35 protein-coding genes (1 of these 35 running past the window's edge) are annotated in these 57,671 nt (G+C 50.4%); 24 read left to right on the plus strand and 11 right to left on the minus strand.

What is annotated here, in order from left to right; genetic code table 11:
- A partial coding sequence (locus KK078_RS18085) for an RNA polymerase sigma factor (RefSeq protein ID WP_254091711.1) occupies positions 1–1,009 on the minus strand: 1,009 nt, incomplete at its 3' end.
- A gap of 134 nt (positions 1,010–1,143) precedes the next feature.
- Here KK078_RS18085 and rlmF point away from each other — a divergent pair.
- Positions 1,144–2,175, plus strand: a complete 1,032-nt coding sequence (gene rlmF, locus KK078_RS18090; RefSeq protein WP_254091712.1) for a 23S rRNA (adenine(1618)-N(6))-methyltransferase RlmF — start codon at positions 1,144–1,146, stop codon at positions 2,173–2,175.
- On the opposite strand, the gene KK078_RS18095 is transcribed toward rlmF, so the two are convergent.
- Complete coding sequence (locus KK078_RS18095; RefSeq protein WP_254091713.1) at positions 2,156–2,584, minus strand: EthD family reductase; 429 nt, start codon at positions 2,582–2,584, stop codon at positions 2,156–2,158. The genes rlmF and KK078_RS18095 overlap by 20 nt on opposite strands.
- A 136-nt stretch (positions 2,585–2,720) precedes the next feature.
- On the opposite strand from KK078_RS18095, the gene KK078_RS18100 reads away from it, so the two are divergent.
- Both KK078_RS18100 and KK078_RS18105 read left to right on the plus strand, forming a co-directional pair.
- Complete coding sequence (locus KK078_RS18100) at positions 2,721–3,593, plus strand: LysR family transcriptional regulator (RefSeq protein WP_254091714.1); 873 nt, start codon at positions 2,721–2,723, stop codon at positions 3,591–3,593.
- 274 nt (positions 3,594–3,867) lie between these two features.
- Complete coding sequence (locus KK078_RS18105; protein ID WP_254091715.1) at positions 3,868–4,998, plus strand: acyltransferase family protein; 1,131 nt, start codon at positions 3,868–3,870, stop codon at positions 4,996–4,998.
- Positions 4,999–5,029: 31 nt separating this feature from the next.
- Here the strand turns inward: KK078_RS18105 and KK078_RS18110 are convergent, their stop codons facing one another.
- Positions 5,030–5,503 carry a hypothetical protein gene (locus KK078_RS18110; RefSeq protein ID WP_254091716.1) on the minus strand — a complete coding sequence of 158 codons (474 nt, stop codon included), beginning with the start codon at positions 5,501–5,503 and terminating at the stop codon, positions 5,030–5,032.
- A gap of 407 nt (positions 5,504–5,910) precedes the next feature.
- Between KK078_RS18110 and KK078_RS18115 the strand changes: the two genes are divergently transcribed.
- The 8 genes from KK078_RS18115 (at position 5,911) to KK078_RS18150 (ending at position 18,068) form a co-directional block, all read left to right on the plus strand.
- Positions 5,911–9,321, plus strand: a complete 3,411-nt coding sequence (locus tag KK078_RS18115) for a TM0106 family RecB-like putative nuclease (protein WP_254091717.1) — start codon at positions 5,911–5,913, stop codon at positions 9,319–9,321.
- Positions 9,322–9,510: 189 nt separating this feature from the next.
- The gene (locus tag KK078_RS18120) at positions 9,511–10,542 is read left to right on the plus strand and encodes a helix-turn-helix domain-containing protein (protein WP_254091718.1); all 1,032 of its coding nucleotides are present in this window, start codon (positions 9,511–9,513) and stop codon (positions 10,540–10,542) included.
- A 120-nt stretch (positions 10,543–10,662) separates the two neighbouring features.
- Complete coding sequence (locus tag KK078_RS18125) at positions 10,663–11,148, plus strand: (2Fe-2S)-binding protein (protein ID WP_254091719.1); 486 nt, start codon at positions 10,663–10,665, stop codon at positions 11,146–11,148.
- A 6-nt stretch (positions 11,149–11,154) separates the two neighbouring features.
- Entirely contained in the window at positions 11,155–13,326 is a 2,172-nt protein-coding gene (locus KK078_RS18130; RefSeq protein ID WP_254091720.1) for a xanthine dehydrogenase family protein molybdopterin-binding subunit, read from the plus strand.
- Positions 13,323–13,541, plus strand: coding sequence for a hypothetical protein (locus KK078_RS18135; RefSeq protein ID WP_254091721.1), 219 nt, complete (start codon positions 13,323–13,325; stop codon positions 13,539–13,541). The genes KK078_RS18130 and KK078_RS18135 overlap by 4 nt, the downstream gene beginning before the upstream one ends.
- 23 nt (positions 13,542–13,564) lie before the next feature.
- Positions 13,565–15,496, plus strand: coding sequence for an adenylate/guanylate cyclase domain-containing protein (locus tag KK078_RS18140; protein ID WP_254091722.1), 1,932 nt, complete (start codon positions 13,565–13,567; stop codon positions 15,494–15,496).
- A 152-nt stretch (positions 15,497–15,648) separates the two neighbouring features.
- Positions 15,649–17,121, plus strand: coding sequence for an eCIS core domain-containing protein (locus KK078_RS18145; RefSeq protein WP_254091723.1), 1,473 nt, complete (start codon positions 15,649–15,651; stop codon positions 17,119–17,121).
- Positions 17,122–17,138: 17 nt separating this feature from the next.
- The gene (locus KK078_RS18150; protein WP_254091724.1) at positions 17,139–18,068 is read left to right on the plus strand and encodes a hypothetical protein; all 930 of its coding nucleotides are present in this window, start codon (positions 17,139–17,141) and stop codon (positions 18,066–18,068) included.
- Here the strand turns inward: KK078_RS18150 and KK078_RS18155 are convergent.
- Together KK078_RS18155 and KK078_RS18160 are read right to left on the minus strand one after the other, a co-directional pair.
- A complete protein-coding gene (locus KK078_RS18155; protein WP_254091725.1) occupies positions 18,065–19,522 on the minus strand; it encodes a hypothetical protein in 1,458 nt (485 codons plus the stop codon). The genes KK078_RS18150 and KK078_RS18155 overlap by 4 nt on opposite strands.
- Before the next feature lie 61 nt (positions 19,523–19,583).
- Positions 19,584–21,638: a hypothetical protein gene (locus tag KK078_RS18160; protein ID WP_254091726.1), complete on the minus strand. Its 2,055-nt coding sequence runs from the start codon at positions 21,636–21,638 to the stop codon at positions 19,584–19,586.
- 570 nt (positions 21,639–22,208) lie between these two features.
- On the opposite strand from KK078_RS18160, the gene KK078_RS18165 reads away from it, so the two are divergent.
- From KK078_RS18165 to KK078_RS18210, 10 genes are all read left to right on the plus strand, one after another.
- Complete coding sequence (locus KK078_RS18165) at positions 22,209–25,313, plus strand: SusC/RagA family TonB-linked outer membrane protein (protein ID WP_254091727.1); 3,105 nt, start codon at positions 22,209–22,211, stop codon at positions 25,311–25,313.
- A 20-nt stretch (positions 25,314–25,333) separates the two neighbouring features.
- A complete protein-coding gene (locus tag KK078_RS18170; protein WP_254091728.1) occupies positions 25,334–27,046 on the plus strand; it encodes a RagB/SusD family nutrient uptake outer membrane protein in 1,713 nt (570 codons plus the stop codon).
- A complete protein-coding gene (locus KK078_RS18175; RefSeq protein ID WP_262898722.1) occupies positions 27,040–28,731 on the plus strand; it encodes an arylsulfatase in 1,692 nt (563 codons plus the stop codon). The genes KK078_RS18170 and KK078_RS18175 overlap by 7 nt, the downstream gene beginning before the upstream one ends.
- A gap of 4 nt (positions 28,732–28,735) precedes the next feature.
- A complete protein-coding gene (locus KK078_RS18180) occupies positions 28,736–30,205 on the plus strand; it encodes a sulfatase (protein ID WP_254091730.1) in 1,470 nt (489 codons plus the stop codon).
- A 32-nt stretch (positions 30,206–30,237) separates the two neighbouring features.
- Positions 30,238–31,656 carry an arylsulfatase B gene (locus KK078_RS18185; RefSeq protein ID WP_254091731.1) on the plus strand — a complete coding sequence of 473 codons (1,419 nt, stop codon included), beginning with the start codon at positions 30,238–30,240 and terminating at the stop codon, positions 31,654–31,656.
- A gap of 23 nt (positions 31,657–31,679) precedes the next feature.
- Positions 31,680–33,731 carry an arylsulfatase gene (locus KK078_RS18190; protein ID WP_254091732.1) on the plus strand — a complete coding sequence of 684 codons (2,052 nt, stop codon included), beginning with the start codon at positions 31,680–31,682 and terminating at the stop codon, positions 33,729–33,731.
- A 70-nt stretch (positions 33,732–33,801) separates the two neighbouring features.
- On the plus strand, positions 33,802–36,039 hold the full coding sequence (locus KK078_RS18195; protein ID WP_254091733.1) for a glycoside hydrolase family 2 protein: 2,238 nt from the start codon (positions 33,802–33,804) through the stop codon (positions 36,037–36,039).
- Positions 36,040–36,083: 44 nt separating this feature from the next.
- Positions 36,084–37,559, plus strand: a complete 1,476-nt coding sequence (locus KK078_RS18200) for a sulfatase family protein (protein ID WP_254091734.1) — start codon at positions 36,084–36,086, stop codon at positions 37,557–37,559.
- 13 nt (positions 37,560–37,572) lie between these two features.
- Positions 37,573–38,985 carry a sulfatase family protein gene (locus tag KK078_RS18205; RefSeq protein ID WP_254091735.1) on the plus strand — a complete coding sequence of 471 codons (1,413 nt, stop codon included), beginning with the start codon at positions 37,573–37,575 and terminating at the stop codon, positions 38,983–38,985.
- Positions 38,986–39,037: 52 nt separating this feature from the next.
- Positions 39,038–41,419: a sulfatase-like hydrolase/transferase gene (locus KK078_RS18210; protein ID WP_254091736.1), complete on the plus strand. Its 2,382-nt coding sequence runs from the start codon at positions 39,038–39,040 to the stop codon at positions 41,417–41,419.
- 18 nt (positions 41,420–41,437) lie between these two features.
- Here the strand turns inward: KK078_RS18210 and KK078_RS18215 are convergent, their stop codons facing one another.
- Complete coding sequence (locus tag KK078_RS18215; RefSeq protein ID WP_254091737.1) at positions 41,438–45,499, minus strand: hybrid sensor histidine kinase/response regulator transcription factor; 4,062 nt, start codon at positions 45,497–45,499, stop codon at positions 41,438–41,440.
- Between the two features lie 295 nt (positions 45,500–45,794).
- Here KK078_RS18215 and KK078_RS18220 point away from each other — a divergent pair, with 295 nt between their 5' ends.
- On the plus strand, positions 45,795–47,228 hold the full coding sequence (locus KK078_RS18220) for a sulfatase (protein ID WP_254091738.1): 1,434 nt from the start codon (positions 45,795–45,797) through the stop codon (positions 47,226–47,228).
- Positions 47,225–48,241: a formylglycine-generating enzyme family protein gene (locus KK078_RS18225; protein ID WP_254091739.1), complete on the plus strand. Its 1,017-nt coding sequence runs from the start codon at positions 47,225–47,227 to the stop codon at positions 48,239–48,241. The genes KK078_RS18220 and KK078_RS18225 overlap by 4 nt, the downstream gene beginning before the upstream one ends.
- Before the next feature lie 70 nt (positions 48,242–48,311).
- Here the strand turns inward: KK078_RS18225 and KK078_RS18230 are convergent, their stop codons facing one another.
- The 3 genes from KK078_RS18230 to mnmE form a co-directional block, all read right to left on the minus strand.
- Positions 48,312–49,316 (minus strand): phosphatase PAP2 family protein, encoded by a 1,005-nt coding sequence (locus KK078_RS18230; protein WP_254091740.1) that lies wholly within the window; start codon positions 49,314–49,316, stop codon positions 48,312–48,314.
- Positions 49,317–49,739: 423 nt separating this feature from the next.
- Positions 49,740–52,157: an ABC transporter permease gene (locus KK078_RS18235; RefSeq protein ID WP_254091741.1), complete on the minus strand. Its 2,418-nt coding sequence runs from the start codon at positions 52,155–52,157 to the stop codon at positions 49,740–49,742.
- A 322-nt stretch (positions 52,158–52,479) separates the two neighbouring features.
- On the minus strand, positions 52,480–53,841 hold the full coding sequence (gene mnmE / locus KK078_RS18240) for a tRNA uridine-5-carboxymethylaminomethyl(34) synthesis GTPase MnmE (RefSeq protein WP_254091742.1): 1,362 nt from the start codon (positions 53,839–53,841) through the stop codon (positions 52,480–52,482).
- Positions 53,842–54,213: 372 nt separating this feature from the next.
- On the opposite strand from mnmE, the gene KK078_RS18245 reads away from it, so the two are divergent.
- Positions 54,214–55,365, plus strand: coding sequence for an alpha/beta hydrolase (locus KK078_RS18245; RefSeq protein ID WP_254091743.1), 1,152 nt, complete (start codon positions 54,214–54,216; stop codon positions 55,363–55,365).
- A 566-nt stretch (positions 55,366–55,931) separates the two neighbouring features.
- On the opposite strand, the gene KK078_RS18250 is transcribed toward KK078_RS18245, so the two are convergent.
- Together KK078_RS18250 and KK078_RS18255 are read right to left on the minus strand one after the other, a co-directional pair.
- Positions 55,932–56,831 (minus strand): metal ABC transporter permease, encoded by a 900-nt coding sequence (locus KK078_RS18250; protein WP_254091744.1) that lies wholly within the window; start codon positions 56,829–56,831, stop codon positions 55,932–55,934.
- Positions 56,828–57,671: the 3' portion of a metal ABC transporter permease gene (locus KK078_RS18255; RefSeq protein WP_254091745.1), read on the minus strand. It continues 455 nt past the right edge of the window; 844 of the gene's 1,299 nt are visible here — the last part of the coding sequence; its start codon lies off the right edge, out of view; the stop codon is at positions 56,828–56,830. The genes KK078_RS18250 and KK078_RS18255 overlap by 4 nt, the downstream gene beginning before the upstream one ends.

The raw sequence follows: 57,671 nt of genomic DNA on the forward strand, positions 1-57,671 counted from the left end.
CAGACGTCGCGGGGGCTCGGAGATGTGCATCAGAGCCCGGGCTATACAGCGCGGTGATCTGTGCCCAGTCCGTAGCGTCGGGGCGCGCGGCTTCGGCATGCAGGGCCGCGATGGCGGCCTGTAGCGCATAGGGGCCCGGTGGTTGGGAGGAAAATGCCTGCTCTACCAGCGTCAATCCCTCGTCAATCATGGTACGATCCCAACGCGCGCGATCCTGGTCTTCTAAAAGAATCAGGTCGCCTGTGGGGGATGTGCGGGCCGGTCGCCGGGATTCGTGCAGGAGCATGAGGCCAAGCAGTGCGGTGACCTCCGGGGCCGGCAGCAAGACGTGCAGCAGGCGTCCCAGCCGGATCGCCTCGTTTGAAAGGTCGACGCGGGTCACCGACTCGCCGGAGGAAGCGTAATAGCCCTCGTTGAATACCAGGTAGATCACCTGGAGTACAGCCCCGAGCCGGTCCGGCAGATCTGGTCCCGATGGCACTTCAAACGGTATTTTTGTCTCCCGGATCTGGGCCTTGGCACGGACGATCCGTTGGGCCATAGTAGAAGGCGTAACCAGAAATGCGCGGGCGATCGCTTCGGTGGTCAGCTCACAGACCTCCCGCAGGGTCATGGCGGTGCGTGCATCGAGTGACAGCGCGGGATGACAGCAGGTGAAGATGAGCCGGAGCACATCATCTTCGATCGCTTTGTCGACCAGCCCCGAAGGATCGATAGCCTCAGCCTCGATTTGCCAGGCCTGCTGCTCGTGCAACGGGTCGAATTTTGATTCGCGCCGGATGCGATCAATTGCTTTGAACCGGCCTGTGGAAACGAGCCACGCCAGCGGATTTGAAGGAATGCCTTTTTCTTTCCATTGCTCAAGCGCGGCCTTAAAAGCATCGTGCATGGCGTCTTCGGCAAGGTCAAAGTCGTTCAGCAAGCGGACCAGTGTGGCAAATACGGCGCGCGACTTGTTGTGATAAAGCTCGCCTACAAGCTGAGAGATATGTTCCTGAACGTTTGGCATGTGCTGGTTGGCGGCTTCACGGCGTGATAAGAAACGTGGCTACCTCGAAATATACAAATTTGACTAAGGATTATTGGGAACGTTGGTAAATGCCTGCGGTTGCCTAGCCGGCGGAATAAAAATAAGTATTTTCTTTGCCTGAGCATTTTGCGCTGCATGAAAACCATAGTAAGGCTTTGAAACTTCAACAAAAGAAAGAGCATCCCGACGAAAAGCCTGGTCTACACCCGCGGAACAGGCATCGCAAGCGTTATAATTTCCACGAGCTCGTGGATACGTTTGCTGAACTGGCGCCATTCGTGCGGTTGAATGAGTACGAGGATGAATCGATCGACTTTTCAAATCCAGCGGCAGTAGTGATGCTGAACCGGGCGCTGTTGAAGCATTATTATGATATCGATCACTGGAATCTTCCTTCGGGTTATTTGTGTCCGCCGGTGCCGGGAAGAGCTGATTACATACATCATATAGCCGATTTGCTGGGGAGCTGTAATGGTCAAATAATTCCGGTCGGGAGCAAGATAAAGTGCCTCGATATTGGTGTCGGAGCAAATTGTATCTACCCGATCATTGGAAATAAAGAATATGGATGGTTCTTTATCGGGTCCGATATTGAACCAGCGGCTATTAAATCCGCCGATAAAATAGTGCACGACAACCTTACCTTGCGCGGAAAGGTAGAGCTTCGGTTACAGCGCAATACCAGGGATATTTTTCGCGACATTATCCAGAAGGATGAGCGCTTTGATCTAACAATTTGTAATCCGCCGTTCCATGCTTCCTTACAGGAGGCGCGATCGGGATCGCTTCGTAAAGTAAGCAACCTGAATAACAAGCGAATTACTACACCAACCCTTAACTTCGGAGGCACGAACAGTGAGCTGTGGTGCGAAGGGGGCGAGGAGAAATTCGTTCGGAAGATGATCAACGAGAGTAAGCGATTTTCATTGTCCTGCTTTTGGTTTTCTACCTTGATCTCGAAGTCGTCCAACCTGAAAGACGTTTACACCGCGCTTAAACAGGCAAAGGCCAGTGAGGTGAGAACGATCCCCATGTCTCACGGAAATAAGATAAGTCGTATCGTCGCCTGGACGTTCCTAACGCCGGAACAGCAGCGCAGTTGGGTGCAAACAAGATGGGACGGCTTCACCGAACCACCTCACTGACCAGGATGACCGGTGCTATACTTGTGTAATTCGCAAAGTCGGCTCGTATGGCATCCCTGTTCGGGGCTATGGCCGCCTGATACTCAGTCAGGCTCTTTACATAGAATGTTCCGATTGCCATGTACGGCAGCGGTTGGTTGGGAATGCCGCTGCCAAGGCCTTTCTCAATAGTATACTTAACCAGATTCGAGCCTAGAAATCCTGCAACCATCGGCATATGTTTTGTTTCATAGTACTCCATATTGAATGTTTTACCTTCAGCAAAGGGGTACATGACGGATACTTTGATCAGTCCTTTCTCAGTGATCGCAGCATCGTGTTTTTTTGATTTACGAGGAGATTTTTCCTGACTAAAGGAAACGACGCTCGCCGTCAGAAGAAGAAGTGATAGTATGAGTCTACCGTTCATTGTTTCTTTTTTAGTTGTTTGAACATAGGTCGGTGAATCCTCAGCGGAAATCCTTATACTCAAATGTCTGAAGAAGACATATATTTACAAAACGGTATTTTTCGATAACATCGATCGATGGAACCGATTTAGAGATATGGAGCTGAGACAGCTTAAATACTTTATTAAAGCAAAGGAATTGCTGAATTTTACCGATGCTGCTAAGGCTTTGAATATCAGTCAAAGTACGTTATCACAGCAGATCAAACAGCTGGAAGAAGAATTGGATATCTTGTTGTTTAATCGGATCGGCAAACGGATAATCCTTACCGAGGCGGGGGAGATGTTTAGCGAATATGCTTTGCAGAGTATAAATAAAGCGAACCAGGGATTGTTGCTTTTAAAGGATTTGAACAATCTGAACACGGGAAAAATTACGATCGGTGTAATCTACTCCATGCGCATTCCTTTTGCCAAAGCGTTGATCCAGTTTGCCAGGCGGTATCCCAACATCAAAATTCAGGTTGTTTTTGGTACTACAAAAGATCTTCTCGAAAAACTCGAGCTGCATCATTTTGACTTTGTGTTGTCTTTTTATGAAAGAACCAAGCAACCGCATTTAAAATATCAAACACTTTTAAGCTCAAATATGGTGTTGGTGACGGCCAAAAAATCATCACTTGCCGGCAAAACCAGTATTTCCCTTAAACAAGTTGCCGAACTGCCATTGGCTTTGCCGTTCAGTGGATATAGCACGATTCAATTCTTTGTCGAGTCATTCAGTCAGAAGAAATTGAATCCGAATATTTGTATGGAGATAAACGACATACCTACTTTATTTGAAATCGTAAAGACGGGGCATTGGCATACCATTTTGAGTGAAACCAGTGTAAACGACCCGCACGTGGTAGGGATACCAATCGAGGGAAAGAACATGCGGCGAACGATCATGATCATATCACTCAGGGAAGCCTATGAAAAGAAAGCCGTAAAGAAGTTTTACGAGCTAATGACCGGGATTCAAATCTGACAGCGTGTTCGCGTTACCGTGTTCCGCCATCATTCGGATCAATCTGAAAAAATGGCGCGAGCGCTATTTGCCGACGCATCCTCCTTTCATCGTTGATGGCCAGTGCGTTGCGTGAGTTGGAGTAACAACGTAGCGCAGCGTAAGCTCAAATAAGATTTCGACCGGTTGCGGAGTTAATGTATTAGCATTCCTTTTCTGTCGTTCATATTTGCCGTTATGCGCCCTTGGTAAAATGGTTAAATGTTCCTCCATACGAGCGCCCAAGCTAAACAAATTGGAGTTTCTGAGAGATATGAATAACAACGCCCTTCCCACAAAGCCGCATTATCTGATACTCGATGGCCTGCGCGGTGTGGCGGCCATGATTGTTGTTGCTTTCCATCTTTGCGAGCCGCATGCCACGAGCCATGTCACACAACTGGTCAATCACGGTTATCTGGCGGTAGACTTCTTTTTTCTTTTGTCCGGCTTTGTGGTAGGCTATGCATACGATGACCGGTGGACCAAGCTGACTGTGGGCGGATTCTTCCGGCGCCGGTTAGAGCGGCTTCAACCGCTTGTGGTGTTGGGTATGGCGATGGGAGCGATAGGTTTTTATTTTACGGATTCGACCATTTGGCCATTGATCCACACTGTGCCGGTGTGGAAGCTGGTGGTGGTGATGCTGATAGGATTCACACTGATACCCGTACCTTTGTCGATGGATATCCGAGGTTGGCAGGAAATGCACCCCCTGAACAGCGTAGGCTGGTCTTTATTCTTCGAGTACGTTGCCAATTTTCTCTATGCGATCGGTATCCGGAAATTATCGAAGAAAGCATTATCGGTTCTGGTCGTACTGGCGGCAGCGGCGCTTGTCCACTTTGCCGTAACAAATCCCAACGGCGATGTCACCGGCGGATGGACGCTCACCCCCGAACAGGTGCGTGTCGGCTTGACGCGTACCATCTTTCCATTCTTCGCTGGACTGTTGCTCTCGCGCATAGCAAAACCAACCTATATCAAGAATGCTTTTCTATGGTGCAGCCTGTTACTGGCGGCTGTGCTGTTCATGCCCAGGATAGGAGGGACAGAGCATTTATGGATGAATGGGCTTTATGAGTCGGTTTGCATAATTTTTATCTTTCCCGTCATCGTGTACCTCGGAGCGAGCGGGAGGGTTCAGAACCCTTCGGAAGAAAGGATCTGTAGATTTTTGGGCGATATATCGTATCCTTTATACATGACGCACTATACGCTTGTATACTTTTATGTGGCATGGGTCAGTGATCACAAGGGCATTTCCCTTACAGAATCCTGGCCGTACGCGCTGCTTACCTTTGTCGGAGCGCTTATCGTAGCGTATGCGAGCTTGAAGTTATACGACGAACCGGTAAGGGCCTGGCTTCGGAAGAAGTTCAAATAGTACCCCGCCACGGCGTGCGACAGGTATCCGGCTATGCCGCTGTATGCCTCTGGCGGTAGAAGCGTCGGGCGATAACGGCCACGGGGATTCCTAGCGCAACGCCCAGGATACACCAACCTACCGCGGCCCGGGGCAGGTCGAACGGGAATTTGGGCAAAGGCGTGAGCGGTAGCACCACAAACCCCATCACCATTCCGACGAAGACGCCATAGAGGAAACCGACGAGGAAAACATTGTAGGCCTGCAGTCGGAATTTTGGATAGAGCAGAAAGAACAGCAAGGTGAACGCCGTGGCAATAAAGTAATGAAAGAACAGCCCGAGTACGGACGTCCATAAACCGCCCTGCAACGATGTTTCCAGACCGAGCGCTCCGCCCGCTATATACTGAAGTAGTTTGTCGGCAAATTTCCCGGTTAGCATGAACTGATTGATGTACGCGGCGATGAGGTCCGTTGTACCCACGAGAAGTCCGGCGTACATAACTGTTCTAAAAAAGGGTTTCATGGTCACTGATGTTTAGGTGATATAGCAGAGTTCATAATCAATGTCTACTTGTGTCGGGAGTGCCAGCCCGTGCCCGGGGGCATCGTTTTTCTGAGTGTACCTGTCTCGAACTGTTGTCAAAAAGACGGGAAATGATCGTATAAATGATAAACCAAACAACCTGACGTATATCTAAAGTACGGAAAAATAATATTGATTTTGAGAAAGGTAACGGGATCAATTTTTATTCTTGCCTGGTGGATAACACCTTCTACAGAGACAATCGGCGTAATTTTATACGAGCGATACTGAAAAGCTCGTACTTTTTAAGTAAAATAGCTGACATCTCTTCGAAGTGACGGGTGCGGTGCCCGATGTATACCCTATCAGTGGTTGTTTGAGAAACAGAGAATGACAAGAGTGAACACATGAAATATACTGAGAATGCCTTTCAGCTGGTTGCTACGGACCTCTACGGACATCTCGCTTGTCCTCACCTGACGCAGTTGAACCGCCGGGTGACTTTGGGGGAATTCAGGAGTCCCTATAGGAATGACCCCTCTTTGGAGATACTCATCAAGCGGGGCCGTGAGCATGAGCAGGCGTTTGTCGAGTACCTGGAGCACAAAGGCCTATCGGTTATCAATCTTCAAAACCAGCCGACAGCCTCGACAGTGGCGGCGATGGCGAAAGGTATCGATGTGATCGTACAGGCCCCGCTTGAAGACGGGCGATGGAGCGGAATTGCCGATGTTTTGCTTAAGCGGCCTGGAGAAAGCAGATTTGGCGCCTGGGAATATGAAGTTTATGATACAAAATTGTCGCTGAATACACGGGCGGGTACCATTCTTCAGCTGTGTCTCTATACCGACCTGCTTTCAGCGATGCAGGGGAGCATCCCGGAGAAAATGTATGTTGTCAAACCGATAGAAGGATTTTTGCCGGACGAATACCGATATGCGGAATTTCAAGCCTACTATCGGTTCGTGAAAGGTAATTTGACGAGGATCATGGACGGGCCCCTATTGGATACCTATCCAAAGCCGGTCGCTCATTGTGATATCTGCAATTGGTGGCCGGTATGCGATAAAAAGCGTCACGATGACGACTATCTCTCGTTGGTGGCAGGGATTCGAACGCTGCACATCGAGGAATTGCAACGACAGGATATTCACACGCTGGAGTCGTTTGCCCGGGCGACACTGGCGGCGCCGGAGCGGGGAGACAAAGAGATCCTTAAAAGGAAACAGCAACAGGCTAAGGTTCAGTTGAGCGGAAGGGAGCGTAGTGCATTAGAGTATAAGCTGTTGCCGCTGGAAAAAGATCGTGGATTTAATCGGCTCCCAGTGCCCAACCCGGGCGATGTATACTTCGACATCGAGGGCGACGCGTTTTATCCGGACGGCGGCTTGGAATACCTGTTCGGTTATGCCTTCCGCGAAAAAGACAATACCGCTACCTATCAGCACCATTGGGCGACCAACCGCCTGGAGGAAAAGAACGCTTTTGAGGCCTTCATGGGTTTTCTCCTGCAACGCCTAAAGGCTCATCCGAATCTTCATATCTTTCATTTTGCCCCGTACGAGGCGTCCGCGGTAAAACGGCTGGCCAGTACGCATGCCCGGTACGAACGGGAAGTAGATGAGCTGCTTCGCGCGGATCGATTTGTCGACCTGCACGCGATTTTTAAGGAGGCCCTGTTGGCCAGCGTAGAACAGTACTCGCTGAAAGCGCTGGAGCAATTTACGCGCTATACGCGAAAGCTCGATCTGCCGGATGCACGCATGGCGCGTAAGAACGTAGAGGCCGCCCTCGAGTTGCAGGAATTCAGGTCGCTCGCCGCTGAAACCGTTACACACCTGGAGGTCTACAATGAGGATGATTGCATGGCAACAGAAGCATTGCACGACTGGCTGGAGAAGCGGCGTGAAACGTTGGTGCAGGAGGGGATGGAGATTCAACGGCCTGTCCCTAAACCTCAGGAACCCAATGAAAACCTGAGAGTCCAGGAAGCCCGTTCGCGTGCGCTGTATGATGCGCTGGTCAAGAACATTCCGGCAGAAGGGCGATCGGACGTACAGCAGGCGCAGTGGCTTCTGGCGCATCAGATCGAATACTTCCGAAGGGAAGATAAAACGGTTTGGTGGGAACATTTCAGGCTGCAGAAGATGGAGCACGAAGACCTGTTGGACGAGCGAAAAGCCATTACGGGCTTGGTGTTTGTGGAGGCGATTCCACCGAAGGGAAAGGAGCGGCTGCCAACGCACAAATATACTTTTCCTTTTCAGGAGATCGGCCTTCAGCCGGGGGAGAAGCTCATGGAGGTGAATAGCATAAGCGACACGGATAAAGTCGGACGGGAGATCGGTACCATCGAATCCGTGGTGCTGGAAGAAAATGCAGTCTGCATTAAGAAGAAGGGAGCTACTGTGGATATACACCCTGTCGCCGTGCATATTTACGATCGGGTGGACCCGGATGCCCTTTGGACGTCGCTGATGGAACTGGCGAACAGCATCATAGACGATGGGCTCGATCCCCCGCGCTCGCCGTACAGGGCCGCCAAGGATCTATTGATGAGCAGGCGACCGCGGCTGCGGGGAGGGCAGGCAGGTGCCGAGCTGTTACCGGAAGAAACGGTAGACCAGGCGGCGATCCGTATCGCCCTGTCCTTGGATGGAAGTATATTGCCCATTCAAGGGCCGCCGGGAACGGGTAAAACGCATACCGGCGCAAAGATGATCCTGGAGCTGATCAAGGAGAAAAAACGGGTAGGCGTTACAGCTGTTAGCCACAGGGTGATCATCACATTGCTGGAAAAGGTTCATGAGCTTTCTGTCGCAGAAGGCGTCGAGGTTTCCCTGGCCCATAAGGGTAGCCGCAAGACGGAGTATATGCCGGATTGGATAGACGAGCTGGACAACGCGGAAAAGGTGCTCAAGTCTATTGGAGCAGGAGCGGTGGTTGGTGGGACGGCATGGCTTTGGTCTGACAATAAATGCATCGAGGCCCTGGACTACCTGTTCATCGATGAGGCCGGACAGATGTCGCTGTCGCAGGCCCTTGCCGCGTCGCGTGCCGCCAGGAACCTGATCCTGCTGGGTGATCCGCAACAATTGGAGCAGCCACAACGGGGCGCCCATCCCGAAGGAAGCGATGTGGCAGCCCTCACGCACCTGTTGGAGGGTAAACCGACGATGCCCCCCGGAAAAGGGTTGTTTCTCGGCGTTACACGCCGGATACATCCCGGCATCGCGGGCTTCACCTCTGAGCTGTTTTATGATGGTAAATTGACCGCCTTGCCGGGTTTGGAAGCACAGGTTGTTTCCGGGACTGCTGCTTTTGATGGTGCTGGCCTCTTTTACGTACCGATCGAGCACACCGGTAATCAGAACAGCTCACCAGAGGAGGTCTATGCTGTGGAAAGAATCACGAAGCGGCTTTTGAAAGGGGGGCAGTGGACAGACCGACACGGTACAGCGAAAGCGCTCACCAAAGACGATATCTTGATTGTGGCGCCGTACAACGCCCAGGTCGCCACGCTCACGGAACGGCTGCCGGGATTTCAGGTGGGGACGGTGGACAAGTTCCAGGGGAAGGAAGCGCCGGTGGTGATCTATTCGATGGCGAGCTCGTCGGTACAGGACGCTCCCCGGGGCATGGGGTTCCTGTTTAGCCCCAACAGGCTTAACGTAGCGACCAGTAGAGCGAAGAGCGTTTGCATATTGGTGTCTTCTCCGCGGCTTCTCGAACCGGAGTGTAACACGATACAACAGATGAGCTGGGCGAATAACTTTTGCCGGTTCAAAGAACTGGCAACAACCATTGCAGACATTTAAAAGGCTTTACATACACAATGTCATGCCCTTTGTTTCTGTGGGCATTACGTATGGGATGTGAACAATTCCGAGTCTAAACGGTCGAACGCACCTTTTCACCTGCCAAAAAGCTCAAACCATTCCTGTGACGAGCCGTTTTTCTATTATGATGCTTCAGTTGTAAAGCCGGAAGTGCTAATGTAGAACCTTATGAAGATGCCGTTCGAAATGATTTTGGTCACCAGCTGTATCGGCGCTTTTCAAAGTGTTTTTTTTGGGGTTTACCTTTTCACTATCCGCAAAGGGCGCGCGATCGCCAATGTATTACTGGCGCTGTTGTTGATCGCTTTCGCGATTAGGATATTTAAATCAGTCGGATACTATTTTTCGGATGGCCATGTAATTCCTAACCTACTGATGAACTTTGGGTTTGGCACTAACCTGGCCATCATGCCCCTGCTATGGCTCTATCTCAATGCATTTGCAAACAGAGAGTATCGGTTTTCCTGGCGCCGTGATTTTATCCAGCTGGTACCTTGTATTATTGCGCTGCTGCTTAGCCCGGTTCTCACCGATTATTTCTGGATGAACCAGAATGGTTATGCAATTTCCCTTTTGTCGATGCTGGTGTATTTGCCTTTCTGCGTGCACCTGATAATAAAACATCAAAGCTCTCTTTCCCAGATTCAGCGTCTTTGGCTCATCAGCCTGATATCAGGCGTGACAGTTGTTTGGTTCGGTTATCTTGGCAATTTCGTATTCGGGATTGTTCCCTATATCGCTTCTCCCGTACTGTTTTCCGTGGTGATTTGTTTTCTGAGTTTCCTCGCTTTAAAGGAGAGTTCTATTTTTATACGCGAAACGAAATACCAAAGCTCTTCCTTTACCCAAGCGCAGATTGATGTTTGTTATTCGCGGGTGCAACAATTGTTATCCCAGGGCCAAGCCACCCGTGACCCCGGCTTGACCCTACCCAAACTTGCCGGCAAGCTGATGGTCACGTCGAATCTGCTTTCCGAAACGATCAACAAAAAAGCGGGCCTTAATTTCCCGGATTTTATCAACAGCTACCGGATCAGTGATGCTAAAGCACTGTTTGAAAATCCCGCGTATGATAATCAGAAGATTGCAACCATAGCTTTTGAGACCGGGTTCAACAGCCTTTCGGTTTTTAACGGCGCGTTCAAAAAAGTCACATCCACCACACCTTCAGCTTTCCGCAAGTCTCTTAGGAAGGCGTAAAATGCCCATTTTTACTACCGGATTTACACTTCCGTCAGAGGTTACAACGTTACTGGCAGATCCGGCCCCAGACTTATGCTAGTTTTGAGCGTATTTATTCGCTTAAAACAAATTATCGCTATGCCCAAATACATCCTGACGATAAACAAAAAGCAACACAGCGTTGAGGCGGATTCCGATGTCCCCCTGGTATGGGTGTTGAGAGACTATGTGGGACTGAAGGGTACCAAGTTTGGTTGCGGGATCGCCTCATGCGGTGCCTGCACGATTCACTTGAACGGAAGCCCGGTGCGTTCCTGCCAGTTGAAAATTTCCACGGTCCCGGCAACAGCACAGATCACGACAATAGAAGGGATAGGAGAACAAGTTCTCCACAACGTGCAGCAGGCCTGGCTGGAATTGCAAGTCCCTCAATGTGGTTATTGTCAATCCGGACAGATCATGTCCGCCGTGGCGCTGCTGAGAAAAACCCCGGATCCAACAGACAAGGACATCGATACTGCCATGGCGGGTAATCTGTGCAGGTGCGGAACCTATGAACGCATCAGGCAGGCCATTTATCGGGCTGCAAAAATGGAGGCTGAAGTTGTGACAAGAGATAAATAATCAGGTATGCTGGCAGAATCACCCAAAACAAATCGTCGAGATTTCATTAAGACTTCAGGTCTTGCAACACTCGGTCTATTGATCGGACTCGACGCGAAGGCAAATCTTCTTAACCTTTCGGCCAACAACGCTGCGGCGCTTCCGGTAGAAATAAATCCTTTTATCGTGATTGGCGCGGACAACACGATTACTATTATAAACCCGCGCCCGTGCATGGGGCAAGGAACCATTCAGTCAGTGCCGGCGATGATTGCCGAAGAACTTGAAGTGGATCTGGAGAACGTCACGATCATCCAGAGTGATGGCAAAAGTAAGTACGGCGCCCAGACTTCTGGAAACAGCAGCTCAATCCGAAGACTATGGCTTCCGCTTCGTAAAGCGGGCGCAGCAACAAAGGAAATGCTGATCGAAGCAGCCTCCGGGAAGTGGAGCATATCGCCAACGCAATGCTATGCCGAAAACGCTAAAGTATTTCGGAAAGACAACGGTCGGAGTTTTACCTACGGTGAGCTGGTCGAGGCGGCATCTAAACTCAATGTTCCGCAAGAGCCCGTGCTCAAGCAAAAACACGAATTCAAAATTTTAGGCAAACCAGCCAGGCGTTTCGATTTGCATGACCGCGTGACAGGTAAAGCCGTGTATGGACTCGACATCGATGTTCCCGGAATGGTCTACGCCGCCATCTTACATAGCCCCATGATATTCGGTAAACTTGTATCCATTGATGATTCCGAAGCGATGAAAATTCCTGGCGTAATCAAGACGCTGCCATGCGAGCGCACCATGATCTATACCACCGCGGATTCGGTGGCGGTGATTGCCTCCAACTGGTGGGCGGCAAGCAAAGGAAGGTCTGCGTTGAACGTTACCTGGGATGAAAATGGACTGGATACAACACTCGATAATAAAGAATACATGGGCCGGTGTTACACGGCTGCGAAGAAAGAGGGTATTCGTTTCGAAGAGTTCAACGATTTTCAAAGTAAGTTCGAAACATCACAATCGAAGCTGGATCTGACGTATGAAACGCCGTTCTTGTCGCACGTCCCTATCGAGCCGGAAACAGCAACAGCCCATGTGAAAGAAGATGGCTCGGTAGAGATCTGGGCACCGCTTCAGGGGCCGGGTGAAACACTGGAAGAGGTCGCCCGCTATCTGAACATCTCAACGGACAAGGTGAAAATTCATGTAGCATTGATGGGCGGATCATTCGGAAGGAAAGCTTATATGGATTTTATAAAGGAAGCGTGTTTTCTTTCAAACAAGCTTAAGGTCCCCGTAAAAGTGATCTGGACACGCGACGATGATATTCGTCAAGGTCCCTACCGCCCGGCATTGCTCAGTCACATGCAAGGTTTTGTGAAAGATGGAAAGATCAAGGGTTACCATCATCATATGATCGGAGAGTCGATCCTGGGACAGGTATTCAAAGGACTTGCCGACGATAAAGCCGATCCATGGATAGGAGAGGAGTCGAGCCCGAGCAATAACAAATACATGTTCATCGAAGCGCATAAGGTCAGTTGGACGAATGTCAAAACGATCATTCCTGTTATGTGGTGGAGATCGGTCAATGCATCGAACATTGGGTGGGGGCAGGAATGTTTCATCGATGAGCTCGCGCACCTTGCAGGAAAGGATCCACTGGAGGCACGCCTTGACATTCTTGAAGACGAACGGTTCAGAAAAGTACTTACCACGCTTGCCGAAAAAACAAACTACCATCAGAAACTTCCACAAGGATCAGGTCGGGGTATTGCCATCACCCGTGCTTTCGGAACGATCGTAGCATGCTGCATCACGGCCACAAAATCCGGTCATGGTGTAAAGCTCGACAGTATAGTTTCTGTCATCGACTGTGGGATGTATGTAAATGCCGACACCGTAAAAGCACAGACGGAAGGCAACATCATTATGGGCATCACAGCTGCGATTAAGCCGGGAATTGTTTTCAATAAGGGAGTTTGCGCGCAAAACAACTTCAACAACTATCCCATTCTCAGAATAAATGAAACGCCAAAGATTCAGGTGTACATCATGGAAAATGCGGAAGCCCCGGGCGGTGTGGGAGAGGCCGGGCTTCCACCGGTTGCGCCGGCGTTGGGCAACGCTATTTTTGCCGCTACGGGTATCCGTAAGCGCAATTTACCGATCGACATCACCAACCTCATCACATGACGGAAATCAAAATCATCGGCAAATTTGCTGGCTTCCTCGACTTTGAAGCGGCATCTTATGCGGCGTCAGGGGCAAAGCCATTTTTGGCGGTACCCAGTCTTCAGCTTCTTCAATTTCACCCGGCATGCTGTAGGCTATTTGAAAAGGTAGGAACGGAGCTGCAAGACGTCTGCGGCTATCTCCATATCGTTGGCGCCGGGGTACCCCTTTTATAAGATGCAATCAACTGAGCAATTTTATGTATTTTTATGCCATGCGTCAATTGGCAGCCATTCTATTTGCAGACATTACCGGGTACACCGCCATCATGCAGGAAAACGAACAGCTTGCCCGGCTGAAGCGGAAGCGATTTAAAGACATATTGACCGGCACCGTTCAAACCTTCGAAGGAAAAATACTCCAGAATTATGGCGACGGCTCACTGGTTATTTTCAGCAGCGCCCGTCAGGCTGTATCCTGTGGCATAAAAATACAAACACAATTACAGGAAGAACCTCGTGTTGATGTCCGCATCGGCATACACATCGGCGATGTGAGCGTGGAAGACGAATCCATCTATGGCGACGGCGTGAATATAGCGTCACGCATCGAATCGGCCGCTATACCGGGCAGCATTCTTATTTCCGGCAAGGTGTATGAAGAAATTAAAAACCAGGACGATATCACTACGTTGGAATTGGGGTTCTTCGAATTCAAAAACGTAAAAGAAGCGATTTGCGTTTTTGCCATTACGAATGACGGGATTATCGTTCCGTCGCGGGCTGCATTAAAAGGAAAGACCCGGACACCCGTAAACCGAGTTGCCGTTCTTCCTTTTGTCAATATGAGCGCGGACCCCGACAATGAGTACTTCAGCGATGGAATTACAGAAGAGATCCTGAACACGCTTACCAAAATAGACAATATCCAGGTGACGTCGCGAACTTCTGTTTTCGCTTTCAAAGGAAAGAACATCGACGTGCGGGATATTGGCGTTCAATTGAATGTTGACAAAATACTGGAAGGAAGTGTTCGGAAATCGGGAAATCGCCTGCGTATAACGGCGCAGTTAATTAATGCTGCCGATGGCTATCATATTTGGAGTGAGAACTATGATCGCAATCTCACCGATATTTTTGAAATACAGGATGAGATCAGCGGCATCATTGCCAATAGGCTCAGGGAGAATTTATCACCGGATCACGCTGAAAGCCCGTCCCGGACAGGCACTAAAAATATTGAAGCGTATACCCTCTATCTTAAAGGCCTTCATGCTTTCAATAAACTAACGCCAGCGGATACCCGTCAGGCCATTGTATATCTTGAAAACGCCATAACGCTTGAACCTTCCTATGCGCAAGCACACGCGATGATTGCCCGTGCCTATACCCACCTGGGATCTACGGGACAAATGGTGCCCCAAAAGGCGTTTGAGCTTGTGCATAAACATGCAGATATGGCCTTGCACCTGGATGCTACTATTGCCGAGGGGTACATGGCGAAGGCCGCGGCGTATTTGTATTATGAATGGAGATGGGAAAAAGCACACGATGCTTTACAAAAAGCCATACACCTTAATCCTACCGCCACAAACGCCTATCAATTGCTGGCCTACTACTATGTCATTGTAGGCAAGAAAGAAAAAGCCATCGTAGTGATGGAAGAAGCCACCAAGCTTGATCCGCTCTCTCCGTTTGTTACACACCACCTGGGAAATATCTACGTTATCAATGAACGATATGATGATGCGATTCATCAGGCGGATAAACTCCTGACCATGGATCCTGCCATGCGCATCAGTATCGAATTGAAAGCATGGAGCACCGGCATGAAAGGCGAATGGGCGAAAGCGCTACCGCTGTTTTTAGAAACACATCGCCTCACAAACCATCCATTAAAAGGATTGATGGGTGTAGGTTACGCATACGGAAAGTTGGGGGAACGTGAAAAGGCATTGGAATGCATTCGCAAGATAGAACAACGTCAACGGGAAGAACCCGGCGTAGTGTTAGATAACGATCTTGCGGGAATTTGGTACGGCCTGGGTGACTTTGATAGGACTTTTTACTATATCGAAGAAAGTTTAAAGAAAAGAGCCTCGACACCGGCGTTATACCTGGAGTACCCCGCTTTCAAAGAATTGAAAGTCGATCCACGATATGAAGCGTTGATGAAGCGGGTACGTGGATGAAGCCTGATCGCCGTCCCGGATCAGCGGTTTTATACAATCAGGTATAGATTTTATGCTACTTTCCTTGTATATTGTTAACTGTAAACTGCTTGCAGGCAGTACTAAGCGGATGCTCACATGGAACGTTGGCGGTAATGTGATAAGAAATGAACATGGAAAAGAAGCACACTCAAGCCCACCGGGAAAACAAACAACAGCCTGTTGCATCTGCCGTTGCTCAACCACGGGGCAGTAGTCATTCATCTGTTCAGTCGATGGACAACCGGCCCGAAGCTGTGAAACTGAGAAAGCTGCAGGCGATGGCGGACAATAGCCTGCAGGCGAAACAGCGGGCTCCATGGCAAGCTATGGCAGCCAACTACCCCGTGCAGCAGCAAGCGATTCAGCGGAAGGAAAATAATACCGGGTTGCCCGATACCCTTAAATCAGGCATCGAAAACCTCTCGGGCTATGCCATGGATGATGTGAAAGTACATTACAACTCTGCCGAGCCGGCCCGGCTTAATGCACATGCCTATGCGCGGGGAACGGATATACATGTCGCTTCCGGCCAGGAAAAACATTTGCCACACGAAGCCTGGCACGTGGTGCAACAGAAACAGGGGCGAGTAAAGGCGACAACGCAAATGAAGGGTATGAACGTCAATATCGATACAACGTTGGAACATGAAGCGGATAGGATGGGCCTGCAGGCTGCGCAAACAGGATCAGATCCGGTGGTGCAAGGGAAGGTTGAGCTAAAAAAGCAAAATATTGATTTTGACGCCCGGGGAGAACACGTGATCAGTTGTAAGCTACAGAATGATAAACTGAATGTTGTTGGAGAAGATCACGGAATTTCAGGTTCTATTCGCGAACGTGAAAAAGATTATAATGAATCCATAGGGCTACCCAGGGAAGCTTATTACGAGGAATACCAGTTTTCATATACGGACCCGGAGACCCGGGAGAGAAAGCCTGCGGATAACCCCATCAAGAGAGTCGTATTTGCAGCCGCCAAGATTTATGACGATGTGAATTTCCTTGTCGGAAATATCCGTAAGATGTACAATCCTGACAATGAGGCGGGCGATGGGGACGTGCTGAAAGAGATATCAAATACCTTGAACAATGTAGAAGACGTGATATATATATTAGTTAATGAAGATATTGGAGTAAAAGATAAAACTTTTCAGGACATCCGTCATGCATTGAATGAAAAGACTGTTCTGGTGACCAGTGCCATCGACACGCTGCAAAAGAAACTGGAAGTCAAAAGTCGCCCCGACAAAAAGAATTTTGAAGAGCTAATCACCCTGCTGCTGTCATGTGAAAATGACATGCATGACAATGTGAGTAAGCTGAACGCCCGTGCAAATTTTTTATTAACCGGCGAAGCGCCCACCAAAGAACAGGACGAATGGTTCCGCGAACTATCTCCGGAACACATGGCATCGGCAGCATCCATGAGCCGGTCGGTAGAATTCCATAAAGCAGCCCAGGCGGAATTCCAACAGGTAGCCGTGTGGAAGGTGGGATTTGTACATTTTGACGAAATGAAAATGGCGGCAGAAGGTGATCAGGCAAAGTATCATGCCGAGCCGATGGATTCGTATAATGAAGCAGTGGCTACCTTTATGCAGTAGCAATCGAATAAATGAGTATGAATACATACGCGGATAAAACACACAAGAAAAGAAGCGGGTCGGCTGCGAATGAAGCTTTTCAGAAGGATCAAAGTAAAGGGCCTGTTTTTCAGTTTAGAGACAATCGCCCGGAGGCCATAACTCTGCGAAGGCTGCAAGGAGTTATAAATAATAGTCTCCCCGTTAAGCAAATGAAAACCTATCATACAATGGCCGGTAACAGCCCACAAGTAAAACGGCCGGCGGCCGGCAACGAAATAGTTGAGAGTTATTCGTTGGGCAACGAAGGCAGACAACAGAATGTTTTACAAGACGATCGGTCCACCTCATTTTATCCCTCTAATGATCCACTACAATTGAAAGCTGCCGTAAAATCACTAAATGTTGAATGGGATAAACCCGGCAGGCCGGGTTTTGATATTACAACGTATGCGGAGTTCTACGACAATGGTGGATATACTGCCACCGATGCTGATGTGCGGCAGTATACAACAGGTAGGCACACCGAATGGAAAATGAGCGATGATAGAACAGAATGGGTAGAAGTCGACAGCTCTACAAATGCCGGAACATTGGAAGACTGGTCGCGGGAAGAAGCGCCCAACTCTTACCAGGACAATCAAGCGATCATTATCGATCGCTCCGGTTTTGATGATGGTGATATACCCGAGGGACACTTTCTCAGTTGGGAAATCACGGCCAGGCAGTCTGTTCATGATCGCTCTGAAGGTAACGCGGAAATTGCCTATATAGAAGCCCAGACAGGAACGATTTATGGAACAATACCGCTCGAGGAAGACGTTATAAAAGCCCCTGCAAAGAAAAAAGGAGTAGTGACGAGGCAGCCTTTACTCGGGATGGGACTCGAAAATGAATGGATGAAAGACGAGGATGATGCCACTACGCAGACGAAAGCAACCGGTGAAGGCCCCGTTCAGATGCGTTAATCAATAGCTGTCAGTGCTATTCCTTTCAGATCCATTTCACCTGATGGCTGGGGGCCTCCTTGAAGCAGCCGGATGGTACCGATGCTTCCGCTGGTGTAAATGATGTATACCTGGTCGCCCTTGTCCAGGTGTGTGCCGTCGGGTAAATCGGTTGCCGCCTTGACGATATACGCGTGGCCTTTTGGAGCGGGTAGCACGAGCGGAGCACGCTGCTGACCTCTCACAACCGGTGTATCTTCGTGCACGGTCGGTTTTTTTGCTTCTGTCACGAGTTTATTCCAACGGTCACCGGGAATGAGATTATAAGTTATTGATTCCCCCGGCTTATTGTTGATGATATCGTTCACGTGAGCATTGCCTACTTTCCAGAGGGCCGTTACGCCGGCCTGCTCCGCCTGGACCGCAGCTTTGTGCATGACCATGGATCTTGCCGCACTGGTATCTTCTCCCCGCTTTTCAGTGTCATAGACGATGTCTTTGTTAAAGACTTCCGGCATGGTGGTTTTGAGACCGGCGACCAGAAGGTCGATCTTTGTAATTTGCTCCTGGAGTTTGCCCCACGTAGTAGGATACGCATTCCAGTCGGAAGATTTAAGATCGCTGGCGTTTGTTTGTTGTTCAAGCTTGGTTACCAGGCTGTTGACACCTATTGCCTGTTTGTTGTCACGTAATTCGTGCATCAGCTTTGTCAACGCGTCAATCCGTTGATGGGTTCTTGGTCCTATGCCGTAGTCACTTCCTCCGTCAAGGTACTCGGATATATCGGTAGTAAGCGTTTTATTTGAAACAAGCCATTCCACTATTTTATCTTTAATGTCTTTTATAATTCCCGTGATGTCTTCCGTGATCCCAATCTGATCTTCCTGTGTTGGCTCCGCAGTGCTCAGCGATGAGAGGACCCCTCCATGGAACTCTGTCAATTCATTGCCGCGAAGTTGAAGGGGTCTCTTTCTTCCATCCAACTCGTAAACGTGCAGGTCGCTGAGAAGCGGGGTGTCACCCGTGATATTGATTTTATTTTCATCTGATCCTATTGTGATATTAAATGCGTCTTCCGCGTAATATGGCTTTTGTGCCATGTTCGCCATTGTCATCACCTTTTTATCAGAAACCTCCAGTTCAGATTCGCGGTGATCTGTTTCTCCGGCCATGTTGAATTTCGTGGGGGCCAGCTTGTCGTTGACCGCCCGTTGAATGGGGTGCTCAGATGTGTTTTCTGCCGACTGAAATGGAACTGTCGGTTTTGCCTGCATGCGATCGGTCGTGACCTGTATATACCTGCTTTGCGCCGTTTGCGAACTGGTAGCGATGTTCCGTAACTTTTTCCAGGCAACAGTCTCAGGCCGGTTATCGACAATTTCAAAAGCAGGCTTACCGTTGATTTTCATTTGAGCCATCTGCTGCGCTACTGACTTATTCTTATCCGTATGCGTATTATCAGTATAAGTGGTCATCTTTTTTTTCTTTTTTTTCTGTCAACGGTCAGTGCGTCGATAGTTGCTTTTTTATGATGAATCATCGTTTCTCCACTACATAGCGGTGTTCCGTGCCCTGCGGAAAACGAACCAGGTGTTGACTACTGATCATGGTGTCTTCACGGCCGTTATAAAGATTGGTATTGAAGTTTTTAAGAAAGCCGGGGGCGCTAAAGGAATAATCCGTATGATCTTCGCTTGACTTCGCCTCCATAACCTGTTGTATAAGATCGCAAATAGAATTTATCGTTGCTTCCCATTGCTGGATATACATTAATGGATCGGGTATTGGTAATTTTAGCCAGGCATCAGAGATGGCGGTGATGCGTTGTCCCTGAACGGTTACCCCGAGTCCTTCCAGTGTTTTTAAGTAGGGAGCCATGAGCGCGGGCAACTGTTGCTTCCACAAAGGGATCACAGCTTTTCTAAGCTGTCCGCGTGTCTTTGCCATGGAGAATTGTACAAGTTCATTTAAGAGCACTTGTTTAAGATCACCCTTAAACCAGCTCCCCGTGATGTCTTTCACTGAACTGTGCCAGCTTGCCATCGCTTTTACCTTTTTTACGGTGAGCGAATCTGTTTCCTGGACCTTGAGCACGGAAGGGTCCTGGTACTCCCAGGCTATTTCCTGTAGCATAAACTGGAAATTTTCACCGATGCTCGCTAAGGCACCGGTAACTGATTTTTCGCCGATGAGGGTGCAGATGGGGCCGGTGTTGTCAGGAGCTTCAGCGCCAAACGGATTTTTTATTTTTTCAGGCAGAGGTCTGGCAAGCGCGGAGAAAATGCGGGCGACACACTGCATATGACTTTGCCACATGTACGCCGCGCTGCCTGTATCCGGAGGCTGTTGGGCATGTTTACGTTTTGCCAAAAAGATCATTGCATTGATAGCGTTTACATCGGTATGCGGTCCTCCGAGGGCGTCATCCCAAAGGCCATGGCTTGTTAAGAACATTTTAGGAAACTCGGGGTCGCTGCTAAAAGACGCCAGGTCATTCCGGATCTTCTCATACAGATCAGATCTTGATTTTCCGTATTCGGCTATCGAAATGGCCTTATTGCGCTGTGTATGGGCGCCTGTGGGATCTTTTTGACTGGGGGATAACAGGGTGTCACCGATATCCTTGCGTAGGGTCTCACGCTTCGACTGCCCCACGGCCGCTTTAATATCAACGCCCTCGTCGACGTTATATTTGTTCACACCTGTCCTGATCTCTTGTTCGGGAACAGGTTCCAGTTCCATCGGATAGGTGGCATTTGCCTTCGCCACCCACTGGGCAATGGTCAAAGGAGTACTAACACTGGCTTTGGCAAACGATTCAAGGTCTGCCTGCGCTTCGGCTTCTTCTTCGGGAGCCATCCAAAGCGGAGGGGTGACAATTTCCACGGTGCTGCCGGAGTCTGTTTCCAGCTTAAAGGGCAGGTCGTTTATGCGCGATCTTTTCTTGCTGCGGGCTAACTCGATGTGTGTAAAATTTAATAGCGGATTCTGATGGTATCCGAATTCAACTTCAAGGCCTACGGTGTGCTCGGCATCCAGGTCGGGAGAGTGGTCGGGGCCTTTATTGATCGTGATTATCTCCGACAGGCTCCGATTCATTTCGTCAAGCGAGTCGACATCGATGGGGAACCCATCATATTCACCTTTGTTCATTGCTTTGACCAGATCTTGTATCGTTGATTTATCCCCACCGATCCGTTTTAACTGTTTATATATTGAAACGATCTCTTCCCTGGTCAGGTCTTCTGAATTGAAATCGCCATGGTAAGCCGAATGAATACGTCTGCGTTGCGCTACCGGTGAAGGGGGAATAGTATTTGTAGGTTGAAGGGGCTTTTGTGCCGGCATGCCTCCGTTTTCCGGTCCTTTATTACTACGGTATTGGCGGGCAGCATATTCACCGGATCTTTTTAGGAATTGGGTAAGATCGTTGGCCTGTGAACTATTGTTAGCTATTTTCTGCAGCCTTTCAATCTGAAGGGCTTCCGGTCGGTTATCCGCCAGGTGAAAAGCAGTCCCCTGATCTTGGTTTTTGCTTACCTGTTCTGTGTGTCGAATGTCCTGGGTGTCCCGGTTCTTGGCTGCGTACATTTTTTTACATTTATTTTGAGTTTCAGTGATCACCAGTAACTATGAACATACAAGTATAGCATACCAATTTAAACACAATGGAGGCATGAACATCAGGATATGAGGGGAATAATTCCGCTGCTGGATGAGATATCCGGAGAGTGATGTTTTTTTTGACCCCATTATGGGCGGTGCTTGGGAATGTTGGGTGATTTTTGGGATTGTTCTGGAAAAAGGTGACTACGGGGGCGTCGCCTTTTTGTTTATCCGGAGGTCTCTGCGCCCTTCCCCCCTTATGAACGAGCGAACTCGTAGCCACCGGCCCGTCCGTCGGCCGGCAAAAACAGCACCGGCTACAATCTTGACAGCAAATTCTACAATACTGACAGGCCGCTTTTGGGGTTCCCAGTAGTTTTGCAAACGTATTCGGTGAAAATCTGAAGCGTTTGATCGATCTACAGTAAACCCTATAATATGCACAATTCTACAGTCAATGTCCTTCATGAGTTAAGTCGGAGATGCCGCCAGCATTTGAGGTATGTAATACTGTTGCCGGTGTTTCTCGATTTTGCGCAATTGTCGGCCAGGCCAATGGCACTCCGTGTCTCCGGCGAGATCTCAGCCGGTATTTTACAGGATAAGATCGAGATCCAGGGCACTATAAGCTCTACAGACGGCGATGTGCTTCCTGGCGTGGCCATTCTTGTGAAAGGAACCACCGATAACGGAACGATCACCGATAATGATGGCCGGTTCAAGATAAAAGTGGAGCGTGACGCCGTGCTGGCGGTATCCTATGTGGGCTTTGCGAAACAGGAAGTGCGCGTAAACAACAGGGCGCAAATCGATATCGTTATGGAGCCCGACGTCAGCACGCTGGCGGAAGTTATGGTGGTAGGCTACGGCACGATCCAAAAGAGCGACTTTACCGGGGCCAGCAGCACCATACGCACGGACTATGCCAAGGATAACAAGGTGATATCCGTGTCCGAGGCTTTGCAGGGACGAATTGCCGGCGTTCAGATCATGAATAACACTGGTCAACCCGGCTCGGGGATGACCTTTAATATCCGCGGCATGACCTCCATTACCGGCAGCAGCCAACCTCTCATTGTTATTGACGGTCAGCCAATAGAGTCTGGCCTGGGCGCAACCAAGGCAGGTATAGGCATGGATGGGGGTACGGATATTCCACCCGCTGACCCGCTGGCAAGCCTCAATCCGGATGACATTGAATCCATCGAAATCTTGAAAGACGCTTCATCTACAGCCATCTATGGATCGAGGGGTGCCAATGGTGTGGTATTGATCACCACTCGGTCGGGCAAAGAGGGGAGAGACAAAATAACATATTCCAATCGTTTTGACGTGAGTTATTTGCCTAAACAGCTTCCCATGTTGAGTTCACGCGACTACATGAATTACAGGAATGAAGCCGCATTGAACGACGGTTTGGACTCTGTATATGTGGCCCGTCAGCTCGATTCGATCTCGCAAGTTACCAATGTCAACTGGCAGGACCAGATCTATCATGCCGCTGTATCGCAGCAGCATCAGCTCACGTTCTCCGGGAAAGACGACAAAAGCAGTTACTTTATTACGGCGAATTATTCCAGGAACAACGCCATCCTGAAGAACGCCGATTTTACACGATACGGGTTGCGCGTCAACCTGTCGCGAAACGTCACCAACAAACTTTCAATCGGTGTGCGGTCTTATCTCTCCCTTGCCGACAGAAACTTCGGGCAGGAGTCGAACTGGACAGGCATACTCGGCTCAAACGTGGTGTTGGGTGCATTATCGTTTAATCCTCTGCAGCAGCCCTACGACCCAAATGGCGATATCGACGAAACTTATGTCAACAACCCCGCGCTCATTACAAAACTGGTCAAAGACAGGACGCAGATGCGTACCATCATCGCCAACGTAGATGTGGTGTATAAGATCAATAAAAATCTGTCCTATACATTGAGAGGAGGAGTGAACGACCTGTATTCGTTGCGCGAAATTTATTACCCCACCGGAACATTCATTGGCGACAGCGCGCCGGGCGGGTCAGGCAGCCGCGCAGACAATGCAAACTCCAATGTTCTGGTGGACAACCTGCTGACGTATAACAAGGATTTTGCGCGCAAGCACCGTCTCAACGCGGTGGTGGTTTACTCGTATCAGAAATGGCAAAATAAATCGTCGAGCAACACCAGCCAGAACTTTCCTTCCAACGCCATGAGTTACTATAATTTACAAAGCGCCACCTCTCCCGGCCGGATGTATACAGGTACGAACAACAGGGCACTGTCGTCTTTGCTGGGGCGTGCGAGCTACTCCTATGACAACCGCTATACCGTCATGCTCACCGGTCGCTACGACGGCGCGTCACGCTTAGCCGAAGGAAATCAATGGCAGCTTTTCCCTTCCGTGGGTCTGGCATGGAATGTCTCCAACGAAAAATTCTTCCAGAACAATCTCAAATTCTTAAGCCTTGTCAAGCTCAGGGCAAGCTATGGATTGTCGGGTAATGAGAACGTGGCCATCGGTGCTACCCGGGCGAAGTATGGCATTAATTACAGTGTGATCGGCACGGATATCGTTCCCGGATATGTCGTGGAAGATTTCGCCAACCCCGATCTGATTTGGGAGAAAACTCAACAGTATAACGTAGGGACCGACCTGGGGCTGCTGGAAGACCGCCTGACGCTGTCGGTCGATCTTTACAAAAAGAGAACGACCGATCTGCTGATCAACCTGGGGCTGCCTGGATCCGCCAGCTACAGTAATTACTATACCAATCTCGGTGAGGTAACAAACCGGGGAATCGATATCGAGGCGGCGTTTGACGCGTATCATCGTGGAGAAGCCCATCTCACCCTGGGTGCCAATTTCTCCATGGTCAGGAACAAGGTAGTCGATATAGGATCCGCAGAGGTACTTTACGGGCGCGGATACTTTGCCGGCGGCGGCGTGCTGCTGAGTCAGCCGGTGCATGTGGCAAAACCCGGCCTGCCCATTTCCACCTTCTGGGGATACCAAACCGATGGTATCTATCAAAACCAGGAGCAGATCGATACAGATCCCGGTTTGGCCAATGATAACACCCGGTCGCTTGTGCGGCCCGGCGACGTGAAGTGGGTAGATCAAAACGGTGATGGACAGATCAATGATTCAGACAAGACCGCTATCGGCAACCCGAGTCCGGACTTCAGTTTCGGTTTCAATGCCAACTTTACCTACAAAAGATTTTCGCTTGGCGTGAGCCTCTTTGGTAGCTACGGCAATGAGCTGATCAACCTTACACGGTGGGTAGTGGGCATCAACAACACCACGGCAAATTACAACCTGTTGCAAAGCGCGTGGAATGGCCGGTGGCACGGTGAGGGCACCAGCAATGAGCTGCCCAGGGCCACCACAAACCCTACCCGGTTGAACCAGCGCGTGCCTGACTGGCTCGTGGAAGATGCGTCGTTTCTCCGGCTGCAGAATGTGAGCTTCGGTTATATCTTTCATCTCCCCCAGGGCGTCATGGTGCGGTCTGTGCGTACATTCATATCAGGTACCAACCTGTTTACCTGGACCGGGTATTCCGGCTATGATCCAAACGTAAACGCATTTGGCAACCTGCCCCTGAACAGCGGTGTTGATTTGGGCACGCTGCCCCAGGCGAGGACCTTTTCTGCCGGCATCGAAGTCGATTTTTAAATTATTAAACAATCTGCGAAATGAACATATTCAAATATCTCTCTGCGTTACTGCCGATACTCGTTTTGATGGGTATACTGTATTCGTGCAGTATCAATGAATCATTGATGGATACGCCCACGCCGGAGCTTATTACGAATGAAGATGACCTGGAGGCTGTTATCCATGGTGCTTACGCCAGGTTTAACGATGCCGCTGCTTTTAAATTTCAAGGCATGATGATGCTTATGCTCATGGCTGACGACCTGTACTCGGATGCCGGGTCGGAATTTGGCCCATTTGCCAATCGCTCGTTGAGCGGTGTGAATACAGCCACTTTTTGGAATCAGTTCTATTTCTCCATCGCCTCTGCCAACGCGTTGCTCAAAATCGTTGACGACCTTGACCTGGATCCCGCTGTAGAAAAGCGGGCGGCTGGCGAAGCATATTTCCTAAGGGCTTTTTCTTACTATTACCTCGTCAGGCTCTATGGCCCTGTACCGTTGCGCCTGGATGCTGTGGATATCAACAGCAACTTCTATTTGCCGAGAAGTCCTCTCGACGAGGTGTATGCCCAGATTTTCGATGATCTGAAAAAAGCATCAGCAAGGCTGCCGTTATATTCGGCCATACCTGCGGGCGAACTGGGTCGCGCATCCAAAGGCGCCGCCCAGGCTCTGCTCGCACACGCTTTACTGACCTATGGCAACCAGCTTTCTCTGAAAGGAGGGAATCCCGATGAGCGCTACACACAGGCCGTGGTGTATGCCGACTCGGTCATCAATAGCAACGAATATATATTGATCAACAGTTTTGCCGACTTGTTCAACCTTGATAAGGAAGCGGATGCTTATGACGAAGTGATCTTCGGCATCCGGTTTCAGGTCGATAATCAGTCACGTGCACAGCCTTCCGCAGGATCTGAATTCGCCCTGCGTTTTATGGCCCCCGTTACTGCCGGAGTAACAGGCAGAGCTAATGGAACGGGTGCAGGCAGTATCCGCCCGATGCCGTGGGTGGCCGACTTCTACCGCACAGGCGACTACGTAACCGGGACAGACGCGGGAAGAGTCCTCGATTTTCGTAATGAAGTTTCTTTCTACCCAAAAGGCGTGAGTACCACAGGCAGCACCGTGATCATGTATCCGGATATTGCCGGCGCCGGGCAGACCAGGGTGCCAAGCGCGCTCGTAGGAAAATACATCGATCCCAATGGCAAGGATGAAAGAAATAACGGCAACGACTTTTTCGTGATCCGCCTGGCGGAAATATACCTGATCAAGGCAGAGGCCTTGAATGAATTGAACGGCCCGACACTAACCGCCGTCGATGCATTCAACATGGTGAGGGCCAGGGCGAGAAAGGCCAATGGAACACCCCGCGCGGTGCCCGCAGACATTCCGGCAAGCCACACATTTACGAAGGCGCAGTTTCGTATGAAGATTTTTGAAGAACGCGGATTGGAATTTATCGGCGAAGGTCAAAGGTGGTTTGACCTGGTACGCATGCAGCATCCCTCCGATCCCACCAAAACCATGTATGAATATCAGTTCCTGGAAGAATTGCCGAAGGCGAAATACCCGAAAGTACTTCCCGTATGGCAGGCAGCACAAAATAAGTGGAGCAATTCTTTTGCAGTCTACGCCAAGTCTTTGAATGTAATAGTTCCTAAGTTCTTGCTGTTTCCTGTGCCCACCACCGAGCTGCTTCAAAACCCGAGTATTGGAATGGAAAATCAGAATGCCGGATGGTAAGATTACTCAGACTTTTAGCAGTTTTCGTCCTTGTATTTACTTTTGACCAGGTGGTCGCCCAGTTCAGGGCGCTACCTGACAAAAGGCCAAACATCGTGCTGATCATGGCCGATGACCTGGGCTATTCCGACATCGGCTGCTACGGCGGCGAGATCGAGACCCCCAATCTTGACCGGCTGGCCAGAAGGGGGTTGCGCTTCAATCGCTTCTACAATGCCTCGCGGTGCTGTCCTACACGCGCAGCGTTATTGACGGGGTTGTACAACCACCAGGCTGGGGTAGGCATTATGACAACAGACCAGCAGGCGCCCGGCTACCGCGGATTTCTCACAGAGAATACCGTAACGATTGCCGAAGTGTTAAGAGATGCCGGTTATCATACAGGCATGGTGGGTAAGTGGCATGTTTCCAACACCGTTGAACAATCGACAAAAGAGGAGCACCTTCGCTGGCAGGCCCACCAGGTGAGCTACCCGGTGTTTTCTCCCGTAAACCAGTATCCGTCAGGACGAGGATTTGAGAAATTCTACGGGAACATTTGGGGGGTCGTCAACTATTTCGATCCTTTCGCATTGGTGAACGGCACCGAGCCTGTTCCGGCGGTTCCTAAAAACTTCTATTATACCGACGCCGTCAGCGATAGCGCCTCCGCCTACGTGCGGCAGTTCAGTAAAGCATCCAATCCATTCTTTCTGTATGTAGCTTATACAGCTCCGCATTGGCCGCTGCATGCACTGCCGGAAGATATTAAAAAATACAAGGAGACTTATCGTGCCGGGTGGGATGTGATCAGGCAAAAGCGGTATGATAAAATGATGAAGAGAGGCTTGTTCGGTGGCACGAAGAATATCTTATCACCGCGATGGAATGGGAAAAGAACGTGGGACGAGAATCCGGACAAGGAGTGGGACATTCAGGCCATGGCGGTGAAAGCGGCGATGATCGACCGGATGGATCAGGGTATCGGCAGGATCATCCGTGCGCTCGAGCAATCCGGTGAATTGGAGAATACCCTTATTCTTTTTTTAAGCGACAACGGTGCGAGTTCAGACGATGCACAGAAATATGGGCCCGGGTTTGACCGGCCCGGACAGACGCGCACGGGCGCAGAAATAATCTATCCCGTTGACAAAAAGATGATGCCCGGCCCTGAAACGACATTTGCCTCTGCGGATAACATGTGGAGTAACGTGTCCAACACGCCTTTCAGGTATTGGAAGACAGAACCCTATGAAGGGGGTATCTGCACACCCCTCATTGCGCACTGGCCGGCCGGAATAACGGCACGCCGCGGAAGTGTAACGGACCAGGTGGGGCACGTCATCGACTTCATGGCCACGTTCCTTGAACTGGCGCATCAAGCTTACCCCACGGAATTCAATGGGCGCAGCATCTCGCCCACACCGGGCCGCAGCCTTGTGCCGGTGCTCAAGGGGAACCGGAGACAGGCACATGACTACCTTTTCTTTGAACATCTCGGCAGGAAGGCCGTGATCCACGGCAGATGGAAACTGTTGGCCGTAAATCAAAAGCCCTGGGAACTATATGATTTGCAGCGTGACCGCACAGAGATCGAGAACGTGGCGGCGCAGCATCCTGACCTGGTAAAAGAACTCTCCGCGCAGTGGCAGACGTGGGCCGTTCAGAACAAGGTACTTCCCAAACCGGCATCTGTAAAACGATAACAACATGAAAAGAACTTCTATTTTATACTTATTCTCCATGCTGATGGCCTCGCTGGTGTTGCCAGGCGTGGTCGGTAAGCTTCAGGCACAACCACAATCACAAAAGCCCAACGTGCTGCTTATTGTTGTTGACGACATGAATTGCTGGAGTCTTTTAGAGGACTATCCCGTGCTGAAAGTACCGGCTTTCCGGAAGCTGAAGTCGGAAGCTTATTACTTCCGCAATGCCTCTTGTGCAGCGCCGGTCTGTGTTCCTTCCCGCGCGGCGTTCTTCAGTGGCAAATATCCGCACCACTCCGGTGTCTATCGCAATGGGCCGGACGTGTGGACACGGTCCACCTTGCTGGCGGGCGTCGAGGCATTGCCGGAGCTTTTCAAACGGAGTGGCTATACCACGTGGGGCGGCGGCAAGACCTTCCACGTGCCATTGGGCGAACGGGAGAAACAGATGTTCGACAACAAGGTCTTTCATGGCGGGTATGGGCCATTTGCCACGGGAAAGGGGCACTGGTACGATGTCAAGCCCTGGGAGGGGCCTGATACCGATTTTACAGACGTGGTCAATGCAGATGCAGCCACCGCGTTTCTGGCCCAACAGCATGATAAGCCTTTCTTCATGTATTATGGCCTCTATCGCCCGCATTCACCCTACACGGCGCCCAAGAGATTTTATGACCTGTATGAAGGCGTGAATTTTCCTGAGCCGCCCGGGTATCTCAAAAACGATCTCGACGATGTTCCTGAAATGGGTCAGGAATTATCAGACGGCCTGAACCGGGTCATGAAAAATGGATTGTCACGCGCGGACAACATGCAGACCTATCTCAAGGCATATTGTGCCAACACCTCTTTCGCCGATTGGAATGTGGGACGCGTGCTGGAAGCCCTCGATAAAAGCGTCTATGCTAAGAACACACTCGTGATTTTAGTGTCTGACAACGGTTTTCACAACGGCACTAAAGATCACTGGACCAAGCAGACCCTTTGGGAACAGGCAGATAATATTCCTTTCCTGGTGAGGATGCCGGGAGGCAAAGCGAGCATCTGCCCGCAAACGGTAGGCCTGATCGACATCTATCCCACACTGGTAGACTACTGTGGCTTAAACCGGCCTCGGCAGACACTCGATGGCAAAAGCTTTGTGCCGGTGCTGAAAGACCCTGCCTTCACATGGGAGCGCCCCGGGTTGACTACGTTTGGAGAGAACTATACTTCCCTGCGGAACGAACGCTACAGGTACATCATTTATCCGGATGGCTCGAAGGAATTGTATGATCATACCAACGACCCGTATGAGCATACCAACCTGGCAGGTCGGGCGGCCATGAAACCGGTCATGGAAGAACTGTCCCGTTCAATACCCACGCGTTTTGAAAAGTCAGTGCTGGCGGAAAATGAAGACCTCGTCACTCCGCGCAAAACGGTTCCTGCTACAAGTAAAAAGAAAAAACGAAAACAAATGCAATCGAATTAAACGCCATCGGAAAAAAAGTGTCTATGAGAGCTATGTATAGATTTTCTACACTCGTCGTCTTTTTACTGTTCGCGAGCTCGATCGCCGAAGCGCAGACCGTCCGTCCAAACATCATCATCATTCTCGCTGACGATCTCGGCTGGGGTGATGTTGGATATCACGGCAGCACCATCCATACCCCCAATATAGACCACCTGGCGAAAGAGGGTGTGGAGTTGAATCGTTTCTATGTGGCCGCGGTCTGTTCACCCACGCGCGCAGGGTTGCTCACCGGACGTTACCCCGACCGGTTTGGCCTGCGGACCACGGTCATTCCACCATGGTCTGATTTTGGCGTAGACACCCGCGAGACCTTTCTTCCGCAGGTGCTGGCACGTGCAGGTTATAAAAACCGGGCGATCCTTGGAAAATGGCACCTTGGTCACGCGGCACGGAAATACCATCCGCTCAACCGGGGATTCACACACTTCTATGGTCACCTTAACGGTGCGATAAATTATTTTACGCATGAAAGGGAAGGTGAGCTCGATTGGCATAATGACTTTGCTGTAAGCCATGACAAGGGCTACTCTACGGACCTGCTTACCGACGAAGCGATCAGGAATATCAAAGCTTACAGGAAAGATTCTCCTTTCTTTCTATATGTGGCCTACAACGCGCCGCATGGTCCGCTGCAGGCTAAGAAAAAAGATATGGTTCCTTACGGTTATGACAGCACCAAACCTGCGTTTGGTAATAAGAACAGCGCCGAGGTGGAAAGTAGGGAGGGACGCGGCAATACGCAGCAGCAGACCTATGCGGCCATGGTCACCAACATGGACCATAACATCGGCAGGATACTCAGCACCCTCAAGGAGCTCGGCATGGAAGACAACACCCTGGTGCTTTTTCACAGCGACAACGGCGCTGCGCCAGGCATCCGGGGATCGGGCAGCGGCGAATTAAAGGGTACTAAGTTCACGGAGTGGGAGGGGGGGGTGCGTGCGCCCGCCATCATCCGGTGGCCCCAAGGTTTCCGGGGGCATAGGGTCATCAACCAGGTGATGGGTTATGTAGACGTTATGCCTACGTTGATGGAGATTGCCGGCATCCGTGATACGCCTTCAAGGCCGCTTGATGGCATGAGCATGATGCCGGTGCTCACCGAAAAAAGACAAACCGTAGACCGGGTGCTTTACCTCGGCTCGGGAGCGATCGTCAGTAACGAATGGAAACTGATTGTTGCTTCGGATAAAAATCCCAACATGCGGCTCACCGAGGACCACCTGTTCAACATAGCCGGTGATCCCTCGGAAAAGCACAATGTAGCCGGGGAGAATCCCGAGGTTTATACCGGCCTGAAGGCACGGCTGGCGGAATACGACGCCATACGGTCGGACGTAACGGTACCGCCGTATGGCGCAGGGAGGGCCGGCTTCCAGGCGCCCAAAGATTGGGTCATTAAAGAGTGATCTGTAAAACGTTTTTTGATGATATGAAAAGCATTGGAATTTTTATTGCGGTATGTCTTTTTCCTTTGTCGGTTGCCGCGCAGCAAAGGCCCAACATCGTGCTGATCCTGGCCGATGACATGGGCTATTCTGATTTGAGCAGCTATGGCGGCGAAGTGAGCACGCCCCATCTGGACAAGCTTGCCTCGGGCGGTATCAGATACAAGCAGTTCTACAACGCGGCACGCTGCTGCCCTACACGGGCTTCGCTCATGACGGGGGTCTACCCGCACCAGGCCGGGATGGGATGGATGGCCGCCGCTGATCTCGGCACACCACCATACCAGGGTAATTTGAACAACCACTGTGTGACGATAGCAGAAGTATTAAAGAGCGCAGGGTACGGTACATATATGGCCGGCAAGTGGCATCTCACCAACGAAAGGAAAATTGACGGTATGGTCACGGATAGCTGGCCGAAGCAACGTGGCTTCGATCGGTATTTTGGAATTATCCCCGGCGGCTCCAATTACTTCACACCGGTAATTTATAGCAACAATGATCGGTATCCTGCTCCGGCCGGTTTTTACCTCACCAATGCTATCAGCGATACGACCGTACATTATATCGATCGTCACTTTGCTCAGCGCAAGAACACCCCGATGTTCATGTATGTGGCCTACACCGCGCCGCACTGGCCGCTTCACGCCCTGCAGAAGGAAATCGACAAGTATAAAAAACGGTACCTCGCAGGATGGGACAAGATCAGACAGGAGCGGTTTGAAAGACAAATGAAGCTGGGTGTCATTCCGAAGGGAACGCTGCTCTCCCCACGAGATCAGCAGGTAGAATCCTGGGAGTCGCTTTCTGAAGAAAAACGAAATGAAATGGCGATGCGTATGGCCATCTATGCGGCGCAGATCGATATCATGGACCAGGGCATAGGCCGCATCGTGGCCAAGCTGAAGGAAAAAGAACAACTTGACAATACCCTGATCCTTTTCCTGAGTGACAACGGCGCCTGTGCTGAATTTATCAGCAGCGGTCAAAGCAAGGTCGTGAACGGAAAAGAAGACACCTTCGAAAGCTATCGTATGCCCTGGGCCAACGTGGGCAGCACGCCGTTCAGGGAATACAAACACTATACGCACGAGGGTGGCATCGCCACACCGCTCATAGCACACTGGCCGGCCGGCATCGAGCGTGAATTCAACAACACTTTTGTGAAAGAGTATGGCCACGTGAGCGACATCATGGCCACCTGTGTGGATGTAGCGGGAGCCACATATCCCGCCCGGTACAAAGGAAATGCCATCACGCCCCTGGAAGGAAAAAGCCTGGTGCCGCATTTTACGGGGCATTCCAATAACCGCGGGGTTGTTTACTGGGAGCATGAGGCAAACATCGCCATGCGCGATGGAAAATGGAAGCTGGTAGCCAGCACCCCGGAAGACAAAGGATTTTCAAAGGAGTCGCTGGAATTGTTCGACATGGAGGCCGATCCATCGGAAATGAAAAACCTCGCTTCAAAATATCCTGACCGCGTTAACGCGATGTATGACAACTGGCTTACGTGGGCGAACAAGATCGGCGCCTTCCCCCTGGACACCCGCGGTTATGGCAAACGCATGGAGGTATACAGAAGAACGGTGAATGGATCCTTTGATGACAACCTGGGAGGCTGGAACATAAAACAGAACAACACCGCCGAAGGCATGGTTATGTTAGACACCACCGGCCAGCTCACCGGCAGGAATGCAGCAAAAGTCACCATGCTCAAGCCGGGAGATAAATCCAACGGCCTGGTGATGATCTGGAATGTAAAGCTCGGGCAGGGGCAGACCTACCAGGTGAAATTTCGTTCAAAGGCAACCAGAAGTACCACGTTCATCATGCGGATGGAAATGCAGAATAGCAAAGGGGAGAAGTTGGTGGACGAGGAGATCACGACATCAAACCATGCCATCAGCAGCGCTTCCAGGGATTTCGAAATTCCGAAGAATGGCGCCTACCAGATAGCCTTTTACTTTGGCAAGCTCCGCACGGGTGACGTGGTATGGATCGATGACGTGGAGCTTGTGCCTGTGACAAAGTAAACAGCCGTGCCATATCCAACACCAATGTCCAATACCTAATCTCGTAATCGTAAAATGAAGTCATACTGATATGAAAAAATGCTTATCACTAATTGTTGTTGTGTGGGTTTCTTCTGCCATGATGCAGGCACCCACCCTTGGCCAGGGGCTGAATCCGGTGGGAATGAAAACGGCCTGGGGAGAGAAGATTACGCCTGAGAATGCCTGGCGCCAGTACCCCAGACCGCAGATGGTGCGGGAAAGCTGGAAGAACCTCAATGGATTGTGGGACTACGCTATTCTGCCGAAAGAATCGGTGGCGCCTAAAACATTTGATGGAAAAATACTGGTGCCGTTCTGTGCCGAGTCCAGTTTATCCGGTGTGGGTAAAATGGTGAAGCCAGATCAGAACCTGTGGTATAACACCACGTTCGACGTGCCGGCAGACTGGAAGGGAAAGAATGTATTACTGCATTTCGATGCGGTAGACTGGCAGACCACCGTGTGGCTGAATGGCAAAAAGGTAGGTCTGCACAAAGGTGGTAGTGATCCCTTTACATTCGATATCACGCCTTTTCTGAAGAAGGGTACACAGGAGCTTGTGCTTTCCGTTTGGGATCCTACCGACACCGGCACGCAAAGCCGCGGCAAACAGGTGCTGGAACCCAAGGGCATCTGGTATACACCGGTAACCGGCATCTGGCAGACGGTGTGGCTCGAGCCTGTGGCGAAAACACACATTGCCTCCATCATACCTGTGCCGGATGTTGACAAGGGTACCGTTACGATCAACAGCGTGCTGCGCGGTGCTACCGGCAAAGAGAATCTCGTGGTGAAGGTCTTGAAAGATAATAAGGTCGTGGCCGAGAGAACAGGCAGCGCCGGCAAGCCCCTGGAGGTGTCCGTGCCGGGAGCCGACCTGTGGACGCCTTATCACCCTTCGCTCTACCAGTTGGAGGTCACGCTCACGGGCGCAAACGCCACGCTCGACAACGTGAAGTCATACTTTGCCATGCGCAAGATCTCCCTGGCAAAAGATGCCTTCGGTTTTCAAAGGCTTATGCTGAACAACGAGATATTGTTTCAATACGGCACGCTGGATCAAGGATGGTGGCCTGACGGATTGCTCACGCCGCCCTCTGACGCCGCCATGCGTTATGACATGGATGTGCTGAAAGACATGGGCTTCAATATGCTGCGCAAGCACATCAAGGTCGAACCTTCACGTTATTACTACTATGCAGACTCCCTGGGGCTCCTGGTATGGCAGGATATGGCGAGCGGTTTCAATACCGCCGAGCGTGAGGTCCAGCATGTCAAAGCACAGTCCGTAGAAGACTGGAAGCGGCCCAGGGAATCTGCCCAGCAGTTTGAGCAGGAGTGGAGATCGATCATGGATCACCTGCGCTTCTTTCCGTCTATTGTAGTGTGGGTGGTGTTCAATGAAGGCTGGGGTCAATATGAAACGAAACGCGTGGTGGAATGGACGCAGCAGTATGATGCCACGCGCATTGTTGATGGTGTGAGTGGCTGGGCGGACCGCGGTGCCGGCCATCTCAACGATGCCCATCAATACCCTGGGCCGGCCATGGAGCCGGCGGAGCTCAATCCGGGTCGCGCCATTGTGCTGGGCGAATTCGGTGGGCTCGGCTTGCCTGTGGAAGACCACATCTGGAATCCGCAAATGCGCAACTGGGGGTACCGCACCTACCAAAGCAGGGAACAGCTGATCACGGAATATGCCACACTTATGCATAACCTCTTCCCCATGATCCACCGCGGGCTGGCGGCGGCCGTATACACGCAAACTACCGACGTGGAAGGCGAGGTGAACGGCCTGATGACCTATGACCGGAAAGTGGTGAAGATCGATCCCGCCTTGCTGCGCATGCTGCACAAATCGCTCTTTACCGCTCCGTCTAAACCGCTGACCATCGTGCGCGATTCTGAAGTAACACCCCAGCCCCTGCGCATCTCCGCCAATGAAACGTTCACGGCCTCATCTGCGCCGTTCAAAGAGTCGAGCTTTACCAGCGTGCAGGCACCGGTGGCTGTGGCCAAAGGCGATAACCGCCAGGCTACGGTATCTTTTCAGCTGACCGAGATCCCCGCCAACTTACAGCTGCGTATCCTCGCCCACGGCGACGCCAAAGTTTATCTGAATGGAAAATTGGTGTTGAATAAATTTATCCAAACCAAACGCCACTATGACGAGGTAAGTCTCGGCGAGTATTGTGGATACCTGCGCAAAGGTAAAAACCAGCTTGTGGTGGAATTGAGCAAAGTGGCCAGCAACTCGCAGTTTGATTTTGGTTTATATACTTTCTAAATCCGCCCAGGAGTTCACGTTCAACGATCAGATTTAAAAATCCGATGACAGTCCATAAACACTTTCTGCTGCTTACTGCCGCCTTGCTGGCAGCCTTTGCCCTGGTACCCACGCATGCCGCCAGGGCACAAGGCGAGCAGGCCCCAAAGCCCGGCCAGCCAAACGTCGTGATCTTTATCGGCGATGACCTGGGTGTGGAAGATATTGCGCCCTATGGCAATAAGGTGGTGAGAACACCCTACCTTGATCAATTCACGAAAGAATCACTGCTCTTTACACGCGCTTTTGCCGGCTCGCCTACGTGTGGCCCTTCACGCAGCACCATGCTCACAGGGCTCTTTCCTTTCCGGCATGGCGCCCACGGCAATCACACCGGGGTGAAGCCGGAAACCCGGTCGCTGGTTCACTACCTCCAGCCGTTGGGTTACCGGGTGGCCATTGCCGGCAAGCTGCACGTGGGGCCGCAATCGGTTTTTTCGTTTGAGCACGTCTCGCACTCCAATGTGATCGAACCCGGGTTTGAAGGCAGGCCCGGACTACATTATGACCTGAACATGGGGCCGGTTGACCAATGGCTGGCACAACAGTCCAAAGATCAGCCTTTCCTGCTCATCGTGGCAGACCACAGCCCGCATGTGGTGTGGCCGGAGAAGTCCACCTATGCTCCCGGAGGAATCGATATTCCTTCCGTTCATGTCGATACGGATAAAACGCGGCAGGCGCGCGCTCGGTATTATGAAGACATCACTAAAATGGATGGGAATTTTGGCAAACTGCTGGAAAGCCTGGACAAGCACAACCTGGCAGCCAGCACCATGGTAGTGTTCACGGCTGACCAGGGCCCGCAATGGCCTTTTGCCAAGTGGAGTCTTTATGACGACGGCATCCGCGTGCCGATGATGGTACGTTGGTTCACGCAGGTAAGCCAGGGCGGCCGCACGGGCGCACTCGTCTCGCAGGCAGACTTGCTTCCTACTTTCGTGGAGATGGCCGGAGGCACCGCGCCGGATGCGATAGACGGACAAAGCTTCCTGAAGGTGCTGAAAGGAGAAACCGACAGGCATCGTGAAGTGGTATTTGCGTCGCATACCGGCGACAAGCTGATGAACCGCTCTCCATCGCGTATGCTGCGAACGGATCGTTACAAATACATTCTCAACCTGGCGCCTGAAAATGTCTATCACACGCACATGGACAAAGCCAAGGATCATAATGGTGGCCGCGAATACTGGAGCTCGTGGGTGGAGAAAGCGGAGAGCGATAAACACGCCGCCGCCGTGCTGCAGCGCTACCACCATCATCCTGCGGAAGAGCTCTATGACGTTGAAGCCGATCCCGATGAAGTTCACAACCTGGCTGCCGATCCAAAGTACGCAAAGATGTTAGCGGATTACCGGGGTAAGGTGGCCGCCTGGCGCAAGCAGCAGGGCGACTTTGAAACCGGCCCTGAAGAACTGAAACCCGAAGCAGAACCTGTCAAAGGCAAAAAACCGGTGGCCCCGTATGTTTTCCTTGACTAATAATCCACGATCTATGAAAGCAAAGAAACTGAACCGTATTGTTGATCTTGTCCTGCTGCTAACGCTGTTCATCAGTACCGTGGCATCGCACGCGCAACCAAAGAATAAGAAAGCAGACGCTACCGGTAAACCCAATGTGGTCATTATCATGGCAGACGATCTGGCCAGCAGTGAGCTGAGCTGCTATGGGGGCACGAACATCACCACTCCACACATCGATGCGCTGGCCAGGCAGGGGCTGAGGTTCAGGCAGATTTATGCCTCCACATCCATGTGCACGCCCACCAGGGCTTCGCTTTTCACCGGGCTATATCCTGCCCGGCACGGCTCTTTTCAAAATCATAAAGCCGTATTCGATAACCTGAAAAGCATTGGTCACTATCTCGGCGACCTGGGCTACAAGGTAGCCCTCACGGGAAAAAATCATAGCACCCGGCCGCGTTCCGTTTTCCCCTTCGAGATCATTGGCGGCTTCCAGAAAAATTGCGTTTCAAAAACCGCCGACTATACAATAGACAGTCTTACGAGTTTTGTCAGCAGTAGCAAAGAACCCTTTTGTCTCTTTGTCATGAGTATCAACCCTCACGCACCGTGGACCGTTGGCAACCCGGGGGAATTCAATGCCGATAAACTCGTGCTCCCACCCGATTGGGTCGATACCCGCGAAACACGCCGGCAGTTCACCAAATACCTGGCAGAAGTCATGCAGCTGGACAATGAGGTAGGCGCGGTCATGAACATGCTGCGCGCTACAGGGAAAGATAAAAACACCCTGGTGATCTTTTTGGGAGAGCAGGGGCCGCAATTTCTGGGCGGCAAATGGACCTGCTGGGACCATGGGCAGAAAAGTTCCATGATAGCCTGGTATCCCGGAAAAATACAGGCGCCCCGCGAAACGGATGCCATCGTGCAGTATGAAGACATCACGCCTACGCTAGTGGACTTTGCGGGCGGTAAACCCATAGAGGGCCTGGACGGCACCAGCTTTCTGGCCGTGATAGAAGGCAAGACTGAGAAACACCGGCAGTATGCATATGGCATTCACAACAACATTCCCGAAGGCCCCGCCTATCCCATGAGGAGCATCCGCGATGACCGCTACAAGCTCATACTCAACCTCACGCCCGAAGCACACTATAAGATCAAGTATACCATGGCCGGTAAAAATACCATGCTGTGGGATTCGTGGCTGGAGAAAGCACAGACTTCAGAAGAAGCAAAGTTTATCACACGGCGCCTCACCACCAGGCCCCCGGTGGAATTTTACGACATCAGTACCGATCCTTGGGAATTGAAAAACCTTGCTGCCGATCCGGCCCATGCAGCGCGGATCAAAACGTTGACCGACGAACTGCGCCGGTGGATGAACCAACAGGGCGATGAAGGCGCCCCCATGGATAAGGTATATAGTAAAGCCGGGCATTGACAAAAGAACCCGCTACGATAGTGACGACCGTGGTTCGGAAAAAAATATAATTATGGAATCCTTTTTTACGATCAGTTCATTTGCCATCAACCGTGTGCTCGCGGTTCTGCTGATAGCGGGGTATGGCAGTTACGCACAAGCTATTGCTCAGCCTGCTCCGTCAAAGACCGAAAATAACCTGCTGCTGGCAGACCCGCACATCTTTTTTCATGACGGCCTTTATTATCTGTATGGCACGAGGTCGCCTGATGGATTCGAAGTATTCACATCGCGCGACCTGCAAAACTGGGAAGGCCCCGCAGGGCGGAAGGACGGTTTCGCTTTAAAAAGGGGCGACGCTTTCGGCACGTCACGTTTTTGGGCGCCGCAGGTAGTTTTTCATGGTGGTAAGTTCTATATGGCCTACACCGCCAATACGCAGATCGCCATTGCCACTGGCAGTAGTCCGCTGGGGCCGTTTACCCAAAGCACACCGGCCGCCTTGCCCGCGCAGGTTAAAGAGATCGACCCGTTTATTTTTATGGACGATGACGGAAAGAAGTATCTATACTACGTGCGGGTGACCGATGGCGGCAACCGCATATTCGTGGCAGAGATGACCGATGATCTCCTGGCGATCAAACCCCAGACACTTACAGAGTGTATCCGTGCAACAGCACCCTGGGAAAATACGGCCGGCGACAAATGGACCGTGACGGAAGGCCCCACTGTGTTAAAACACGAAAGACTCTACTATCTCCTCTACAGCGCCAATGATTTTAAAAACCCCAACTATGCCGTGGGGTATGCCACAAGCAAAAGCCCGTTCGGCCCCTGGGAGAAATACAACGGCAACCCGATCCTGAGTAAGAATACCGCAGGGGTGAATGGAACAGGCCATGGAGATGTAGTGCCTGACGGCCAGGGCGGAATGTTCTACGTGTTCCATACACATAGCTCCAGCACAGCCGTGGGCCCCAGAAGGACTGCGCTCGCCAGGATGACCTTTACCCACGATGCGGCCGGCCCGGATCGGCTCGAGATCGATGGCGCAAATTTCCGTTTCCTGGAAAAGAAGCAAGCCGTTCAGCAGCAGCCGGCGGGCAAGGCATCACGACCGAATGTAATTTTTATCCTGGCCGATGACCTGGGTTACTCCGAGCTGGGGTGTTATGGCAATACGTTCAACGAAACGCCCCACCTCGACAAGCTTGCTGCACAGGGCGTGCGGTTTACCAATGCCTATGCATCAGCTCCCGTTTGCTCGCCCTACCGCGCGGCGCTTATGACGGGCCAGTATCCCGCCCGTGTAGGCATAACCGATTACCTGAGGCCCAACGCGGCCGATCACCTCGATACCGCGTATGTCACCCTCGCGGAGATGTTTCTGAAGAACGGCTATCAAACCGGCATCGTCGGCAAATGGCACCTCTCCGGATACCGTAACCATCGGGCACCCGAAGAGACGTTACCCGACAAGCATGGTTTTGCCGAAGTCATGATCAGTGAGAACAGGGGTATTGCTGACGGCACTTACTTCCATCCCTACCACTTCAACCGCGAAATAGAAAAGAAGCTGCCCGGCGCGTACGAGTTCCTCACGGATCGTGAGAACGTTGAAGCGGTGGAATTTATTGAGCGGAACAAAGAAAAGCCCTTCTTCCTTTTTTTAAGCCATTATGCGGTCCATACCCAGGTGCACGGCAAGCCCGAGCTTGTAGCCCACTTCAGGAAGAAAGCCGGTGCAGGAACCAGCGCCCCCGGTAAAAACAACAGCGAGAATGATCCGTATAAAAAATTCCCTGCTGACTACCGGGCTGAAAAAAACAATCCGCACCTGGCCGCGCAGTTGTATTCCATAGACGAAGGCGTGGGCATGATCATGGCCCAATTGCAAAGCCTGGGCCTGGCAGAAAACACGATCGTCATCTTCACCAGCGACAATGGGGGGGAGGTGAATGTCACATCGAATGCACCCCTGCGTGGTGGCAAAAGTATGTTATACGAAGGCGGCGTGCGCGAGCCGCTCATTGTGTGGAACCCAACACGGTTCGCGCAAGGTAGCGTGGTGCATGAGCCCATCGTTAATTTCGATTTCTATCCCACATTGCTGGAAGGGACGGGCGCCAAACACCGTGGCCAGAAGCTTGACGGCATATCCCTCGCCTCAGTTTTGAGAGCCCCGGGCGGTTCTTTGCCGGCACGCAGCTTCTATTGGCACTACCCGCTGGTGGAGCCCCACTTCCTGGGCGGAAGGTCAGCCGGCAGTATTCGCAAGGGCGACTGGAAACTGATAGAGTTCTTCGATAAAAACGAAGTGCAGCTCTTTAATCTCAAGAACGACCCGGGTGAACAACGCGACCTGTCAAAAGCACAGGCTGCTAAAGTAACCGAGCTGAAGCAAGAACTGGCAGCCTGGAGAACTTCCGTGGGGGCGAAGATCAAGATCAATTAATTAACGCCCGGCCGAGCTTCAGAGCTTCACGTTCTCCGGAATATGTTTTTCGCCGAATTCGCTGGGAGCAATCTGGAACTGCTGGATAAAACATTTTGAAAAGTAGGAGTGTGAGTTGAAGCCCACCATAAAGCCTACTTCAGAAACGTTGTATTCATTTTGAATGAGCAGCCTGGCAGCCTTCTTGAGCCTGACCAGGCGGATAAATTCATTGGGCCCCTGGCCGGTCAGTGATTTCATTTTCTTGTGAAGGGATGACCTGCTCATGGCCATTTCACGGCTGAGTTCTTCCACGGACAATTGTGGATCGGCCATCCTGGCCTCGATGATGTCGACAATCTTTTGCAGAAATTTCTCGTCACGCCGGTTGGTGGCAAGCGTTACGGTTTCGGCAAACGGCTGTTGTGAGAATTTACGCTTTAACCGGGTCCGTGACTCCAGCTGATTTTTGATCACTACCTTAAGGTGTCGCCAGGTAAAGGGTTTTGTGATGTAAAAATCCGCTCCACTTTCAATACTTTCTATTTCCGCTTCAAGGTTTGACTTGGCGGTCAATAGTATGAACGGAATATGGCTGTAATCAATGTTCGACTTCAGTTCCTGGCAGAGCGCCATGCCGTTCATCTCCGGCATGACGAGGTCTGACACAACCAGGTCCACTTCTTCCTTTTTCAAAGATTCCAGCGCGACCACGCCATTGTCAGCGGTGAGGCATTTATAGCCTTCGGCCGCCAGGCTTAACGAAACGTAGTCACGCATGGAGGCATCATCGTCTACAAACAGTATGGTCTGCCGGCCCACGTCCTGTTTGCTTATAGCGCCCGTTTCTTCCGCCACGGCCACTATACCTCCTGGCTCAGCCTTGTCGGGTCGCTCCAGCGGAATCATCACGGTGAAAATCGTTTTTAATCCTTCCTCGCTTTCCACCATCAGGTCGCCACCGTGTTTGGCAGACAATGATTTCGCCAGCGCAAGACCGATACCTGTGCCGCCAAGATTACTATAGTGGTGCTTTCCGGAAGTAATCTTGAAGAATTTCTTGAAGATGTTTCCCAGGTGTTCCTGGGGTATGCCTATGCCATCGTCTTCAACACTGATGGAAAAGAAACACCGGCCCTGCTCATCTTTGACCGGCTCATGGATGCTCAACTGCACGCGGCTTCGGGTGAACTTAAAGGCGTTGATCAGTAAGTTGCTCAGGATCTTGGTCAACGCTTCAGGATCGGCTTTCACCTCCAACCGGTCGGTGGTGGTGCTCATCGTAAATTGAATGTGTTGCTTGTCGGCAATGGGAGAGAACCTGGCATACAGGGACTGCACGGCGGTGACCAGCTCCATTTTTTCAGTGCTAATGGTGTAAGCCTTACTCTCTATTCTCCTGAAGTCCAGCAGATGGTTGACCAGCGTCAGCAAGCGGTTCGCGTTCTGGTCCATGATTCTGAGGTGGTCCTGCACTTCTGCGCCACCCCTGGCGGACGCAATCAGGTCCTCCAGCGGAGCCGTGATCAGCGATAGCGGTGTCCTGATCTCGTGTGCCATGGTGGTGAAGAACTCGATCTTTTGCTTATAAAATTCCCTTTCCTCTTTGTTCTTCAATTTTTTCAGCCTGATCTTATTCTTTTTCTCCTGCCTGCGGATGGCGCTCTTCCTGGCAATGATAAATATACCCAGCGTTAACAGGCAATAGGCCACATAGGCGAGAGTTGATTTATAGAAGGGAGGAAGAATACTGATGTTCAGCGACGCCTCCTGGTTTTGCCACGTTCCGTCGGTACCGGTGGCTTTTACCCTGAAGACATAGTCACCCGCGGGCAAGTTGGTGTAAGTGGCCTTTCTTTGGTCACCCACGTAGTTCCAATCATCGTCGAACCCCTCCATCTTGAAAGCGTAACTTGTCCTTCCGGGCGACAGGTAGCTCAACGCGGCGTATTCAAAACTGACTACGGACTGCGCATGCGTGAGCGTAAGGTCCCCGGAGTGGTTGATCACTTTTTGCAATGGACTGCCTTCTTCATTTAGGGTGATGTCTTTGTTGAATAACTGCAGGTTTGTAAAGGTCACAGATTGTTGAGATCGTATGCTCGTAATGCTATCCGGGTGAAACACGTTGAATCCGTTGATACCGCCAAAATAGAACCGGCCGTCCGATGCCTTCATATAAGCCTTGTAGTTGAACTGTGGGCTCTGAAGATTATCAAATTTGTCGTAGTGTTTGCCCGTTTGTTGACCGGGATCAAAGTTGATGATGCCGTTATTGGTCGAGAGCCACAGCTGCCCCCTGTTATCTTCGAGAATGCCGTAGATCAGGGAGGCGGGAATGCCGTGGTGTTCATCGAATACTTTGAATGTGCTCGTTTTGCGATCGAAGTAGTTGAGGCCGCCGCCGTCTGTACCCAGCCACAGGTTGCCGTCTTTGCCGCAATAGATCGAGATGATCTTGTTGGTGCTGGGTGAGGTGGGGCCGCTATCCTTTCCAAATTGCAGCCACTCGTCGGTGTTACGGTTGTGCGCCACCAGGCCATTGTTGTAGGTGGCAAACCAGATTACACCCTGAGCGTCTTCATAGATGTCATAAATAACAGACCGTCCGAGTTTCTTTCGGGTGATCCGGTTGAAGTTGTCCTTCTTCGGATTGTAGAGGTTCACACCGGCCACGGTTCCCACCCAGATCCTGCCGCGGCGGTCTTCGTTGATGGTGTAGACCGTGTTGTTGCTCAGCGAATGATCGTCAGCGGGATCGAACTGGTATCTTTTGATTTTGCCGGTGCGCGGATTGTAAATGTTCAATCCGCCCGCGAAGGTACCGATCCAGATGTTGCCATGCTTGTCCTTATACAGCGCATGGATATTGTGATACGATAGTTTCTCCTGGCCGGGTTCGAAAGGATATTGCCTGAAGGTTTTGGTCTGCGCCTCAAAAAGGTTCAAGCCCCCGTCTTCCGTTCCTACCCATATTCTGCCGGGTCCGTCTTCGAGAAACGCACTGACGGCGTTGCCGGATAGGGTGTTCTTTTCTTCTGTGGGATAGTATAACGCGAAGTTCGTGTCGTCCGGATGAAAATAGCTCACGCCCCCAAAATAAGTACCCAGCCAGATGCCACCCTCCTTGTCTTCAAAAATTGAATAAACCGCATCATCGCTGATGCTGTGCGGATCGTTGTTCTTGTTGACGTAATGCCGGAAAGTTTGCGTGGGGATATCGAGTATATTCAGCCCCTTTTCGGTGCCGATGTATAACTTATCGGGGGCAGGTTGATAAATAGACCTGACGATATCATCATTGATGGAGTTCTTCTTATCGGATTTGATGTAGCGGATAAACTTGTCCGTGTTCTTATTATATACATTGAGTCCGCCCGTGAGTGTGCCCACCCAGATATTTCCTGAAAGGTCTTTGTGAAGCGAAATGATGTTGCTGTTCGAGATGGAGCCGTCCTGTTCGCCCGCGTAGTAATGCCGCATTTTTAGTGTTTGTGGATTCAGCACATCCAGGCCCTTCACCGTTCCCATCCAGATGTTCCCGTCGTTGTCTTCTGCAAGAGCCCTGACGAGATTGATGGAAATGGTATTGGGGTCGTCGTTTCGATGTACAAAATTCCTGACCGAGCCGTCGGCGGGATTGTATTGGAATACGCCCTTGCTGGTTGTAGCGATCCATAAGGAACCGCGGCGATCCCTCATGATGTCGAAGACCAGGTTCGTGCCCACGGTATCGAACCGGTGAAAAGCCTCCGTTTCGAGATCGAGGATAAAGAGGCCTTCCTCTGTACCGATCCAATATGTCTTGGCGTCGTACTTGAAAATCTTTCGGATAAAATTATTGCCAATGGAAGATGGATTGTTCTTATCGAACTTGAAGGATTTGAACTGATAGCCATCAAACCGGCTCAGCCCGTCTTTGGTGCCAAACCACATGTAACCCTGCTCATCCTGCGAGATCGCCCAGATGGTGTTCGACTTCAGGCCGTCCGTCACCGCATAGTTTCTGAAATGAATGCGATCCTGCGCATAGACACGTATGCAGAGAAAGGAGAGAAGTAGGACAAGCGTTGCTGCGCGTGGTTTTTTCAGGGGTTTCATAAGAACGACTCGTTGCTTTCGGCTTTGTATAAAGGACTGATGACTGGACGCTTTACCCGCAGGTGGATCATAAGCGTTTTAAATTAAGTCATTTTTTCGGCTCTTGCTCAGAAAAAAAGCTCGTTTTGATTCAAATCAAACGTTTGTTGTTCGCTTTTCCATGGCCGGTAACTGGTTGCCGCGCAACGCTCGCCCGAGAGGACGTCAAATCAACAATTTTGCTATTCTTAACTACAAAATTGACAGCAATTTCTCGCCCGTCAGGGTATTATTGCGGCCCATGATCCCTACCACGATGACTCATCTCAGAAACGTTATCCCTTGCGCGGTGACGATAATGCTGACCCTGCTGTGGGCCGGTATTCACAACGTGCATGCCAACCGCTTGATATCGACGCCGGATGGAAAGCGTGAAAAACCCAATATTATCTTTATTCTGGCTGACGATCTGGGATGGGGCGAATTGGGCTGCTATGGAAATTCCTTTAATGAAACGCCCAACCTTGACAAGCTGGCCTTACAAGGTATCAGGTTCACACAGGCCTATGCGGCAGCACCGGTATGTTCTCCCACGCGCGCGAGCATCATGACCGGGCAATATCCTGCCCGTGTGGGCATCACCGACTTCCTGGCGCCCGCCAGCGGCCGGCTGCTGGATCCAGCCCGGTATATCACCATAAACGAAGCGCTCGGCCAGGCAGGTTACCGCACCGGCCTGGTGGGCAAATGGCACCTGGATACCGACTTTAAAAACAATAAAGGCGGCCCCGGTAAACATGGATTCGACGAAGTCATCGGAACCGAAACAAAATACATCGCCGATGGAGATTATTTTTTTCCCTATGACAAGATCAGCACATTTTCGAATGGAGTAGCAGGCGAATACCTGACGGACAGACAAAGCGAAGAAGCCGCCGGGTTCATTCAAAGAAACAAAAGGAGCCCGTTTTATTTGTTCCTGTCGTACTACAGCGTGCACACCAGGCTCGATGCCCCCGAAGCGCTGGTCAACAAATACAAAAGAAAGTTTGACGCAAAGTACGGCGAAGGCCAGGCAGAGAAACTATTTGAAGGAAAAGCAGGACACCAATCCGATCATCACGACAATCCTTATCTGGCCGCGATGCTGGAGCGCATGGACGCCGGTGTGGGAAAGATCATGGACGCCCTTGAGCGCAATGGACTCGCAGACAATACGCTCCTGGTCTTCTTCTCCGACAACGGCGGCGCCAATCATGTTGCTAACAACGGCGGCCTTCGCATGAACAAAACCTGGTTATACGAAGGCGGCATTCGCGTGCCGCTGATTATGCGTTTGCCCGGCACAATAAAAGCCGCAAGTGTAACAGACGCACCGGTGAGCAGCCAGGACTTTTATCCGACATTTGTGGACATCGCCCGGGCCGCGATGCCGCGGGGATATCGGGTGGATGGCACCAGCCTGTATCCCCTCGTCACCAAAGGCAAGGTACCTGAACGTGAAGCCATGTTCTGGCATTATCCCGCCGAGACGGGAAAGTGGAAGAACAGGATGTCCAGCGCCATACGGAAAGGTGACTATAAGCTGATCTATTTTTACGTCAGCAAGCGAGCGGAGCTGTTTAATCTTAAAGCCGACCCGGAAGAAAAGCAAAACCTGGCCGACCAAATGCCTGCCCAGGTAAGTGAATTGATGGAGGCGCTGAATAAGTGGAAGGCGGAAGTTAAAGCTGAACAAGCCGGTATATGATGAAATGGACGCTACTACTTTTCTTTCTCCCCGCATGCGCTTTTTTTTTCGCTTGCCAATCTCCCGGTAAAGACGATCAACCGGAAGGTATGGTGTGGATTCCGGGAGGACAATTTACCATGGGATCAAATGATCAAAAGTCCTATGAACATGAAAGGCCCGCGCATTTGATTAGCGTTGACGGTTTTTGGATGGATATCACGGAAGTGACGAATCTTCAATACAAAAAGTTTGTGGAGGCTACTGGTTATGTGACTGTGGCCGAGCGGGTGCCCGACTGGGAAGTGCTCAAGCTGCAACTGCCTGCCGGTACGCCAAAACCGGATGACAGTTTACTGGCCCCGGGCTCTTTGGTATTCACGCCGCCGAACGAACCCGTCTTGACATTAAACGATTGGTCAAAATGGTGGCGTTGGAAAACAGGAGCCAATTGGAGGTCACCGGAAGGTCCCGGAAGTACCCTGGAGGGGCGATGGGATCACCCCGTCGTTCATATCGCCTACGAGGATGCCGTGGCCTATTGTAAGTGGGTTGGTAAGCGGTTGCCCACAGAGGCTGAGTGGGAGTTTGCCGCCCGCGGAGGCAAGCAGGAATTGGTCCATCTATCGGATGCCGACCTTAGCATGGATGGGAAATTTACCGCGAATTATTTTCAGGGTAGTTTTCCAAACCATGACCTTTCCCAGGACGGATTTAAAGGAACGTCGCCCGTAGCCACCTTCCCGGCAAACGGTTATGGGTTGTATGATATGATCGGCAACGTTTGGGAATGGACCGGTGATCTTTACCATATCGGCTATTATCAACGGCTCTCCCGTAACGGCGTTTCCAGGAATCCAAAAGGGCCCGAGATATCATACGACCCGATAGAACCGGAGGTGAAGAAGTATGTCACCAAAGGCGGTTCCTTTTTATGCGCTTCGGATTACTGTTCCAATTACCGGATAAGTGCCAGACAGGGAACTGCGTTTGACACAGGGTTATCACATATTGGGTTCAGGTGTGTGAAGTGATTTCTTGTGTTGACCGGCACACGTAACATTCAAAGGGGCATTGGTTTTGGGGATTTGTGTCCTGGAATGGCTAATTAATTCGATGAATAATATTAACCATTCCGGTCTGTCCGTCATAAGAAGGCATTACACTCGTTTGACCGCCTTTATTTTTCTTACCCCAACGATACTGGTGGGTGAGGTATGCCAGATTTGTGGTTAGTATACCAATACCTGCTCCTGCCAGTACATCGGAAAGCCAATGCCTGTTATTCATAACACGCATTGTCCCGACTCCGGTAGCTATTGTATAGGCTCCGATACTATACCATATACTTTTATGGCCATACTCTCTGGCCATAAAAGTTGCTGTTGCAAAGGCCTGCGCAGTGTGTCCCGAAGGGAAAGATGTTAATTCTTTAGTATCTGGTCTGGGTACTGCTGTAATTCGTTTCAAAGAAAATGTTAGAATCCCTACCATCATCTCGGACTTAATTAAAATGGCGGTACGATTAGCGAAATCATTTTTTCCTTTTACACCAAGCCAATTTAGCCCGTACACAATCATAATAGGGGAATGTTGCAAGTAGTCGTCAGCATGACGCCGGAAGTGAGGTATATATCTATTTCTTTCTTCCTGAATCTCATAGTTATCATCATTATCATCGTCTAAAGTAAATAATCCTGCAGCCGTAAATAGTACTGGTGCAATAACTGCCCGTCGGAATGCAACTGACTTTAGCGAGATGTTTCTAATAAAAAGATTTTTTTGGAACGTAGGAGGATCGCTTTTTAACTCGCGCGTCATTTCATCCAGCGCAAAGCCGGAAACCATACGGGCAGGATCATTAAATAAGCCATCATACCGTTTGGGTTCTTCCATGGTAAATGCCCGAGCACGGGTAAGAGCCATTTCACTATCAATAGTTGGGTCAGATTCATTTACCACAAAGTTTACTCCGGGCAATGAACTATTTGATTCCCGGTCGGCGATTTTTCCTTTTACAGTCTGCGTGATCGACTGGGCCTTTAGAGAAATTGTAATAAACATAGTTAAAGCCAGAACGGATAAAAGTCTTTTAAACAAAAGAAACATGACGATTAGCGTGAAATTGAGTTTTGTTTGGTTAAGACAATTCAATTGTTACTTCCCCCTATGGTTACATGATTTTTCAATGGTTTTTAAATTTGTTGCTCACTTCGGGATGTTTAGGTTTTGAGTAACAAACTGGTATCGAAAAGTAATGGGGTCGGGATATGCTAAGTCATTGATAATCATCTTTAAAAGCCGGATTCATAGGTTAGTTGAAGAGCGAATACCCTGCGTAACTAACTAATTATCAGTTGAGGTAAGCGGCTGCTTCCCAATACAGAATCTTTCAGCGCTGATGGACAGCGCATTACACGAGTTGAATAACAAAGTAGTACAAAATTTGCCTAAACAACCAGAAGAATCCCTAGAAATGCTTCTCTTCGAAAACCACCTACGACAAGAGAACAATGTCTCTCACCTTAAAGACTACTCACTCTTCAACGTAGTGGCCGGGTTGATTCTTGCCATTGTCAGCGTGAGGTAGCCTAATGTAACCCACGATAGTAAAATCAAAAATATTCCAGCGCCAATGAAAATGATTGGATTCAACGTAACGCGATAAGCAAAATTCTGAAGCCAGTGTTGCATGATCCAGATTACAACCGGTGTAGCGATGATTACGGCAACCAAAATCAGAATAGTAAAATCCTTAAGCAACAAAACCACAAGATTGCCGAACTCAGCACCGAGAACTTTTCTTACACTGATTTCCTTGGTCTTGTTGCGGAATGTGAGTGCTGCGATTCCCAGCAGTCCAAAGCAGGCAATCAAAATGGCTACTCCTGAGAATGCAATGATAACGCGATTGATATTTTGCTCATTGCGATATTGTTGGTTAAGATTATCAGCCAGGAAAAAGAACTCGAACGTAAACCTGTTGTCGAATTTTTTCCAGGTTCCTTCTATTTCCTTAATCGTTTTGTTGAAATCATGGGTGTTGAGTTTTAGAACGATGTAATTGAAACCATTATTTCCCAATTTGATCAACAATGGTTTTACTGTGTGATGCAGGGATTGAAAATTAAAATCTTTCACAACGCCGATCACAGTCGCCTTCAGGGCATCGCCATCTCGTTCCCAGATAATTTGCTTTCCCACGGGATGATCGAGCTGAAGATTGCGCGCAGTAGTTTCGTTAATCAGAAATGCATTGTCTGCATCCGCAGGATTCTCCCTTAGGAAATCACGTCCTTCCACCAGCGAAATGTTTAATACTTTAAGAAAATCGTGATCAACAATGAGCTCCGAAGCATCAATATCATTTTCAGGATGAGCCGATTCAAAAATTTCATTTTGATTGAATGATCGCCCCGGAATGTTAGATGCTGCTGAAACTTCTTTCACACCGGCAAGTTGCCGGAATTCTGTCTCTACGTCTGCGAAGCGATCTCCCAAGGCATCCTGATTTTTTACGGGTATTACGATCACTTCTTCTTTGCTAAAACCAACAGATCTGTTTTGAACTGTCTGAAGCTGATTGAAGATTATGACTGCAGCACAAATCAGTACCATCGATGCACTGAACTGAAAAACAGTAAAGGCCTTGCGTATCGAAGTTCCCTTTGGACTTTGCAGAAATTTACCTTTCAGCACTGCGGTTGGTTTTACTGACGATAAGTAGAGTGACGGATAAATACCGGACACAAGTCCAACGACAATTCCGATCGCTGCCAAAATCGTGATCAATGAGATCATCGAAAACTGAACTGCACTTTCCGTCATAAAGTTGAACACTGGAACCAGTGTCTGAATCATAGCAAGGGACACCAGCATCGCTGCCAAAGCCACCAGCACAGATTCACCAGTGAACTGAATGATGAGTTGCCTTTTTAAAGCGCCAAGTGATTTGCGAATACCAATCTCCTTTGCGCGCTCTGCTGACTGTGCGGTCGTAAGATTAATGAAGTTGATGCACGCGACGACAAGAATCAGAATTGCAGCAGCAATCATCATGTAAACATAATCTATGTTGCCATTGCCCTCCAGTTCCCAGCGAACATTTGATTTGAGGTGTATATCTGTAATAGGTTGAAGTTTCAGTCCATAACGATTGTCCTCAAAGTATTTCAGATCTTCAGCTGACCAATCCACATAATTTTTGAGCCAGGGCATTAATTGACTTTCAAGTTTTTTTGCATCTGTTCCAGGTTTCAGTCTTACATAATTATAGTGTCCGAAATCTGCCCAGGTGTAGTACTGACTTTGCGGATCTTCGAGTGCTTTTTCAAGAACATAGGAAACGAGGAAGTCGAAATGAAAATGCGAAAGCTCCGGAACATCTTTGAATACCGCTACGACTTCGGTAAGCGTTTTGTCGTCATTGACCGAGAGAAATTTTCCGATAGGATTTTCATCACCGAAGTATTTGTGTGCGGCTTTTTCTGAGATCAGCAAGCCACCCATTTTTTTCAGCGCCTTGTCGGGATCACCTTTTACGATCGGAAATGAAAAAACTTTGAAGAATGTGGTGTCAACTGCCAGCACACCGGTTTCATCGTATTGAATGTTTTTCTGCGGGTTGCGGATGGAGAACGTTTCGCGTGTAAGGCCAGGGCCCCAGAGGGGAGAAAGACTTACAGCATTTTCTACTTCAGGAAAGTCGTGCACCATCGCCTGTGCGAGCGGATGAGGAGTTCGTGTTTGTGGATTATCGTTTTCCCACATAACGCGATAGATATTTTCTGAACCTTCATGAAATTTATCGTACGCAAGTTCTCTGCTAAGATATTGATTGATGAGGAACACGCATGTGATACCCAAGGCAAGCCCCAGAATGTTGATGAGGCTGTAATATTTGTTCTTGAGCAGATTACGAAGCGAGATCTTTAAATAATTGACGATCATAAGTCAGGTTAAGGGTTCCGATGCCTTTGCCATTTTCGGGCCAATGTATAAAACTTGCAATTACCGAGGTTTAGTAAGGTATTTTGAAAGATTTACCGTTCGGTTGTGAGGTTTGGTGATCGGTGGCGGACATGGTCTTTTGCTGGCTTCTTTCTCTACGAGCTTACACTTTGGTACAGTTTGCACGCTATCTCCATACATTTTTTTAGCCATCTGATTTTCTTCATCAGTATGTATTTAGTGACGTTGAGGCAATGTTCCGGAGACATGACTCACGCGTTTATGGTGTTATTGCGATTTCGTTGGGGAATGTTTAGGGAAATCATTTCCCGATACAAAACTTAGAAAAGATATTATCCAGCAGATCTTCTGTTGTAATAGAACCCGTGATCTCCCCGAGGTAATGTAACGCCTGTCGTATATCCATGGCCAGGAAATCGCCGGTTATACCGTTGTCCATGCTGTCCAGCACGCGGGTCAGCGCATCATTTGTCTGCAGCAGGTTCTGATAGTGTCGCAGGTTCGTGACCAATACGTCGCCGGTGGTAACAGTCCGGATCTTGAACAGGTCGAGCAGGCGATCTTTCAGTCCCTGGATATTTGTTTTGCCCGCGGCGGATATGAACGTGAAGTCGTGGGAGCGAAGCGTCTCTACCAATGTCGGATCGGCCTTATCGATCTTATTGCCTACTTTCAGATAGGGGATGCCCAGCTCCTTGAGTGTACCCTCTTCTTCTTCAATTTGAGCCGATGTAGTGGACGAGAGGTCGATCAGGTATAAAATGACGGATGCTTTCTTCATGCGCTCGCGCGTGCGCTCTACACCCATAGCCTCGATGACGTCCTGTGTTTCGCGCAGGCCGGCGGTGTCAATAAAACGGAAGTTGATGCCGCCGAGGATCATCTCATCTTCGATAACATCACGGGTGGTGCCGGGTATGTCCGAGACGATCGCTTTCTCTTCGTTCAGCAGTGCGTTTAACAAGGTTGACTTACCGGCGTTGGGCTTACCGGCGATCACTGTGGGCACGCCGTTCTTAATCACGTTGCCGTGGTCGAACGATTGGATCAGGGCGCGCAAGTAGGATTGAATGCGCTCGATAAGGTGGCGGAGGTCGTCGCGTTTGGCGAACTCGACATCTTCTTCGCCGAAATCGAGCTCGAGCTCGATGAGGGAGGCAAAGTGGATCAGCTCTTCGCGCAGGTGGGCGATCTCTTTGGAGAAGCCGCCGCGCATTTGGTTGAGGGCCGCCTGGCGGGCGTTATCGGTTTCGGCGTGGATGAGGTCGGCCACGGCTTCGGCTTGCGCCAGATCAAAGCGGCCGTTGAGGAAGGCGCGTTTGGTGTATTCACCCGGTTCGGCCAGGCGGGCGCCTTGTTTGAGCAATACCTTGATGATCTCTTTGGCGATGACAGGGGAGCCGTGGCAGGAAATCTCCACGCTGGGTTCTTTTGTAAACGAGCGATTGCCTTTGAAGATGGCGACAAGCACTTCGTCGATCATGCGGTCTCCGTCAACGATAGTGCCGAAGTGGATGGTGTGCGAAGGCTGCTCCCGCAGGTCCTTGCCGCGGAATGTGCGCTGGACCAGGTCAATGGCATCCGGGCCGGAGAGGCGGATAACGGCAATAGCGGAAATACCTTGCGCCGTAGCCAGCGCGACAATCGTATCGGAGTGCTGCATGGACGCAAAGGTACATCGAAAGCCGGATTTTATAATACACGGCCGGGGCACCTTGTTGGCCATGGATATCGGGCAGGATCTCTATTATCTTGGGGGGATCACAGGATCAACTACTACGGAATATTTTTTCGAAGTTTTGTATCGGGAAGTGAATTCAATTTTTCTTACTGAAAGTCAATGACTTATATCGGTTGACTTGCTTTTTTCACAATTTTTAGACCACTGCGATTTGAAATAGCCATGCTTGTAGAGCAATTGGGCTTTATACAACATCTTGACGTTGGACGACTTTCGGACACAACTTCTCTTCCTTCTCTTCCTTCTATTCTATATCTTACCATGATGGACAAAGTAAAGGTAAAACCCTCAAGCATGAGGAAGACTTGGTTATCTATTTTGGCAGTTGCACTAGTCACTATAGCTGTAAGTAGCTATTTCCTGTTGCAAAGGCAAGCTATTTCGCCTAATAGACCGCAAGAGCCGAAGGGCCCATTTCCATATAAGATAGAGGATGTTTCATTCAGAAACAGCACAGCGAACATTACGCTTTCTGGAACACTTACAGTTCCATCTAGCGTGAATCGTAAAAAACCGGCGGTGATCTTAATCTCAGGCTCCGGACCTCAAAATAGAGATGGTGAGTGGTTTGGTCATAAACCATTCCTAGTAATTGCAGATCATCTCACAAGGCAAGGAATTGCAGTATTGAGATTTGACGATCGGGGTTTCGGGAAATCAACAGGAGATTTTCATTTAGGAACATCTTTAGATTTTTCAACGGACGTGGAAAGCGCAGTGCAGTTCCTAAAAGCCAGACAGGAGCTTGATAGTTGCAAGATTGGCTTGATCGGCCATAGCGATGGTGCTATGGTTGCGTCCATGGTGGCTGCAAGATCAAGCGATGTGAGTTTTATGGTGATGCTTGCAGGGCCTGGAATATCGGGAAGTGAATTGATGGTCAAGAGACAGGTTGCCTGGGAACGAATGGCAGGAAAATCTGAAAGTGAAATTCAACGCTCCAAGGAATATATAGAAACACTAATCAGCATAATCGTTACTGCTGAGAATGAGAACGATCTTCATAGTAGACTAACAAAGTTTGGCAACGAAAATAAGGAGCAAATTCCTGCCGATCAGATACCGCCAAATATGACGAAAGACGAATTCATTTCTCGTCAGGTCGCCATGTTAACGAGTCCTTGGTTCAAGTATTTCTTCACCTACGATCCAAGACCTACCTTGGAAAAAGTAAAATGCCCGGTACTTGTACTTAATGGTGATAAAGACGTTCAGGCAATCGCAGCAGATAATTTACCTGCAATCAAAAGCGCACTAATTACCGGGGGAAATGAAGATTTCAGCATAAAAGAATTGCAGGGACTAAATCATATGTTTCAGGAATGTACTACGGGGATGATTGTCGAGTACCCGAAAATTGAACAGACATTTTCGCCACTAGCTTTGAATGAGATATCTCACTGGATAATTCAGAAAGTGAACGATGATATACGAACAAAAGACTAAGTGAGTGTGATATCCGCTACTATTTTGTTACTCGAATCGTTAAACACACTGACTATCAGTAATGGGCGCATTTTGCATTGGCAGATAGGAACTTGCATCCACCTTTCCTATTTTGGCTATTGCGTTTTATCGTCAGTAATTTCGTTTTTTCAATACGATGCTTTATTCTTTTCAATAGTTTTGTAAAAAAATCAGAAAAATGCAACCGGCCAGAATTCCTTTAACCATGATTCGAACAAAACGCCCCTTTGGAAAACATTGAGTGCTCTTAATTTGGCAACCGGAGAGAGAGTACGCGTGGCAAATACCATTGGATAATGACACGTTAAGGCAACCGACAGGTGTGGCACGACCGAAAACCCGTCGGGGTATATCGTGGGCCTAACAAAAAAGCCATTGACAACACCCTACGATCACTTAGCATCTATCAATTTCAACAGATCATCCGGCATGTGCGATGGCATAGTGATTCCTGAAATAATCCCAGGCCAGTGCAGATACCGTGGCAGGGAACGGTATGCCCTTGAATTTCATATGGAGACATGATCTATGCGCTAGAAGGATTCCTATGTTGTTGGACCAGGCGCCGGTACTTCGTTGCTTGTCATACGCAACTTCTTAAACAGCACTCCATGCGTCGGTGAAAATAACATCGCCAGCGCAAACAGCAGCCCCGTCATACCAGCAATAGCCCCCGCAATCGAGCCGTCCAGCCACACGGCGACATAGTAGCCGCTGAAGGATACCAGCACGCCTGCAATACACGCCAGGACCAGCATCACCAGGAAGTTGTCCGTCAGAAGATACGCCGTGGCAGCCGGGCCGATGAGCAGCGCTACCACCAGGATGGCACCGACCGATTCGAAAGAGGCTACCGTAGTGGCCGATACCGCGCCCATGAGCAGGTAGTGCCAGAACGTAGCGGAGATGCCGAGGGCGCTGGCGAAGGCCGGATCGAACGTCGTGAGCAAAAGCTCCTTATAGCCGAAGGCGATGAAGAGTACGATCAGGGTAAAGATGGCGCCCATGATATATAGAGCCCGCGGGCCAAAGATGAGACCGGTGGGAGAGAGGAGCATATCCAGGGGTACATAAGCGATTTCGCCGTAGAGCACACAGTCCTGGTCGAGGTCGACCTTGCCGGCAAAGAGGGAGATGAGCACTACGCCGATGGCGAACAGCCAGGTGAAGGTGACGCCGATGGAGGCGTCGGTCTGAAGCCGGGCTTTCTTGTGGAGGAATTCGATCAGAAAAGTGGTAAGCATGCCGATGAGGCCGGCGCCGAGCAGCATGGTCAGGGAGTCGCGTGAGCCGGATAGTAAAAAGGCAATGACGATGCCGGGCAGGACGGCGTGCGAGATGGCATCGCCGACCATGGCCATTTTACGCAGGATCAGGAAGCAGCCCAGCAGGCCGCAGCTACAGGCTACGAGCGAGGCGGTCAGGATGATATATAAGTCGTTCATACCGGTTTCTTATAAGGTATCTCGGCCTGGTGGGGATCTACCCGGGGATAGTTCAGCAGGCGTTCCAATTCGGTTTCAAGTTCGGGTGTGAGTAAGTGCTCGATGGTGTCGGCATCGTCGTGCACATGGTCGGGGGCGATGTTGACGTGTGTCGTCAGGTACAGCTCCCACAGACGGTGGATCTTCACCACCCGCTGGCCGCGGCTCATGCCTTCTTCCGTCAGCTGCCAGGCAGTGCCTGTGCGCTGTACGTAGCCCTGGCGTTGGAGCCGGTGAAGCACACTGGCGAGCAGGGCTGCGGGGTAGCGGCGCTTATGCAGAATGTCGGCTTCGGCGTGGGGCCGGAGGAAATTTTTACTTTCTTCTCCCAGCTGGTAGAGCGTCTTGAGGACGTTCTCGTTGTTGATCGTGCGACGGATGCTACGCTGCCGCACCAGCCGGCTGATGACGCCCCGGCGCGGGGCCAGGAAGAAGGATATAAAGGCAATGGTCGAAATAACGATGACGATCCAGGGGCCGGTAGGCATGGCGGGGGCGATGTAGGAGATATAGGCTCCGGCCAGGCCACTGAAGGCGCCGAACACGCTGGCCAGGAAAACCATGACCCCGACCTTGTGCGTCCAGAAGCGCGCCGCGGCGGCGGGCGTGATGAGGATGGCCGCCATGAGCACTACGCCCACGGCCTGGATGCCGATCACGACGGCGAGTACAATGAGCGAGGTCAAGACCAACTCTATTCTGCGTACGGGAAGTCCGATGGACTGCGCATACGCTTTGTCGAAGGCCAGTAAGGAGAACTCTTTAAAGAGCAGGAACACGCAAAGTAGCAATACCACCGCT

It is taken from the genome of Dawidia soli (assembly GCF_018598185.1).
Classification (GTDB): Bacteria; Bacteroidota; Bacteroidia; order Cytophagales; family Cyclobacteriaceae; genus Ohtaekwangia; species Ohtaekwangia soli.

Coding starts and splice junctions, on each gene's coding strand:
- KK078_RS18095 (WP_254091713.1), bottom strand. CDS start 2,584: ATGAACGGTAGACTCATACTATCACTTCTTCTTCTGACGGCGAGCGTC.
- KK078_RS18100 (WP_254091714.1), top strand. CDS start 2,721: ATGGAGCTGAGACAGCTTAAATACTTTATTAAAGCAAAGGAATTGCTG.
- KK078_RS18110 (WP_254091716.1), bottom strand. CDS start 5,503: ATGAAACCCTTTTTTAGAACAGTTATGTACGCCGGACTTCTCGTGGGT.
- KK078_RS18115 (WP_254091717.1), top strand. CDS start 5,911: ATGAAATATACTGAGAATGCCTTTCAGCTGGTTGCTACGGACCTCTAC.
- KK078_RS18120 (WP_254091718.1), top strand. CDS start 9,511: ATGAAGATGCCGTTCGAAATGATTTTGGTCACCAGCTGTATCGGCGCT.
- KK078_RS18125 (WP_254091719.1), top strand. CDS start 10,663: ATGCCCAAATACATCCTGACGATAAACAAAAAGCAACACAGCGTTGAG.
- KK078_RS18130 (WP_254091720.1), top strand. CDS start 11,155: ATGCTGGCAGAATCACCCAAAACAAATCGTCGAGATTTCATTAAGACT.
- KK078_RS18135 (WP_254091721.1), top strand. CDS start 13,323: ATGACGGAAATCAAAATCATCGGCAAATTTGCTGGCTTCCTCGACTTT.
- KK078_RS18140 (WP_254091722.1), top strand. CDS start 13,565: ATGTATTTTTATGCCATGCGTCAATTGGCAGCCATTCTATTTGCAGAC.
- KK078_RS18145 (WP_254091723.1), top strand. CDS start 15,649: ATGGAAAAGAAGCACACTCAAGCCCACCGGGAAAACAAACAACAGCCT.
- KK078_RS18150 (WP_254091724.1), top strand. CDS start 17,139: ATGAATACATACGCGGATAAAACACACAAGAAAAGAAGCGGGTCGGCT.
- KK078_RS18155 (WP_254091725.1), bottom strand. CDS start 19,522: ATGACCACTTATACTGATAATACGCATACGGATAAGAATAAGTCAGTA.
- KK078_RS18160 (WP_254091726.1), bottom strand. CDS start 21,638: ATGTACGCAGCCAAGAACCGGGACACCCAGGACATTCGACACACAGAA.
- KK078_RS18165 (WP_254091727.1), top strand. CDS start 22,209: ATGGCACTCCGTGTCTCCGGCGAGATCTCAGCCGGTATTTTACAGGAT.
- KK078_RS18170 (WP_254091728.1), top strand. CDS start 25,334: ATGAACATATTCAAATATCTCTCTGCGTTACTGCCGATACTCGTTTTG.
- KK078_RS18175 (WP_262898722.1), top strand. CDS start 27,040: ATGGTAAGATTACTCAGACTTTTAGCAGTTTTCGTCCTTGTATTTACT.
- KK078_RS18180 (WP_254091730.1), top strand. CDS start 28,736: ATGAAAAGAACTTCTATTTTATACTTATTCTCCATGCTGATGGCCTCG.
- KK078_RS18185 (WP_254091731.1), top strand. CDS start 30,238: ATGTATAGATTTTCTACACTCGTCGTCTTTTTACTGTTCGCGAGCTCG.
- KK078_RS18190 (WP_254091732.1), top strand. CDS start 31,680: ATGAAAAGCATTGGAATTTTTATTGCGGTATGTCTTTTTCCTTTGTCG.
- KK078_RS18195 (WP_254091733.1), top strand. CDS start 33,802: ATGAAAAAATGCTTATCACTAATTGTTGTTGTGTGGGTTTCTTCTGCC.
- KK078_RS18200 (WP_254091734.1), top strand. CDS start 36,084: ATGACAGTCCATAAACACTTTCTGCTGCTTACTGCCGCCTTGCTGGCA.
- KK078_RS18205 (WP_254091735.1), top strand. CDS start 37,573: ATGAAAGCAAAGAAACTGAACCGTATTGTTGATCTTGTCCTGCTGCTA.
- KK078_RS18210 (WP_254091736.1), top strand. CDS start 39,038: ATGGAATCCTTTTTTACGATCAGTTCATTTGCCATCAACCGTGTGCTC.
- KK078_RS18215 (WP_254091737.1), bottom strand. CDS start 45,499: ATGAAACCCCTGAAAAAACCACGCGCAGCAACGCTTGTCCTACTTCTC.
- KK078_RS18220 (WP_254091738.1), top strand. CDS start 45,795: ATGACTCATCTCAGAAACGTTATCCCTTGCGCGGTGACGATAATGCTG.
- KK078_RS18225 (WP_254091739.1), top strand. CDS start 47,225: ATGATGAAATGGACGCTACTACTTTTCTTTCTCCCCGCATGCGCTTTT.
- KK078_RS18230 (WP_254091740.1), bottom strand. CDS start 49,316: ATGTTTCTTTTGTTTAAAAGACTTTTATCCGTTCTGGCTTTAACTATG.
- KK078_RS18235 (WP_254091741.1), bottom strand. CDS start 52,157: ATGATCGTCAATTATTTAAAGATCTCGCTTCGTAATCTGCTCAAGAAC.
- mnmE (WP_254091742.1), bottom strand. CDS start 53,841: ATGCAGCACTCCGATACGATTGTCGCGCTGGCTACGGCGCAAGGTATT.
- KK078_RS18245 (WP_254091743.1), top strand. CDS start 54,214: ATGAGGAAGACTTGGTTATCTATTTTGGCAGTTGCACTAGTCACTATA.
- KK078_RS18250 (WP_254091744.1), bottom strand. CDS start 56,831: ATGAACGACTTATATATCATCCTGACCGCCTCGCTCGTAGCCTGTAGC.